At 42.1% G+C, this 57,671-nt stretch carries 51 protein-coding genes, 1 tRNA gene and 1 pseudogene (2 of these 53 cut by a window edge); 32 read left to right on the top strand and 21 right to left on the bottom strand.

The window, feature by feature from the left end; translation table 11 throughout:
• On the bottom strand, nucleotides 1-1,007 hold the 5' portion of the coding sequence (gene dgt, locus J4856_RS11635) for a dGTP triphosphohydrolase (RefSeq protein WP_065367699.1). 331 nt of this gene lie to the left of the window's left edge; only the first 1,007 of its 1,338 coding nucleotides appear in the window; its start codon is at nucleotides 1,005-1,007; its stop codon lies beyond the left edge, outside the window.
• 182 nt (nucleotides 1,008-1,189) lie between these two features.
• On the opposite strand from dgt, the gene dut reads away from it, so the two are divergent.
• From dut to J4856_RS11595, 8 genes are all read left to right on the top strand, one after another.
• Complete coding sequence (dut, locus tag J4856_RS11630; RefSeq protein ID WP_025837751.1) at nucleotides 1,190-1,627, top strand: dUTP diphosphatase; 438 nt, start codon at nucleotides 1,190-1,192, stop codon at nucleotides 1,625-1,627.
• 21 nt (nucleotides 1,628-1,648) lie between these two features.
• On the top strand, nucleotides 1,649-3,385 hold the full coding sequence (locus tag J4856_RS11625) for a tetratricopeptide repeat protein (RefSeq protein WP_025837752.1): 1,737 nt from the start codon (nucleotides 1,649-1,651) through the stop codon (nucleotides 3,383-3,385).
• Entirely contained in the window at nucleotides 3,382-4,293 is a 912-nt protein-coding gene (gene lolB1, locus J4856_RS11620) for a lipoprotein insertase outer membrane protein LolB1 (RefSeq protein ID WP_025837754.1), read from the top strand. Before J4856_RS11625 ends, lolB1 begins: the two co-directional genes overlap by 4 nt.
• Nucleotides 4,294-6,318, top strand: coding sequence for a murein hydrolase activator EnvC family protein (locus J4856_RS11615; RefSeq protein ID WP_065367700.1), 2,025 nt, complete (start codon nucleotides 4,294-4,296; stop codon nucleotides 6,316-6,318).
• A gap of 656 nt (nucleotides 6,319-6,974) precedes the next feature.
• Complete coding sequence (locus J4856_RS11610; protein WP_025837756.1) at nucleotides 6,975-8,783, top strand: AMP-dependent synthetase/ligase; 1,809 nt, start codon at nucleotides 6,975-6,977, stop codon at nucleotides 8,781-8,783.
• Nucleotides 8,784-8,894: 111 nt separating this feature from the next.
• Nucleotides 8,895-10,010 carry a peptide chain release factor 2 gene (gene prfB / locus J4856_RS11605; RefSeq protein ID WP_065367701.1) on the top strand — a complete coding sequence of 372 codons (1,116 nt, stop codon included), beginning with the start codon at nucleotides 8,895-8,897 and terminating at the stop codon, nucleotides 10,008-10,010.
• A 56-nt stretch (nucleotides 10,011-10,066) separates the two neighbouring features.
• Nucleotides 10,067-10,204: a hypothetical protein gene (locus J4856_RS11600; protein ID WP_172823680.1), complete on the top strand. Its 138-nt coding sequence runs from the start codon at nucleotides 10,067-10,069 to the stop codon at nucleotides 10,202-10,204.
• A gap of 79 nt (nucleotides 10,205-10,283) precedes the next feature.
• Nucleotides 10,284-10,781, top strand: coding sequence for a CYTH domain-containing protein (locus tag J4856_RS11595; protein ID WP_025837758.1), 498 nt, complete (start codon nucleotides 10,284-10,286; stop codon nucleotides 10,779-10,781).
• Here J4856_RS11595 and J4856_RS11590 read toward each other — a convergent pair.
• On the bottom strand, nucleotides 10,741-11,055 hold the full coding sequence (locus J4856_RS11590; protein ID WP_373277339.1) for a VanZ family protein: 315 nt from the start codon (nucleotides 11,053-11,055) through the stop codon (nucleotides 10,741-10,743). The genes J4856_RS11595 and J4856_RS11590 overlap by 41 nt on opposite strands.
• A 150-nt stretch (nucleotides 11,056-11,205) precedes the next feature.
• Here J4856_RS11590 and J4856_RS11585 point away from each other — a divergent pair, with 150 nt between their 5' ends.
• From J4856_RS11585 to J4856_RS11570, 4 genes are all read left to right on the top strand, one after another.
• On the top strand, nucleotides 11,206-12,567 hold the full coding sequence (locus tag J4856_RS11585; protein ID WP_025837759.1) for a sodium-dependent transporter: 1,362 nt from the start codon (nucleotides 11,206-11,208) through the stop codon (nucleotides 12,565-12,567).
• 184 nt (nucleotides 12,568-12,751) lie between these two features.
• A complete protein-coding gene (locus J4856_RS11580) occupies nucleotides 12,752-13,723 on the top strand; it encodes a ComEA family DNA-binding protein (RefSeq protein ID WP_025837761.1) in 972 nt (323 codons plus the stop codon).
• A 78-nt stretch (nucleotides 13,724-13,801) separates the two neighbouring features.
• Complete coding sequence (locus J4856_RS11575; RefSeq protein ID WP_025837764.1) at nucleotides 13,802-15,124, top strand: UDP-N-acetylmuramoyl-tripeptide--D-alanyl-D-alanine ligase; 1,323 nt, start codon at nucleotides 13,802-13,804, stop codon at nucleotides 15,122-15,124.
• Between the two features lie 75 nt (nucleotides 15,125-15,199).
• Nucleotides 15,200-15,272 (top strand) — tRNA-Pro (locus tag J4856_RS11570).
• 89 nt (nucleotides 15,273-15,361) lie between these two features.
• Here J4856_RS11570 and dusB read toward each other — a convergent pair.
• Nucleotides 15,362-16,318 carry a tRNA dihydrouridine synthase DusB gene (gene dusB, locus J4856_RS11565; protein ID WP_065367702.1) on the bottom strand — a complete coding sequence of 319 codons (957 nt, stop codon included), beginning with the start codon at nucleotides 16,316-16,318 and terminating at the stop codon, nucleotides 15,362-15,364.
• Between the two features lie 152 nt (nucleotides 16,319-16,470).
• Between dusB and J4856_RS11560 the strand changes: the two genes are divergently transcribed.
• The 7 genes and pseudogenes from J4856_RS11560 to J4856_RS11530 all read left to right on the top strand — a co-directional run bounded on the left by J4856_RS11560 (nucleotide 16,471) and on the right by J4856_RS11530 (nucleotide 21,047).
• Complete coding sequence (locus J4856_RS11560; protein WP_025837766.1) at nucleotides 16,471-16,689, top strand: DUF3791 domain-containing protein; 219 nt, start codon at nucleotides 16,471-16,473, stop codon at nucleotides 16,687-16,689.
• Nucleotides 16,686-17,159 (top strand): annotated as a pseudogene (locus J4856_RS11555) (DUF3990 domain-containing protein). The gene J4856_RS11560 and the pseudogene J4856_RS11555 overlap by 4 nt, the downstream one beginning before the upstream one ends.
• Complete coding sequence (locus J4856_RS11550) at nucleotides 17,159-17,395, top strand: hypothetical protein (RefSeq protein ID WP_025837768.1); 237 nt, start codon at nucleotides 17,159-17,161, stop codon at nucleotides 17,393-17,395. The pseudogene J4856_RS11555 and the gene J4856_RS11550 overlap by 1 nt, the downstream one beginning before the upstream one ends.
• A 113-nt stretch (nucleotides 17,396-17,508) precedes the next feature.
• Nucleotides 17,509-19,386, top strand: coding sequence for a heavy metal translocating P-type ATPase (locus tag J4856_RS11545; RefSeq protein WP_025837770.1), 1,878 nt, complete (start codon nucleotides 17,509-17,511; stop codon nucleotides 19,384-19,386).
• A gap of 249 nt (nucleotides 19,387-19,635) precedes the next feature.
• Nucleotides 19,636-20,229, top strand: coding sequence for a hypothetical protein (locus tag J4856_RS11540; protein ID WP_025837772.1), 594 nt, complete (start codon nucleotides 19,636-19,638; stop codon nucleotides 20,227-20,229).
• A 136-nt stretch (nucleotides 20,230-20,365) separates the two neighbouring features.
• On the top strand, nucleotides 20,366-20,857 hold the full coding sequence (locus J4856_RS11535; RefSeq protein ID WP_025837775.1) for a hypothetical protein: 492 nt from the start codon (nucleotides 20,366-20,368) through the stop codon (nucleotides 20,855-20,857).
• Nucleotides 20,847-21,047 carry a helix-turn-helix transcriptional regulator gene (locus tag J4856_RS11530; protein WP_025837777.1) on the top strand — a complete coding sequence of 67 codons (201 nt, stop codon included), beginning with the start codon at nucleotides 20,847-20,849 and terminating at the stop codon, nucleotides 21,045-21,047. The genes J4856_RS11535 and J4856_RS11530 overlap by 11 nt, the downstream gene beginning before the upstream one ends.
• Before the next feature lie 207 nt (nucleotides 21,048-21,254).
• Here J4856_RS11530 and ahpF read toward each other — a convergent pair whose 3' ends face one another.
• Both ahpF and ahpC read right to left on the bottom strand, forming a co-directional pair.
• A complete protein-coding gene (gene ahpF / locus J4856_RS11525) occupies nucleotides 21,255-22,808 on the bottom strand; it encodes an alkyl hydroperoxide reductase subunit F (protein WP_025837778.1) in 1,554 nt (517 codons plus the stop codon).
• A 116-nt stretch (nucleotides 22,809-22,924) separates the two neighbouring features.
• Nucleotides 22,925-23,491 (bottom strand): alkyl hydroperoxide reductase subunit C, encoded by a 567-nt coding sequence (gene ahpC / locus J4856_RS11520; RefSeq protein ID WP_025837780.1) that lies wholly within the window; start codon nucleotides 23,489-23,491, stop codon nucleotides 22,925-22,927.
• Nucleotides 23,492-23,980: 489 nt separating this feature from the next.
• On the opposite strand from ahpC, the gene J4856_RS11515 reads away from it, so the two are divergent.
• Nucleotides 23,981-24,883: a hydrogen peroxide-inducible genes activator gene (locus tag J4856_RS11515; protein ID WP_065367703.1), complete on the top strand. Its 903-nt coding sequence runs from the start codon at nucleotides 23,981-23,983 to the stop codon at nucleotides 24,881-24,883.
• A gap of 261 nt (nucleotides 24,884-25,144) precedes the next feature.
• Here the strand turns inward: J4856_RS11515 and glpC are convergent, their stop codons facing one another.
• The 3 genes from glpC to glpA all read right to left on the bottom strand — a co-directional run bounded on the left by glpC (nucleotide 25,145) and on the right by glpA (nucleotide 29,371).
• Nucleotides 25,145-26,401: an anaerobic glycerol-3-phosphate dehydrogenase subunit GlpC gene (gene glpC, locus J4856_RS11510; protein ID WP_025837781.1), complete on the bottom strand. Its 1,257-nt coding sequence runs from the start codon at nucleotides 26,399-26,401 to the stop codon at nucleotides 25,145-25,147.
• A gap of 4 nt (nucleotides 26,402-26,405) precedes the next feature.
• Complete coding sequence (gene glpB, locus J4856_RS11505) at nucleotides 26,406-27,656, bottom strand: glycerol-3-phosphate dehydrogenase subunit GlpB (protein WP_025837783.1); 1,251 nt, start codon at nucleotides 27,654-27,656, stop codon at nucleotides 26,406-26,408.
• Between the two features lie 116 nt (nucleotides 27,657-27,772).
• The gene (gene glpA, locus J4856_RS11500; RefSeq protein ID WP_025837785.1) at nucleotides 27,773-29,371 is read right to left on the bottom strand and encodes an anaerobic glycerol-3-phosphate dehydrogenase subunit A; all 1,599 of its coding nucleotides are present in this window, start codon (nucleotides 29,369-29,371) and stop codon (nucleotides 27,773-27,775) included.
• 431 nt (nucleotides 29,372-29,802) lie between these two features.
• Here glpA and J4856_RS11495 point away from each other — a divergent pair, with 431 nt between their 5' ends.
• Complete coding sequence (locus tag J4856_RS11495) at nucleotides 29,803-30,636, top strand: SPFH domain-containing protein (protein WP_234967218.1); 834 nt, start codon at nucleotides 29,803-29,805, stop codon at nucleotides 30,634-30,636.
• 198 nt (nucleotides 30,637-30,834) lie between these two features.
• Here the strand turns inward: J4856_RS11495 and J4856_RS11490 are convergent, their stop codons facing one another.
• The gene (locus J4856_RS11490; RefSeq protein ID WP_025837790.1) at nucleotides 30,835-31,788 is read right to left on the bottom strand and encodes an NAD-dependent epimerase/dehydratase family protein; all 954 of its coding nucleotides are present in this window, start codon (nucleotides 31,786-31,788) and stop codon (nucleotides 30,835-30,837) included.
• A 178-nt stretch (nucleotides 31,789-31,966) separates the two neighbouring features.
• Here J4856_RS11490 and kbl point away from each other — a divergent pair, with 178 nt between their 5' ends.
• Complete coding sequence (gene kbl / locus J4856_RS11485) at nucleotides 31,967-33,154, top strand: glycine C-acetyltransferase (RefSeq protein ID WP_013264183.1); 1,188 nt, start codon at nucleotides 31,967-31,969, stop codon at nucleotides 33,152-33,154.
• Between the two features lie 165 nt (nucleotides 33,155-33,319).
• Here kbl and J4856_RS11480 read toward each other — a convergent pair whose 3' ends face one another.
• The 4 genes from J4856_RS11480 to J4856_RS11465 form a co-directional block, all read right to left on the bottom strand.
• Nucleotides 33,320-35,962 (bottom strand): C10 family peptidase, encoded by a 2,643-nt coding sequence (locus J4856_RS11480; protein WP_083130754.1) that lies wholly within the window; start codon nucleotides 35,960-35,962, stop codon nucleotides 33,320-33,322.
• A 177-nt stretch (nucleotides 35,963-36,139) separates the two neighbouring features.
• Nucleotides 36,140-36,829: a NigD1/NigD2 family lipoprotein gene (locus tag J4856_RS11475; RefSeq protein WP_025837793.1), complete on the bottom strand. Its 690-nt coding sequence runs from the start codon at nucleotides 36,827-36,829 to the stop codon at nucleotides 36,140-36,142.
• 6 nt (nucleotides 36,830-36,835) lie between these two features.
• Nucleotides 36,836-38,035: a 1-acyl-sn-glycerol-3-phosphate acyltransferase gene (locus J4856_RS11470; RefSeq protein WP_025837796.1), complete on the bottom strand. Its 1,200-nt coding sequence runs from the start codon at nucleotides 38,033-38,035 to the stop codon at nucleotides 36,836-36,838.
• 48 nt (nucleotides 38,036-38,083) lie between these two features.
• Nucleotides 38,084-38,851: a DeoR/GlpR family DNA-binding transcription regulator gene (locus J4856_RS11465; RefSeq protein WP_065367704.1), complete on the bottom strand. Its 768-nt coding sequence runs from the start codon at nucleotides 38,849-38,851 to the stop codon at nucleotides 38,084-38,086.
• A 286-nt stretch (nucleotides 38,852-39,137) separates the two neighbouring features.
• On the opposite strand from J4856_RS11465, the gene J4856_RS11460 reads away from it, so the two are divergent.
• Both J4856_RS11460 and radC read left to right on the top strand, forming a co-directional pair.
• Nucleotides 39,138-40,178 (top strand): glycosyltransferase family 2 protein, encoded by a 1,041-nt coding sequence (locus J4856_RS11460; RefSeq protein ID WP_025837798.1) that lies wholly within the window; start codon nucleotides 39,138-39,140, stop codon nucleotides 40,176-40,178.
• 122 nt (nucleotides 40,179-40,300) lie between these two features.
• Nucleotides 40,301-40,987 (top strand): RadC family protein, encoded by a 687-nt coding sequence (gene radC / locus J4856_RS11455; protein WP_025837801.1) that lies wholly within the window; start codon nucleotides 40,301-40,303, stop codon nucleotides 40,985-40,987.
• A gap of 255 nt (nucleotides 40,988-41,242) precedes the next feature.
• Here the strand turns inward: radC and J4856_RS11450 are convergent, their stop codons facing one another.
• The gene (locus tag J4856_RS11450; protein ID WP_083130756.1) at nucleotides 41,243-42,121 is read right to left on the bottom strand and encodes a hypothetical protein; all 879 of its coding nucleotides are present in this window, start codon (nucleotides 42,119-42,121) and stop codon (nucleotides 41,243-41,245) included.
• A gap of 218 nt (nucleotides 42,122-42,339) precedes the next feature.
• Between J4856_RS11450 and J4856_RS11445 the strand changes: the two genes are divergently transcribed.
• Together J4856_RS11445 and J4856_RS11440 are read left to right on the top strand one after the other, a co-directional pair.
• Nucleotides 42,340-42,660 (top strand): metal-sulfur cluster assembly factor, encoded by a 321-nt coding sequence (locus tag J4856_RS11445; protein WP_004361640.1) that lies wholly within the window; start codon nucleotides 42,340-42,342, stop codon nucleotides 42,658-42,660.
• 153 nt (nucleotides 42,661-42,813) lie between these two features.
• The gene (locus J4856_RS11440; protein WP_025837806.1) at nucleotides 42,814-43,578 is read left to right on the top strand and encodes a UDP-2,3-diacylglucosamine diphosphatase; all 765 of its coding nucleotides are present in this window, start codon (nucleotides 42,814-42,816) and stop codon (nucleotides 43,576-43,578) included.
• A 383-nt stretch (nucleotides 43,579-43,961) separates the two neighbouring features.
• Here the strand turns inward: J4856_RS11440 and J4856_RS11435 are convergent, their stop codons facing one another.
• Both J4856_RS11435 and pta read right to left on the bottom strand, forming a co-directional pair.
• Nucleotides 43,962-45,167 carry an acetate kinase gene (locus J4856_RS11435; RefSeq protein WP_025837808.1) on the bottom strand — a complete coding sequence of 402 codons (1,206 nt, stop codon included), beginning with the start codon at nucleotides 45,165-45,167 and terminating at the stop codon, nucleotides 43,962-43,964.
• Nucleotides 45,168-45,278: 111 nt separating this feature from the next.
• The gene (gene pta, locus J4856_RS11430) at nucleotides 45,279-46,328 is read right to left on the bottom strand and encodes a phosphate acetyltransferase (protein ID WP_025837810.1); all 1,050 of its coding nucleotides are present in this window, start codon (nucleotides 46,326-46,328) and stop codon (nucleotides 45,279-45,281) included.
• Nucleotides 46,329-46,870: 542 nt separating this feature from the next.
• On the opposite strand from pta, the gene J4856_RS11425 reads away from it, so the two are divergent.
• The gene (locus J4856_RS11425; protein WP_025837812.1) at nucleotides 46,871-48,616 is read left to right on the top strand and encodes a GNAT family N-acetyltransferase; all 1,746 of its coding nucleotides are present in this window, start codon (nucleotides 46,871-46,873) and stop codon (nucleotides 48,614-48,616) included.
• A gap of 151 nt (nucleotides 48,617-48,767) precedes the next feature.
• Here the strand turns inward: J4856_RS11425 and cdaA are convergent, their stop codons facing one another.
• The 3 genes from cdaA to efp form a co-directional block, all read right to left on the bottom strand.
• Nucleotides 48,768-49,544, bottom strand: a complete 777-nt coding sequence (gene cdaA / locus J4856_RS11420) for a diadenylate cyclase CdaA (RefSeq protein WP_025837813.1) — start codon at nucleotides 49,542-49,544, stop codon at nucleotides 48,768-48,770.
• 120 nt (nucleotides 49,545-49,664) lie between these two features.
• Nucleotides 49,665-50,507 (bottom strand): dihydropteroate synthase, encoded by an 843-nt coding sequence (gene folP / locus J4856_RS11415; protein WP_025837816.1) that lies wholly within the window; start codon nucleotides 50,505-50,507, stop codon nucleotides 49,665-49,667.
• 558 nt (nucleotides 50,508-51,065) lie between these two features.
• Entirely contained in the window at nucleotides 51,066-51,632 is a 567-nt protein-coding gene (efp, locus tag J4856_RS11410) for an elongation factor P (protein WP_004361650.1), read from the bottom strand.
• 218 nt (nucleotides 51,633-51,850) lie between these two features.
• On the opposite strand from efp, the gene rpmH reads away from it, so the two are divergent.
• From rpmH to J4856_RS11390, 4 genes are all read left to right on the top strand, one after another.
• Nucleotides 51,851-52,006, top strand: coding sequence for a 50S ribosomal protein L34 (rpmH, locus tag J4856_RS11405; protein WP_004361653.1), 156 nt, complete (start codon nucleotides 51,851-51,853; stop codon nucleotides 52,004-52,006).
• Nucleotides 52,007-52,222: 216 nt separating this feature from the next.
• On the top strand, nucleotides 52,223-53,002 hold the full coding sequence (locus tag J4856_RS11400; RefSeq protein ID WP_025837821.1) for a PASTA domain-containing protein: 780 nt from the start codon (nucleotides 52,223-52,225) through the stop codon (nucleotides 53,000-53,002).
• A gap of 6 nt (nucleotides 53,003-53,008) precedes the next feature.
• Nucleotides 53,009-54,106 carry an RluA family pseudouridine synthase gene (locus J4856_RS11395; RefSeq protein ID WP_065367705.1) on the top strand — a complete coding sequence of 366 codons (1,098 nt, stop codon included), beginning with the start codon at nucleotides 53,009-53,011 and terminating at the stop codon, nucleotides 54,104-54,106.
• Nucleotides 54,107-54,235: 129 nt separating this feature from the next.
• Nucleotides 54,236-55,231: a D-alanine--D-alanine ligase gene (locus J4856_RS11390; RefSeq protein ID WP_025837823.1), complete on the top strand. Its 996-nt coding sequence runs from the start codon at nucleotides 54,236-54,238 to the stop codon at nucleotides 55,229-55,231.
• Between the two features lie 113 nt (nucleotides 55,232-55,344).
• On the opposite strand, the gene J4856_RS11385 is transcribed toward J4856_RS11390, so the two are convergent.
• A complete protein-coding gene (locus J4856_RS11385; RefSeq protein WP_065367706.1) occupies nucleotides 55,345-56,310 on the bottom strand; it encodes a M48 family metallopeptidase in 966 nt (321 codons plus the stop codon).
• A gap of 295 nt (nucleotides 56,311-56,605) precedes the next feature.
• Nucleotides 56,606-57,334: a Bax inhibitor-1/YccA family protein gene (locus J4856_RS11380; protein ID WP_025837825.1), complete on the bottom strand. Its 729-nt coding sequence runs from the start codon at nucleotides 57,332-57,334 to the stop codon at nucleotides 56,606-56,608.
• Between the two features lie 292 nt (nucleotides 57,335-57,626).
• Here J4856_RS11380 and J4856_RS11375 point away from each other — a divergent pair, with 292 nt between their 5' ends.
• On the top strand, nucleotides 57,627-57,671 hold the start of the coding sequence (locus J4856_RS11375; protein WP_025837827.1) for an arginine repressor. It continues 432 nt past the right edge of the window; only the first 45 of its 477 coding nucleotides appear in the window; its start codon is at nucleotides 57,627-57,629; the stop codon falls past the right edge of the window.

Genomic DNA, 57,671 nt, shown 5'->3' with positions numbered 1-57,671 from the left:
TTGATGAGCGACCCTTCAAAAGTTCCGTTGAGTATCTCGTCCTCGTGTTCAACAAAGACATTGACGCATTCTGCTTCCAATAGTCCAACAGCACAGGCACGGAAATAAACCACTTGTTCGTTCTTGTCGGTCACGCCTTCCTCCTCTATACGCTTTCGGATACTCTTTCTTGTTTCTTCATCGAAGAAGCCAAGGAGCAAATCAGCCGTCTCTTCAAAGGATAAAAGCTTGAGCTTGTGTGAGTCTTCGATATCCATTATCTCGTAACAGATATCGTCTGCAGCTTCCATAAGATATACCAGCGGATGCCGAACATAACGGATACCTGTCTCCGAACTATCCTTTTTCAAGATACCTAACTCGTCAGCAATTTTTTTATAAGTCTCTTCTTCTGTAGCAAAGAAACCGAATTTCCCATGTTTGCCCGCATAGGTAGAGCTAAAAGGGTACTTTACGATACTCGCCAGCGTGCTATATGTCATCACGAAACCACCCTCTCTACGGCCTAAGAAACGATGAGTCAACAATCGGAAGGCATTTGCATTACCTTCAAAATGGGTGATGTCTTCCCAGAAATGAGGACTAACCTTATCCTTTAAGCAGGTCCCTGACCCTTCTGTGAAGAAGGCTTGGATGGCTTTCTCACCGCTATGACCAAAGGGAGGGTTACCCATATCATGGGCATAACACGCAGTCTGCACGATGGTTCCGATCTCTTCAAAGAGCGTGCCACGCAATTCTGAATGTCTCTCGATGAGTCTTCTTGCCACATCATCACCTAAGGACTTACCTAAGGAAGCTACTTCCAAGGAGTGAGTCAGGCGGTTGTGTACAAAGACGCTACCAGGAAGAGGGAAAACCTGTGTCTTGTTTTGTAATCGACGGAACGGCGCAGAATAAATCAATCGGTCGCTGTCACGTTTGAATTCAGAGCGGTCATCGTGTCGAAGGGCGTGTCGTTCTTCCTGTCCGAGACGCTTATTGGATATGAGTTGTTGCCAGTTCATTGATAATGTTTATTGGGCGTTGGGTGTTGAGTGTTGGGTGTTGATGAATTCTGTTTTTGATATAATAGGGGTTGCTTAGCTACACACAAAAGTAATTAAAATTGGCTAAAAACAAGTTTTTTACCTCATAAAATGTATGAATGTGGCTTTAAATGCTTAATTTTGTACCTTATTATATGGCAATGACACAGATAAAAGTAATCAATAAAGGGCATCAGCAGCTTCCTGTTTATGCTACTTCTCAGAGTGCGGGGATGGACCTTCGCGCTAATATCAATGCACCAATTGTACTGCGACCAATGGAAAGAAGACTCATCCCTACGGGGCTTTATATCGCACTTCCAGTAGGTTTTGAAGCACAGGTGCGCCCTCGTAGCGGTCTTGCTTTGAAGCATGGACTGACTGTTCTCAACTCTCCTGGCACGATTGATGCCGACTATCGTGGCGAAATCATGGTACTGCTTATCAACTTCTCAGACGAATCTTTCACAATCAACGATGGCGAACGTATTGCACAGATGGTCATTGCACGCCACGAAAAGGCAGAGTTTGTTGAGGTAGAAGTACTCGACGAGACCGAACGTGGGGAAGGTGGATACGGTCATACGGGTGTGAAGTAAAGAAAAAGAAAGAAATAATAGATGTTTAATAACGATATTTTTAAAGTTATAACGATGCGCCGTACCCTCTTTGCGCTTGTTTTGCTGGGTGGCTCATTGGCGATACATGCTGACCGAAAGGATAGCCTTCAAAACTATAATTACTTCTTCCTTGAGGCTTTACGACAGCAGGATATGGGCAACCTTACGGCTGCTTATGACCTTTTGCGCCATGCACATGACCTTAATCCACAGGCTGCAGAGGTTTATCATCAGCTTGCAGCTTATTATGTCAGTATGAAGAATGATAAGCTGGCACGTGAATACTTTGAGAAGGCGGCAAGTCTTGACCCCGAGAACTCCGTTTATCAGGAGAAGTTAGGAAAGCTTTATGTGACGCAAAAAGACTATCCAAATGCTATAAAAGCCTTTGAACGTCTTTACGAGTTCAATAAGACACGTTCGGATGTACTGCAAATTCTCTATCAACTCTATGGTTCGCAGAATGAGTACAAGATGATGATTAAATGCTTGGAACGCATGGAGACATTAGAGGGTACCAACGAGCAGATTGCACTTAGTAAGATGCAAATCTACGAACAGATGGGTGAAAAGCGCAAGGAGTATGATGAGTTGAAGTCACTTGTTGATGGTAATCCGCTTAATCTCAACTATCGTGTGATGTTCGGTAACTGGCTTTTGCAGAATGGAAAGAAGAAAGAGGCACTTCAAAAGTATCGTGAAGTACTGAAGGAAGACCCTGACAACTCGCTTGCCAAGGTCTCCATGATGGATTACTATAATAATATTGGTGACAAGGCAAGCGTAAAGACGATCCTACGGGAGCTGTTGCAATCTCCGAAGACGGCGCAGACTTTGAAGTTAGAGTTGCTCCGTCAGGTTATTGCAAGCAGTCAGAAGGATAATAATCCAGACAGTACTGAGGTGTTGAGACTCTTCTCTGAGGCCTTAGCTGTGCCCCAAGAGAATGCTGACATCTATATGCTTAAAGCTGCATACATGTCTTTTCTCAAGTTGCCAAAGCCTGACATCACTCGAGTCTACGAACGGGCAATAGAGATAGAACCTGATAATTCGAGTGCAAGGATAGCCCTTATACAGAATATTTGGGACACACACGACTACGATAAGGTAATTGCTATCTGCCGTCCTGCCATTGAGTACAACCCAGATGAGATATTATTCTATTACTTCCAAGGGATGGCTCAGTTCCATAAGCACGACAACAACGCCGCATTGGAGACTTACCGAAAGGGAGTAGGGCAGATAAAGCCAGACAGTGACCCAAGTATTGTGTCGGACATCTACGGTATCATGGGTGATATCCTGCATGAGAAAGGACTTAATAAAGAAGCTTTTCAAGCCTATGACAGTTGTTTGCAGTGGAAACCAGATAATGTGCTTGCATTGAACAACTATGCCTATTACCTCAGTCAGGCAAATGACAACCTCGCTAAAGCAGAGGAGATGAGCTATAAGACCATTAAGGCCGAGCCTAATAACAGTACTTTTCTCGATACATACGCATGGATACTTTTCCAGCAGAAGCGCTACGAAGAGGCTAAAATATATATCGAACAAGCAATTCGAAATGACTCAACACTCAGCAATGTTGTTAAGGAACACGTTGGTGATATCTATGCTCAGACAGGTGATATAGGAAAGGCACTTGACTTTTGGCAGCAAGCGCTCAAGGCAGGAAATGATAGTGCGACATTGAAAAAGAAGATACAATTAAAGAAATACATAGCAGAATGAAGAAGACAAAGATATTACTTGTAGGCATGACTACCCTTCTCGTGGCATCATGCGGTACTAAGAAAGCTGTAGTGCAGCAAAAGCCTGTACAGGAAAATAAAACTACACAGCCAGCGACACCAGTCGTAAAGGATAACAAGATGGAGAGTATGGTTTTCATGCAGCGTATTGCTGATAATGCTCTTTATCAAAAGAACCTTGTATCAAATCTCACGTTCACACTCAACGATGGTCACAAGGACATTACAGTCCCTGGCATCTTACGTATGCGTAAAGATGAGGTTATTCGTTTGCAGTTGCTGATTCCGATTCTTCGTAGCGAGGTAGGACGTATAGAGTTTGCAAAGGATTACGTCCTCTTCATTGACCGCATCCATAAACAATATGTAAAGGCAAGCTACGATGAGGTGGGTTTCTTGCGTGATAATGGTATTAACTTCTATTCTTTACAATCGCTATTCTGGAACCAAGTGTTCATTCCACGCCAGCAAAAGGTGAGCGAAGCTGACCTCTCACAGTTTACTGTTGACGAAAGTAAGGCGCAGGAAGGGGAAACGACATTGGTAGGTCTTAAGGATGGAAAGATGGATTATAAGTGGTCTGTTAATCCTAAGAATAATCAGATTGTCCTGACAACTGTTACCTATAATAGTAATGCGCATGGAGCTTCAAAACTCTCATGGACTTACGATAACTTCAAGGCGTTCGGTTCAAAGCTGTTCCCTGCAAGTCAGGCATTGACCATTAATACCCCAAAGATTGGACAAAAACCATCAAAGACGCTTAAAGCCAACTTTGATCTTGAGAGTTTCAGCGATGCCAGTGATTGGGAAGTTCTCACCACACCATCAGAAAAGTACACTAAAGTAAGCGTAGAGGATATCCTCGGTAAACTAATGAATTTTTAAATGAAACGTATTTCTTTATTATTCATCTTGTCTATCGTATGTGTGCTGACGATTTCGGCTCAGCATTCTCGAAAGCGTAGAAGACAGCATAAAACAGATGTTACCCAACTCGTTGAAACCAAGACTACTGTCCGTGGAAAGGGTAATAAAGCTGTTGATGCACTTAATAACAAGCAACAGACAACGCCTGCAGCTAACGCAAAAGGTAAGAAGCAGGTTGTTGAGGCTATACAGCCTCAAACCCAAGTTAAGGGCAAACAACAACGAGGCAAGGTGCAACAGCAGCAAGTTCTCAATGGTCAACAGGCGCAAGTCAAGGGACAACAAACTCTCGTGAAGGGTCAACAAGTTGTTCGTGGTAAAGCCGTCGTACGCAATACTCGTATGGGTAAGAAAGGTGCAAAGGGACCAGCCTACGTGACAACAGAAGAAATTAAGGGGCTGCAGCAACAGAATCTACAGCTACAAAAAGAGATTTCACAACACGAAGAGGAGATGAAAGTAAAGCAGAAGGACGTTGATGACCGTCTGCAGAAGATTGTCCGTCTTGATACTGAAATTGGCCAACATCAGAAAACGATAGATACCATTGCTACAGATATCAAAGGCCTGGATTCGAATATCGGTATTCTGAAAGGTCAGCTGTCTTCACTTGAAGCGCAGTTGGGCGAGCGTCGTGCTCGTTTCATTCGTTCAATGCGTTATATGGCGCGTCATCGAGGTATTCAAGACAAGTTGATGTTTATCTTCTCTGCCAAGAACCTGACACAGATGTATCGTCGTCTTCGTTTTGTACGTGAGTATGCTGCCTACCAGCGTGCGCAGGGAGAACAGCTAAAGGCTAAGCAGATGCAGGTTGATGAGAAGCATACACAGTTGAAGCAGGTGCGTGTCAATAAGAGCAATCTTCTCTATAAAGATCGTCAGGTACATGCGCAGATGGAGCGTAAGCGCATTGAACAGCAGACAGTGGTTACTTCTTTACAGAATGATCAGAAGGTGTTGCAGGGCGTTATCGCACAACGTCGTCAACAGCAACAGGCATTGAATGCACAGATTGACCGACTCATTCAGATAGAAATACAAAAGGCACGTGAACGTGCAATAGCGGAAGCCAAAGCGCAGGCTGCCGCTCGTGCTGCCGCTGCAAAGAAACGTGCTGAGGAGTTAGCACGAAAGAAAGCTGCTGCAGAAGCTGCTGCTCGTGAGAATGCTCGGCGTATTGCTGAGGCAAAGGAGCGTGAAGCAAAGGCCAAGGCTGCCGCTCGTGCTGCTGCTGAGGCTGCCGAGAAGGCGCGTCAGGAAGCTGCTGCTCGTGCTACTGCTGCCAGAGCTGCTGCAGAAAAGGCACGTCAAGAAGCTTTGCAGAAGGAACGTGCTGCCGCTCGTGAGCGTGCTATCCGTAAGGCTGAAGAGCAGGAAGCTGCTGCTAAAGCTGCACAGGAAAAGGCTGAAGCTCGAGCTGCTGCTGAGAAGGCTCGTGCCGACCAGATGGCACGTGAGGCTGAGGCAAATCGTGTGGCTGCTGAGCGTAAGGCTGATGCTGACCGTGAACGTGCTGCCCGTGAGGCTGAAGCAGCAAGGGTATCTGCGGCTGAAAGCAACGATATGCTCAGCTCTGCAGACCGTGCAATAACTGGTAGCTTTGCCAATAATCGTGGTAGATTGCCAATGCCATTGTCGGGTCAGATTGTTAGCCACTTTGGTCAATACAATGTGGCTGGTATGTCAAATATCCGTTTGAACAATGATGGTATCAATATCAAGGGTGCTCCTGGTAGTGCTGTTCGCAGTGTCTTTATGGGCGAGGTGAGCGGTGTCTTCATGGCAGGAGGTATGAGTGTTGTGATGATTCGTCATGGTATTTATATCACAGTCTATGCTAACTTGGGCTCTGTTGGTGTCAGCAAGGGTCAGAAGGTTGGTACAGGACAGACTATCGGAACCGTTGGTAGGAATGGTATTCTCCAGTTCCAATTGCGTAAGGAGACGGCTAAGCTGAACCCTGAGCAGTGGTTACGCTGATAAAACGGGCAGTCTTACAGATGTAGATTAATTGGGTTTTAAGCAATGATACTTCTTATCGTGTAATATCGTTGTCTTAACTCAAATGAAATACTGTAATGATCTTATCTTCATAAAGAGAAACAAAATTCTCTTTATGAAGATATTTTTTTATAGTAAAGGTTGGCAGGTTGGTCAAAGATTGGTTCTGAAGAATGTCTGTTGCTCGCTGATGATGAGTACTTTACTCTTTAGGTATATCTTCTTAATGTAACTCCTTAGTAATAAGGGGTTGTTCTCCTTTGATAACACTTAACAAAAGCGCATATCGTTCGTACCTTATAATATAAGATTATGCTAACAGCCTTTTCTTTTTGCTTGTTGATTTGTACACCCGATAAATGTTATTTGTATAGAGCTTAAGGTTAGATTTTTGATGGCTTTATTCATATTTCTTTATTGTTTCGTTTGTTCTATAAATGAATATAATTGTTCTATTTTATACTATTGTGTAAGAGGAAAGTAAAAGCTGGAATTTGTAATTTAATATCTATTTTATTTTTTGCTTTGCGGATAAATGTTTATATTTGCAGAAAATAAAGTGCAATCAGTTGTTTGAATAAAGGATTTTGTAGGTCTTTGTATATACTGATTTGACGATGATAAATTAGGAAACAATGCAGACAATCGGACATCTCTCTGTTCTTATTCATGAACAAGCAAAAAAATACGGTGCTAAACCAGCGATCACTTTCCGTAACTTTGGTAGTCTGGAATGGAAGACTGTGTCATGGAATCAGTTTTCAATGCGTGTAAAGCAAGTGTCAAATGCGCTCTTGAACCTCGGATTGAAGCCACAAGAAACTATCGCAGTATTTTCACAAAACACTATTTACCATCTTTATACAGAGTTTGGTGCATATGGTGTACGTGTGATTAGTATTCCTTTTTATGCGACTAGTTCTGAAGAGCAGATACAATATATGATTCAGGATGCTGGGGTGAAGTTCCTTTTTGTTGGAGAACAGGAGCAGTATGACAAGGCACGTCGTGTCGTCTCTCTGTGCCCTTCACTAGAACGAATCATCGTCTTTGATTCAAGTGTACGCCTTAGTACGCATGACCCTAATTCAATTTACTTTGAAGACTTCTTAAAGTTAGGCGAGGGTTTCCCACGTGAGTCTGAGGTTGAAGACCGTTGGGCTGAGGCTAACAATGATGATATTTGTAATATCCTTTACACAAGTGGAACGACTGGTGAGAGTAAGGGCGTTGTCCTGACTTATAAGATGTATCATGCAGCTATGGAAGGTAATATGAAGAGTGTGCCTGTAAATAGTAAGGACCGTATTATAAACTTTTTACCATTCAGTCATATCTTTGAGCGTGGCTGGGCTTATCTGGGGCTCAGCGTGGGTGCAGAGCTGATTGTAAACACTTACCCAAAGGAGATTCAACAGAGTATGCGTGAGACACATCCTACAAGCATGGCCGCTGTCCCACGTTTTTGGGAGAAGGTTTATGTAGCGGTAAAGGACCGTATGGACAACTCTAGCATTGTTCAGCGTAAGTTGTTCTATCATGCTCTGAGTATTGGAAGAAAACGTAACATACAATATATTGCACGTTGTAAACGTGTTCCCTTGACTCTAGAAATGGAGTATAAGTTTGTCAATAAGACAGTGTTGGGCCTTGTGCGCAAGCAGTTAGGCTTAGAGAATCCGCATATCTTCCCAACAGCTGGCGCATATGTGTCACCTGAGGTTGAGGAGTTTGTACATAGCATCGGGCTTAACATGCTTGTTGGTTATGGTCTGACGGAGAGTTTGGCCACTGTGAGTTGTGATTATTTAGGACAACCTTATACTGTTGGTTCCGTTGGAAGACCAATCGAAGGAATTGACATAAAGATCAGCGATGAAGGTGAGATAATGTTGAAAGGTCCTACGATTACACCGGGTTACTTCCGCCATGATACAGCTAATTCAGAGGCTTTCGATAAGGATGGCTACTTCCATACCGGTGATGCTGGTTATTTGAAGGGTGGTGAGTTGTTCTTAAAGGAACGTATCAAGGACCTCTTTAAGACATCAAATGGTAAATACATTGCACCGCAGATGGTGGAGGCGATGCTGTTGGTAGACAAGTTCATTGAACAGGTATCTGTGATTGCCGACCAGCGTAAGTTTGTTGCTGCGCTGATTGTTCCAGAGTTCTCTGCACTGGAAGAATGGGCAAAGGAGAATCATATAGAGTTTAAGGACCGTGAGGAGCTATGCGAGAATAAGCGTGTCAACGAAATGATGCGTGAGCGTATTGAAACCTTACAACAGCGTTTGGCTTCCTACGAGAAGATTAAACGTTTCACTCTTCTTCCTCACCATTTCTCAATGGAGAGTGGAGAGTTAACCAATACGTTGAAGTTGAAGCGGTCGGTTGTCAACAGCCGTTACCATGATGCCATTGAAAAAATGTACGAGGAGTAGTTGACGAGTTGACAAGTTAATTGTTTTGAGGGTTTCTTTGGTTTTTAGGATTGACTCTTTCCTAGGCATCCTTGTTCTCCAAACCTACCTCCCAACGATAAAAGAAAAGATATGATTACAGCAGATCAGCTAAAAGATATACAAGAACGCACTGAAGCGTTGCATCGTTATCTTGATATTGACAAGAAGCGAATAGAATTTGAGGAGGAACAACTCCGTACACAAGCGCCAGACTTTTGGGATGACCCAGCTCGTGCACAGGAACAGATGAAGAAAGTTAAAGACATTGAGAAATGGGTCAAAGACTATGACAAGGCGCGCGCGTTGGCTGATGAGGTACAGCTGGCATTCGATTTCTATAAAGATGAACTTGTTACTGAAGAGGAAGTTGATACCGCATATGTTAAGGTTCTTAAGGTTATCGAAGGCTTAGAACTTAAGAATATGCTACGTCAGGAGGAAGACCCGATGGAGTGTGTGATGAAAATCAACTCTGGTGCGGGTGGTACGGAGAGCCAGGACTGGGCTTCTATGCTGATGCGTATGTATATGCGCTGGGGAGAAGCACAAGGATATAAAGTTACTATCTCTGACATACAGGAAGGCGATGAGGCTGGTATTAAGAGTGTGACAATGAAGTTTGAGGGTGGAGAATATGCTTATGGCTATCTGAAGAGTGAGAATGGTGTGCACAGATTGGTACGTGTCAGTCCGTTCAATGCTCAAGGTAAGCGTATGACCAGCTTTGCCAGTGTCTTCGTTACGCCGTTGGTAGATGACACGATTGAGGTCTATGTTGACCCAGCTCGTGTTAGTTGGGATACCTTCCGTTCGAGTGGTGCCGGTGGACAGAACGTCAACAAGGTGGAGTCGGGTGTACGTCTTCGCTATCAGTATGAGGATCCTGACACAGGAGAGCAAGAGGAAATCTTGATTGAGAATACGGAGACGCGTGATCAGCCAAAGAACCGTGCCAAGGCTATGCAGCTCCTGAAATCGCAGTTGTATGACCGTGCTATGAAGAAGCGCATGGAAGAACAGGCTAAGATTGAAGCTGGTAAGAAGAAGATAGAGTGGGGAAGTCAGATTCGTAGTTACGTCTTTGATGACCGCCGTGTGAAGGATCATCGTACAAATTATCAAACATCAGACGTGGATGGTGTGATGGATGGTAAGATTGATGACTTCATCAAGGCTTACCTCATGGAGTTCCCAACGGAGGAATAAGCCATTATTCTCCACTTTAATTAATTGATAATATATAATCTTTAAAGAATATAACTATGAACGAAAAACGTAAAATTAATCGTAAAGCAAGAGAACTCAAGCAAGAGAAACAGGCTAATCGTGTTATCGCATGGATTGCCGTGATATTGGTTGCTTTGGGTATCCTTACAATCATTATAGCATCAAATAGCTAATAAATATAGTATTGATAATGGACGACTGTTGTGCTTTTGCTAGGCAATAGTCGCTTATTATATTAACAATAGGGGTCTCATGAGTGGATTAGAGATTGAAAGAAAGTTCTTAGTTCATAAGAAAATGGACTGGAAAAAGCTTGCAAGCAATTGCAGTCATATACAGCAAGGGTATTTTGCAGCTGTTAATACTGTTCGTGTTCGCATCAGGGACGATAAAGGATATCTTACAATCAAAGGCCCTTCACGCACAGGTGGCTTATCACGTTATGAGTTCGAGAAAGAGATTACACTGGAGGAAGCACAGCAACTTATGCTGTTATGCGAGCCGGGTGTAATTGACAAACATCGCTATCTTGTTCCTTTTGGCGAACATACTTTTGAGATAGACGAGTTTCATGGTGATAATGAAGGACTCGTGTTGGCAGAGGTTGAGTTAGGAAGTGAGGATGAAGCTTTTGAAAAACCAGACTTTATTGGCATGGAGGTGACGGGTGTTCGACACTTCTATAATTCACACATGCGACGAAACCCATTTAAGCTTTGGCGCGATAGCATACCAGAAGAATACCGATAACTAAGGCTATTGTAGAGCCTATAGCATCTGCAAAGAAGTCGAGCCATTCACCACTTCGGTTTCCATTCGTACAGTTGGACTGAAGAATTTCTATGAGACCCCCCATAAGAATAGGTAGTAACCAGACCCAGATAATGATGAACTTGGGGCTGGGATGCTTTGTTGTGCGTATGTATTCAATGCTTAAACTGAGTCCTAAAACTAAGTAAATAAGACTATGTGTCCACTTATCAATAAACCTGACATTGCTCAGTGGAGTTTCTGGAATATTCATAAAACACAAAATCCAAGTAGCTATTACAATGATACAACTAAATGGGTGTTTAGTTAAGATATGCTGTAATTTATTCATATTTCACTTCTAATTTGATACAAAAATAGAGATTTTTTCGTAAATTTGCGCATATATTCAATTCTAATTTATATGGTTGAACAGAAAAGAGCAAAGTTTGGAAGCAAGCTAGGTATGATTCTGGCCACAGCAGGTGGTGCTGTCGGCTTGGGTAATGTTTGGCGTTTTCCCTATATGACAGGTCAGAATGGAGGTGCTGCTTTCATTCTTATTTATATCGGGTGTATCTTATTGTTAGGCTTGCCTTGTATGATTAGCGAGTTCATTATCGGTCGTCATGCAGCGTCAAATACGGCACGTGCTTATACAAAGTTATCCAATGGAACAGCTTGGAAGTGGGTGGGATTCTTAGGTGTGCTCACCGGTTTCCTCATTACTGGTTATTATGCTGTGGTCTCTGGATGGTGTCTGCAGTATGGTGTAGCCTCTGCAATGGGACATCTGCATGGTACGCCAGACTATTTCAAGTCGTATTTTACAGACTTCTCTACCAATCCTTGGAAGCCTGTTCTGTGGACAGTGATGATCTTACTTTTCACGCATTATGTTATCATTCATGGCGTTAGAAATGGTATAGAGCGTGCTTCAAAGATAATGATGCCAGCGCTTTTTATCCTCTTGGTAGCTATTGTCATTGCATCTTGTTTACTTCCTGGAGCAGGTAAGGGTATTGAATTCTTGTTGAAGCCCGACTTTAGTAAGGTGACAGGCGATGTGTTCCTTGGTGCTTTAGGTCAGTCGTTCTATTCAATGAGTATCGCAATGGGTTGTATCTGTACTTATGCATCTTATTATAGTCGTCATACAAAATTATTGAATTCGGCTGTACAGATTGGTGTTATTGATACCTGTGTTGCTATCTTGGCGGGTCTGATGATTTTCCCAGCAGCCTTCTCGGTAGGCGTAAGTCCTGATAGCGGTCCTTCTCTTATTTTTATCACGTTGCCGAATGTCTTTGAACAGGCCTTTGCAAGCATGCCCGTGTTAGGATATGTCATTTCTTTGGCATTCTATCTGTTGCTTTCCGTGGCAGCGTTGACTTCGTTAATCTCTCTACATGAGGTGAGTACAGCTTTCTTTCAAGAGGAGTTACACATCAGTCGTTCACGTGCAGCAATGATCGTTACGGGTGGTTGCTCAATGATTGGTGCTATTTGTTCTTTATCGTTGGGCGAATGGAGCTTCCTCAAGGTGGCAGGTGTCGATCTGTTTGATGTCTTCGACTTTGTGACAGGACAAATCTTCCTCCCTGTAGGTGGACTTCTTACCTGTCTGTTCATTGGCTGGTATGTACCTAAAAAGCTGGTAAAGGATGAGTTTACGAACTGGGGAACCACACGTGGTGTCTTCTTTGGAACTTATTACTTCCTGATCCGCTTTGTTTGTCCTTTGGCTATACTTGCTATCTTCTTACATCAGTTGGGAGTGTTCTAAGTTAGCTGAATGATACCCGCTTACCGTCCCTTCCTGCTAAGGGGGAGGGACGTGAAACCTTCTACTGATGATATCTTATACCTGTTTATTATTTACTTTCTATACTCACTATTGTCTATTAAATCTATACTCCTTATATGTTCGTGTCCCTTTAAGGGTATGAATGACCTAAAATCAAGAAACTATGAAATTCCAATCTTTATTCTATCTTCATAAGTCTGATAGGAAAGTAATCTTCATATTATTGCTGTTCATTATCTGTTGTCTGGGTTTGATAATCTTTGTTGGGAATCAAACAACGGAGACTTCCGACGTGAAAAACGATAGCGTAAGCAATAGAAAGTCCACATCTTTTTCTCATAAAGAGCAACTTCCTGAAGTTGTGACGCCAGAAGGACGACACCTTTTTCCCTTCGATCCGAATACAGCTACTGCTGAAGAGTTGCAGAAGTTAGGACTAGCTCCTTATCAAGTACGCAATATCATCAAGTATCGTTCAAAGGGAGGAGTCTATCGTTCACCAATGGACTTTGCTCGTCTTTATGGACTTACACGCAAGCAGTATCGGGAGTTGGAACCTTATATCACAATTGGTGACGATTACGAACCAGCTTCCACGCTTGCTTCTGTACAATCCTATATCGCCCAGAAGGAGGCTGACAAGCAGGCTGCGCATGCGGCTTATGAAGCTTATAAAGCACAAAATACGTATAAACCGAACAAAGGGTATGATCGTGACACCCTCCGTTATCCAGTTAAACTAAAGGTGGGGGAACATATTAACCTCGCTATAGCTGATACAACGCAATTGAAGAAGGTGCCTGGTATAGGCTCTGGGTGGGCTCGTGCGATTGTCAATTATGGTAAACGTTTAGGTGGATACGTTGTTGTAGGACAATTACAAGAGATAGAGGGCTTTCCAGAAGAGGCCTTGCCTTACTTCTCCGTGGTCAATCCACATACGGAAAAGATTAATCTTAATACTGCAACCCTTCCACAACTTCGTAAGCATCCTTATATGAATTTCTATCAAGCAAGGGCTATCTGCGACTATCGAAGACTGAAAGGAAAACTAACAAATCTATCCCAACTCCACCTGTTAAAGGACTTTACGCCAGAAACTATCGAACGTTTGCGTCCGTATGTAGCGTTTTAAGTGATTAAAAAAAGACATTCTTTGCTTTGCATTGTCTTTCATTTAGCTTACCTTTGCACTAAGAATAAAGTAAACGCAATGGATATACAGGAGATTTACAAGATTTACCAAGCGCATCCCGTCGTGACTACGGATAGTCGGAATTGTCCTGAAGGAAGTATCTTCGTGGCATTGAAGGGAGCCTCATTTGATGGTAATAAGTTTGCTGAAGCAGCTTTGGGAAAGGGTTGTAGCTATGCAATCATTGACGAAAAGGAATATGCAAAGGTAGGCGACGAGCGTTATATTCTCGTTGAGGATGCCCTTGTTACTTATAAGGAATTGGCACGCGAGCATCGTCGTCAGTTCTCAATCCCTGTGATTGGTATTACAGGAACAAACGGAAAGACGACAAGTAAAGAACTTATCTCTGCCGTATTGGCTGAGAAGTTTAATGTACATCATACGGAGGCGAACTATAACAACGACGTGGGTGTGCCTCGTACGTTGTTGGGTATTCGTCCAGAACATGAGATTGCAGTTATCGAGATGGGGGCTTCTCATCCAGGTGACATTGAAAAACTCGTTACTTACGTAGAACCAACTTGCGGTTTGATTACCAACGTAGGCCGTGCACATCTGCAAGGATTTGGTAGTTTTGAGGGCGTTAAGCGAACGAAGGGCGAACTCTATGATTACCTCAAAGCACACGATTCTCTGCTTTTCCTTAATGAGAGCAATCCTGACTTGACAGAGATGGCAGAGCAACGTGAGTTTGATCGTATCATAACTTACGGACAGGACGATACCGCTGACGTGCAAGGTAACGTTGTTAGTTGTGCTCCGTGTTTGAAGTTTGAATGGCAGTCATCAAGCCTTAACACCCCTCATCCCTCACCCACCACATACGAAGTGCAAACCCATCTCATTGGTTCTTACAACTTAGATAATATGTTGGCAGCCATAGCTATTGGTCTTCACTTTGGTGTTACGCCACAGCAAATCAACTATGCTTTGGAGAACTATGTGCCTCATAACAATCGTTCTCAGCTAACGGAGACTGCGCATAACAAGCTTATTGTGGATGCTTACAATGCTAATCCATCTAGTATGGCTGCTGCGATAGAGAACTTCCAACTAATGGAGGTAGAGAATAAGATGGCTATCCTCGGTGATATGCGTGAGCTTGGAGATGCGTCTGCAGAAGAACATCAGAAGGTTGTTGACCTATTAAAGACTACGGATATTCGTAATGTGTGGCTTGTTGGAGAGGAGTTTGAGAAGACAAAGACCGATTTCCGCAAGTTCCATGACATTGATGGTGTGAAAGCAGAGATAGCTCTTCATCGTCCTGAGAATCATTATATCTTGATAAAAGGTAGTAATGGCATCAAGCTTTTTGAGCTTCCAGCCTTGCTCTAACAAGAAAGAAAAACGGCGAGAAAGTTTGTGTTAGTTCAGAGAAAATAATTAACTTTGCACTTGCTTTTAAGCTATCGGGATGTAGCGCAGTTGGTAGCGCACTACGTTCGGGACGTAGGGGTCGCCAGTTCGACTCTGGTCATCCCGACTGAAAAAGGGAAGAAACCGCATGGTTTTTTCCCTTTTTGGTTTTATTGGGCTAATTAGCCTTATTGACCTTATAAGCCTTATTAATTATCATTCCCTTAGTCTTTCTCTGCAATCTTCAAGGATAGCCATCAACTCATCCATCTTTGTTGTACGCAACATGGCGATGCGTGTCTTCTTAAAATCAGGGATTCCTTTGAAGATAGGCGATGCAGCTAGATGTCGACGTGTATGCAAGATACCACGATGTTCGTCGATACGCTCCACATTAATGCGTAGCATCTCTTCAAGAATGTCAATCTTATCATCGATAGTCAACTGCTTCTCACCTTGATTGAAGAGCCATGGACAACCAAAGGTTGCACGACCAATCATTACTGCATCAACGCCGTAACGGTCGAACTTCTCATTCGCTTCCTCAATACTTGTCACGTCACCATTGCCGATGATGGGGATATGAATACGTGGATTGTTCTTCACCTCACCAATCAATGTCCAGTCAGCTTCGCCTGTGTACATCTGTGCGCGGGTACGTCCATGAATCGTCAAGGCCTTTATACCACAGTCTTGCAACTGCTCTGCAAGGTCGGTAATAACCAAGTTGTCGTTGTCCCAACCTAATCGGGTCTTCACTGTGACGGGTGTGTTGACAGCCTTCACTACCTCTCTTGTGATGTCAAGTAGCAGTGGGATGTTCTTTAACATACCAGAGCCTGCACCCTTGTTTGCCACCTTCTTTACCGGACAACCAAAGTTAATATCAATCACATCGGGTTTTACCTGTTCTACAATCTTAGCCGCTTCAACCATTGAAGCTACATCCCTACCATATATCTGTATTCCTACAGGACGCTCACTATCGTCAATGACTAATTTTGAAAGTGTCGATTTGATACTACGGATGACGGCATCAGCTGACACAAATTCCGTATATACCATGGCTGCACCAAAGCGTTTGCACATCTTTCGGAAGCCAATATCCGTTACATCTTCCATTGGAGCCAAGAATAGTGGGCGTTCCCCCAAATCTATTGTTCCTATTTTCATAGGTGCAAAGGTAACGAAAAGGCTTTGAATAGTAAATAGATAAGAGGGTAAAAAAGTAAAAGGAAGGGAAAGAAAAGGAGTGTTTTTCATTCTTAAATATTTTGCAGTACACGAAAGTTATGCTATTTTTGCAATATAAAGTTCATGAAGTTATGGCTGATCAATACAAAATACCCTATTTGAACGCTGTTATCAGAATGTTTGGTAGTCGCTTTGACTTGACCATACAGCAAGCTTTCCGCTATCTTTATAACTTTAAAGGAATACGATTTCTTTTAGAGTATTACGACGTGGAACATACTTTGTCTATAGAAGATACGGTAGATGATCTTATTAAAGTCTGTCAAAAGAATGGAGGAGAACTGGCATGAGACTCTATCATGGTACTAATATTGATTTTTCAGAGATAGATCTTGCAAAGTCTTTCCCACTAAAAGACTTTGGAAAAGGCTTTTACTTGACGACAATACGTGTGCAAGCATAACGAATGGCGAAACGAAAACAAGAGGCATTGGGGGGAAAAGCCATTGTACAAGAGTATGAATTTGATGAGAATGTCTTGCATAAAGATGATTTAAAAGCGCTTGTTTTTGAAGGAACTACCCCAGAGTGGGCAACATTTATCTTTAATAATAGGTCAAGAAATAAAAACTATCGGCATGATTATGATATCGTTGTCGGACCTATAGCAGATGATGGAGTGGCCTTTCTTATTAACCAATACACGACGGGAGCAGTCACTTTAGCACAGTTTACTCGGATGCTTAAGTTCAAGAAACTCAGTAATCAGTATTTTTTCGGAACTGAAAAGGCTGTAAAACAATTAAGAAGAATAAAGTAATGACACAACAAGAAAGATTTAATCACCTTGTCAATTTCACGATTGATGAGCTGACAACTTATCTTATAGAAGACTTCCATTTGGATACAGCAGAAGCTTTGAATATTGTTTATTCTTCAAAGACACTTGAACTTCTGCAGAACAAACGGACTGGGCTTTATGACCAAAGCCCGGGCTATGTGTATCATTTGCTTAAGCATGAGTATAAGACTGGACAGTTGCCACAAGTCAACTAATCTTTATTAAAACGATTATCTAAATTTAATTTACAGCCATCTTTGCAACCCAGTTGCAAAACATAATCTTTATCTTTGCAGCAGAATATTAATGCAGTAACAGGTTTTAGATTATGAAAAAGAAACTCTTAAGAATCATTCTTACGGCTGTACTCCTCGCTGGAGCATGGTTAGTAGAGCATTTCACAGCACTTCCAATGTGGCAGGTACTGCTTGTTTATTTGGTTCCTTATCTGGTTATCAGTTATGATGTATTAGGTGAAGCAGTTGAGGGAATCATGGAAGGCGATCCTTTTGACGAGAATTTCCTGATGAGTATTGCGACTATCGGAGCATTACTCATCGGTTTCCTTCCTAATGCCGAACCTCAGTTTATTGAGGGAGTCTTCGTGATGTTGTTCTTCCAGTTGGGCGAACTCTTTGAGCATTATGCGGAAGATAAGGCGCGCGACTCCATCTCTGAGCTGATGGATATCCGTCCTGATGTTGCTAACGTAGAGCGAAATGGAACGGTAGAGAGTGTTAGTCCTGAGGATGTTAAGCTTGGTGAGACTGTGATTGTTAAGCCGGGAGAGAAGATACCATTAGATGGAAGGGTGCTTGAGGGCAGTTCCAGTCTTAATACCGTAGCTCTTACGGGTGAGAGTATGCCACGTGATGTAAGTGCGGGTATGGAGGTTATCTCTGGTTGTGTCAATCTTTCGGGGGTGTTGAAGGTGCAAGTTGAAAAGCCATATAGCGAGTCAACCGCCGCAAAGATTATCCAACTCGTTGAGGAGGCAGGTGATAACAAGTCACGCAGTGAGTCTTTCATTCGCCGTTTTGCACGTGTCTATACGCCTATCGTGGTGATTGCTGCCCTTGCTTTGGCTGTTATTCCTCCGTTCTTCTATGATAGTTACGCACCAGCCTTTGGTGTTTGGCTCTATCGTGCATTGACCTTCTTGGTTGTAAGTTGCCCATGTGCTTTGGTTATCTCTATTCCACTTACCTTCTTTGCAGGAATCGGTGGAGCTTCTCATAAGGGAATCCTCATTAAGGGTGGTAACTATATGGATGCTTTGTCAAAGCTCTCTACGGTGGTATTCGATAAGACAGGAACATTGACACGTGGAACTTTTGATGTTGAGGCTATCCACCCAGAGAAACTCTCTGAGCATGAATTACTTCATTTAGCAGCCCATGTTGAACGTTATTCTACCCATCCAATTGCCCTTGCCCTCCGTATGGCATATACAGATGAAAAGGATAATTGTACAGTTGAAGATATACAAGAAACAGCGGGACAGGGTATTACGGCTACTGTTAATAATCAGAAAGTAAGTGTTGGTAATAGCCGTTTAATGGCAACACTTGGTATTACAATCCCTACTTGTAAACGTTGTACGAGCCATGCGGGTACGATAGTTCATGTTGCGATTGATGGTGAATATGCAGGTCATATCGTTATTTCTGACCAGTTGAAGGCTGATGCTGTGAAGGCAATAGAGTCTCTGAAGCAGTTGGGGGTTAGCAAGACTGTGATGCTGAGCGGCGACAAGAGGGAAGTTGTTGAGCAAATTGCGGAGCAGACAAAGGTGACGGAATACCACGCCGAACTGCTCCCTGCTGACAAGGTAAGCCATGTTGAACGTCTCATTAAGGAGAAGAATACAGGTGAAACAATTGCCTTTGTTGGTGATGGTATCAATGATGCACCAGTGTTGGCACGTGCTGATGTGGGTATTGCTATGGGTGCTTTGGGCAGTGATGCAGCTATCGAGGCAGCCGATGTCGTATTGATGGACGATAAACCTTCAAAGATTGCACTTGCCATAGAACTCTCATGCCGTACTATTTTCATAGCAAAAGAGAATGCATGGTTCGCCATCGGTATTAAGGTAGCAGTCCTTCTTCTTGCCACCTTTGGAATGGCAAGTATGGGATTAGCCGTCTTTGCTGATGTTGGTGTGATGGTTCTTGCAGTTCTCAATGCGATGCGAGCAAGGTAAGGATAGTTATTTCTCGATATTTTTTTATGAAAATGATTTGGCATCTGTATGGCTGTAGCTATGCAGATGCTTTTTTTATATCTCTAAAAGCAAGGTCGTGTAAAATAGGAGAGGGCTTTCACTTTTGATAGGAGATGCTTTTTCATTCTTAAACAATGTTGTTATCTGGTAACTTTATGATAAAAATAATTACGGAAAAAGCTAAATTAGAAAACTTTTGTGTAAGTTTGCAGTATTGAAGTGATTGCTATGCAGATACGACTTGTTCTATTTCTCTTGTGGCTTTTGCTACCATTATCATCACTTCAAGCACAGAAAGTGCTGGTATGTGATGGGGCAACGCGCTTTCCGATACGTGATGTATTGGTCAGTGTGGATGGGAAGAATGTGGGACTTACTACATGGCAAGGAACCATTAATCTGCCTGATTCATTCCAAATAGCTACCTTTAAGAAGAAAGGCTATGCGTCAGAGAAGTTATTTCGGAGTGAGGTATTGCGTGATACTGTCTTCCTTTTTCCCGCTGAACATTATCTTGATGAAGTCGTGGTGATAGGAAAACAGGTTGTTGATGGGCGTGAACTGTTGAAGAAGATGCCAAAACGAGACATCTTAGAGAAGAAGCCAGCCCATTCCCTATTAGAGTTTGATGTTGGGCTTATGCTTGATAAACGGCTACGTAGAGACCGTCAGCATGTTGAGAAGCTACGTGAAGTTTTCAAGAAAATGGACGGTTTAGAGGATAAGGAAGACCCTATCCTCAAAGCTTATCGACAGACACAGTTGGAACTAAAAGCTGATTCTATTCAGAAAAAGAATGAGCAAAAAGAGCTGAAGAAATAGCTTTTAGTGTGAATATAGGTTAATTATTAGATTACTAAAGCAATCTTTTTGTATAGTTTACTTGACTTTTAGAAGAGTAAATATTACTTTTGTGGTGTGATAGGTATCTTTACTTATTAATTAAAAAAGCTACTTTATGAAAACAGATTATCTTTTACCCCACATCTTTAGGAAGGTTGGTTGGTTTATTTTTATCCCTTGCTTTGTCATGATTATGGTTTCTTGGTTAGGTATTAATGACTGGTTTAATGATGACAGACTGAGTTTTATTACCTTACACATTGGAAACTTGAGTTTCTTTGCTCCAGAACAGGAGGGACGTTCTTTCTTCTATTTTGCGCAGGAAGACATGTTTTCGGAAATTGTTTACTGTTTGACCTTTACCTCTCTCTATATGATAGCATTTTCAAAGGAAAGAGTTGAGGATGAATATGTTGAACATCTCCGTATGCGTTCATTAGTATGGGCACTGAAAGTAAATACGATTTTCTTTGTAATCTTCACGTGGTTCTGCTTTGGAATGGTTTATATCACGTTGTTAATGCTATCAATGTTTAGCATATTTCTGCTGTTTCACTTCCGTTTTCTTTACGAACTACATAAAAGGAGAATAGATAATGAAGAATAGTATAAGAGTAGAGCGGGCAATCAAACGCATGACTCAGGCGCAATTAGCAGAACTTATTGGGGTGTCCCGTCAGACGATTGTCGCTATCGAAAGCGAGAAGTATGTTCCCTCAACAGTTCTCAGTTTGAAGATTGCACGTGTTTTCGATAAGCGTGTAGATGATATTTTTGAACTTGAAGAAGGCGATTAAAGCCTTGTATATATACTCCCTCATTTTCGATATCATCGGTAATCATAATTCTGAATTGTGCACTCTGGATTTTGAATTATCAAAGTAATCATAATTATGAATTATGAATTTAGAATTAAATAAAAAATGCCCGATGGACAAGGTGAAGACATTTCACACTTGCCTCATCGGGCTCAACATATACTCAAGTCAGAGAAGATTTTACTATTATATCACGCCACGGATACGGTCGTCAAAGGCTGAAAGGGCAGCCTTAGCACCTTCTCCCATAGCGATTGTAATCTGTTTGTAAGGCACCGTTGTAACGTCACCAGCAGCATATACGCCACTCAGACTTGTACGATTGGTTGCGTCAACGATAATCTCACTACGTGGAGTAACCTCCACTTGATCCTTGAAAGCATCGCTGTTTGGCGACAAGCCAATCTGAACAAAGACACCATCTAAAGCTATTTCGCGCTCTTCGTCATTGGTACGGTCCTTTACTTTGATACCCGATAGCTTCTGACCATCACCCAAGAGGGCTGTTGTCTGGGTAGAAAGGAACACCTCAACATTAGGCAGACTGGCTACTTTCTGCTGTAGAACCTCATCGGCACGCATAGCATCAGCAAACTCAAGAACAGTTACGTGGCGGCAGATACCAGCCAAGTCAATGGCTGCTTCGATACCAGAGTTACCACCACCGATGACTGCTACATCCTTACCTTTATAGAAAGGACCATCGCAATGAGGGCAGAAATGTTCACCATGACCGATGTATTTATCCTCATCTGGCAGACCCAAACGGCGCCAGCTTGCACCTGTTGCAATCACGACAGCAGGTGCGGTGAAGGTTTCACCACCACGTACTGAAACGGTCTTTACAGCCTCTTTCAAGTTGGTTGAAACCACTTTTCGGTTGTCGAACACGTCAATAGAATAGTCATTGATATGAGTACGGAGGTCGGCAGCAAGCTGTGTACCTGTCGTTTTGGTAACAGAGATGAGATTCTCGATACCTGTTGTGTCGTTTACCTGTCCTCCTATGCGTTCTGCAACGATAGCTACGCGCAAGCCTTTGCGGGCAGAGTAGATAGCAGCAGATGCTCCAGCAGGACCACCACCGAGTACGATAACATCATATTCACGTACTGTTTGCACTGCACTTTCATCATGGTCGGTGCCTACCTTGTCCTCTAACTCCTGCAAAAGGATTCCAAGATCGCCACGACCCGTGTGCAATGGTTCCCCATTGACATATACAGAAGGTACGCCCTGTATGTTCAAACGTTGTATCTCGTCCTGACAAAGACCTCCATCAACCATCTCATTGCTGATATTTGGGTTAATGAGCGCCATCACGTTGAGTGCCTGAACAACGTCAGGACAGTTCGTACAGGTGAGAGATACGTAAGTTTGAAGGCGTATTTCACCCTTCAATGACTTGATACGTGTAGCAATCGCCTCGTCAGGAAGGTTCTTACCCTGTCCGTCAGTATTGAGGACAGCGAGGAGCAGGGAGGTAAACTCGTGTCCATTTGGTATGCCACGGAAGCTGATACCAGTCTCTTCACCATTGCGAAGGATACTGAATGAGAACTGTTCTCCCTCCTTATAAACTGTCTTAATCTTGTCAGAAGTAGAGGCGAAATCCTCGAGGAAGGAAGAGAACTCTGCTGAGTTTTCGTCGTTACTATTGCGTGTAACGCTAAGTGTTATATCAGATGAGAGCGAAGCAAAGACGCCCTTCACCTGTTCGAGTATATTTGAATCTAACATGGGTTTGTATATTTCTCTCCTTGATTAATAAAAAGGTGGAGAGATTAAGTCCGAGACTTATCTCTCCACCATAACTTCTATGACACTTTTATGTCTGTTATTACAGAAACTAAGTCTTAGAGCTTACCTACGAGGTCAATGCTTGGCTTCAATGTTTCGCCACCCTGCTTCCACTTAGCTGGACAAACCTCACCCTCGTGAGAAGCAACGAATAAAGCAGCCTCAACCTTACGAACGAGCTCATCAGCGTTACGACCGATGCTGTTATCCTGAATCTCAGCAATCTTAACGAGACCCTCTGGATTTACGAGGAATGTACCACGGTAAGCCAAACCCTCGTCCTCTTTATATACACCGAAGCCACGGCTCAATACGCCAGTTGGGTCAGCGAGCATAGTGTACTTAATCTTCTTGATTCTATCAGAAGCATCGTGCCATGCCTTGTGTACGAAGTGAGTATCAGTACTTACTGAGAAAACCTCTACACCAAGACCCTTGAGCTGCTCGTACTTGTCAGCCAAATCCTCCAACTCTGTAGGACAAACGAAAGTGAAGTCAGCTGGATAGAAGAAGAAGAGTGCCCATTTGCCCTCGATATCCTTGCTTGAAACGGTCTTAAACTGTCCGTCCTGGAAAGCCTGAACGGTAAACTCTGGTGCGTGTGCATTAATAATTGGTTCCATATCTTACTTAAAACTATTTATGTGATTAAATCTTTTTGTTTTGCAATGCAAAGTTAGTATTTGAAATCATTACAACCAATAGAAAAAATCTATCGTGTCATTAATAAAATCTATCAAGGTATATTTAGTCATTGATTATCAGCGCGTTGGGGTTTGTTGTTGGCTTGAATAAAAAGAATACGACCTCGATAAAATTATAACTAAAGATATATTTTATTACTACAAAGGTCTTGTACAACGATTACAAAGGCTTTGTAGAGTTTCTACAAACGCCTTGTAGAGTTTCTACAAACGCTTTGTAATATTCGTTTGTTTGGTTTATATGATACCTAAAAATGGTGGTTGGCTATTTAATTATGGTGATTATGTGTGCAATTAGTCATTATAAAGTATGAAAAAAGCAGTAGAAAGTACAAATAACACGATGATAACTCGATTATTTGCCCTTTTATGCTATATTTGCTTAGTATATACATTAGTATTAAGAGAATGACCCTACAACAATTAGAATATGTAATGGCAGTCTATCGGCATAAACAATTTGCGAAAGCAGCCGATGAATGTAATGTCACACAGCCAACGCTTAGTTCGATGATTCAGAAGTTGGAAGATGAATTAAGTGTGAAAATATTTGATCGTAAACGTCAGCCGATACAGCCTACACAAGCGGGAATGAAGCTGATAGAACAGGCTTGGAAGGTACTTGCTCGTGCAAAGAAACTTAAACAAACGATTGACGAGGAGCGTCATGCACTTACGGGAACATTTGAAGTAGGAGTATTACCGACCATCGCACCTTACCTTATTCCTCGTTTTTTCCCTCAGTTGATGAACGAACACCCAGAGATGGATGTGCGAATTACGGAGATGAAAACTGAAGATATGCGCAGAGCACTTCGTCGGGGTGACATTGATGCAGGAATCTTGGCACGTGTTGATGGATTAGAGGAGATGGAGTGTACACCGCTCTTTCGTGAACAATTCTTTGCTTATGTAGCCGAGAGCGACCCATTGTTCGAAAAAGAGTTTATTCGTCCTGCTGACCTGTCGGGAGAGTTCTTGTGGTTGTTGGATGAAGGGCATTGCTTTCGTGATCAGTTGGTTAAGTTCTGCCAACTGAAGTCAGCTACCTTGAGCAAGAAGAGCTATAACTTAGGAAGCATAGAGACCTTTATGCGTATCGTAGAGAAGGGTAAGGGTGTAACCTTTATTCCACAGCTTGCCCTCTCACAGCTCACGAAAGAGCAGCATCGCCTTGTGCGTCCTTTCGCTCATCCTGTGCCTACACGTGAAATCATTATGATGACCTCGCCCAACTTTATTCGTCATACATTGCGCAACATGCTTATAGAGAAGGTTAAAGAATCCTTACCTGATAATATCCAGATTTAAGCCTTCACAACTTCTCTTTGAGCGGTAAAAAAGATAGAAAACGTAAACCCCAGCTACTTCAACAGTGGCTGGGGCTTGTGGTAATCCTTAACCCAGGTTTAATCTCCACTTTCGCTTATTTCTTGCAGTCACCATACTTTCCTCGTTTTTCTTATGGGCTTTGTGTCCTACAAATTTTATTTTTTTTGTATGGTGAATGGTTAAACTTGGGTTAGGTTGTAATTTTGTTTTTATTTTATCGTTGTTATCTGTAGAAACTGCCTATTCTATGCCGTTTAACTTTCTTGTTTCCTCAACATCTAAGGCTTCGGCAAGGATTGAGATAGGGTTCTTTACATCATATCCAGTTGACATTTCTATCTGCCATTTGCAGGTTTCACAGTCTGTTGTGACGTAGTCTGGGTTTACTTCTTTTATCTGTTTGAAGACGCCAGCACCAATCTGTTGCGAGCGTTCATAGTTCTCTTTCTTGAATCCATAGGTGCCGGCAATACCGCAACATTGTGAGTCGAGCATCGTAAGTTGTAGTCCTGGAATCATTTTAAGCAGTTCTGTACTATAGATAACCCAACCCATCTTTTCCATGTGGCAGGCCGTATGGTAGGCTGCGTGCATCTTGAAATCCTTGCGGAAGGCAAGTTTTATATCGTCACTTTCTATCAGGCGATAGAGGAAGCGGGTGGCAAGAGTGATGTTTTCTTTTACATCATCGACCTTTATATCTAATAGATGTTCGTATTCGTCACGCATCGTAAAGGTGCAAGTAGAACTGGTTGTGAGGACAACTCGGTTTTCTTTTGCAGCTTGGCGGATGGATTTGATGTTCACTTCTCCCTGACGGCGCGCCTGACCGCTGAGTCCGTTTGCAATCAATGCCACACCACAACACTTCTCTTTCTCTAACAAATGGACACCATAACCAACCGCATTCATGATCTTTACGAGGTCTTTGCCCAACTGTGGGAAATTGTAGTTGACGTAACAGCCGTGGAAATAGCTTACGTGTTTCTTATAGTTGTCTTGCTGTTTTGCAGCATTGCGCTTAAACCAAGTCTCAAACTTCTGACTGCTATAGGCTGGGAAACTACGATGTTTGTCAACTCCCATCACGGTGTGGAGTACAGCCTTGACAGGTTTCAAGCCTAAGGTGGTATTCACAATTGGTGCAACGAGGTTTGCCATCGTTCCCACAAAGTCAGTATTTGCCAACATTCTGTCACGCAGAATAGGGCCATGTGTGCTGTATTTGATACGTGAAGCCTGAATGATGTCAGCAATGCGAACACCAGAAGGGCAGGCTACTTCGCAACGTTTACAGTTCAGACACATTTTTAACGCATCATTAAAGAAATTATTATCCTTTAGTCGGTAACGTTCCAAGTCAGGTCCTGAATGTTTCGGACCAGGATAGTTTGGCTCCACAGCAGACACTGGGCAGTAAGCCGTACAGATGGAACACTTAAGGCATTGTTCCAAGTTATTACCGCTGATATTTTTTAGTTGTATTCCTTCTGGCATGACTTTATTTCCTTTCTGTTATTGTCTCAGCTACCCGAAGGGCAGTCAAGAGTGAAACACCTGTCTCATCAGCGAGTTTAATGTTGTTATGTCCGCTCAGAAGTGAGCCGATAACAAAGAGGTTGCTGATAGTCTTTCCGTCTTTTATTGCGTGGAAGTCTTTATCTGTTTTGGCACCATATTCCATATAAGGTTGTGCTTCAAATGCATCTTCCTTTGTCCATTCACTTCGAGCTTCAGCAGCATCAACGTCAAGGCTGAAGACCGGCTCGAATACATGTTGATAATTACTTTGTAGGCCGTGACTCATAAATGAACCCGAAGCAAGGATGAACTCGTCTGCATAAAAGGTCTCGTAAGGGAGGTTTTTGGTGGTGATTGACACGAGGCGATTGCCTTCGAAGACCCCACCATTGGCAGTATCGCCCACCAATAATGTTCCGCCCAAGCGGGTGAAGTGTTGCTTTAAAAGATGCGTGGTACGCACTCCCGATACCGAAGGGGGGAGGGTTGCGATGTATTCAATAGGTTTCTTTACCATAGCTTTCAGTTCGTTGAGGCTATCGTTGTTGTTAAAACCTAAGACGGCAGGGAATAATAACACTTCTGCATCGCCACTAATGGCGTTGATGCAATCGGCAACTTTACGCAAAGCAGTTTCGTCTGACAATACTTTAGCAATGTTAGTTGCACGCATCTCGGTAGGACTTTTTCTCACATGACTCAGCTCGTCAGTTGTAAACGACTTCACCTGACAAGCTACTCCGTTCTTCTTAAGATTGGCAGCGATGAATGTTGTTGGTAAATCTAAGAAGCCTTGGATGTTCAAGAGCTCTACGCTTTTCCAAGGAAGTATGTCCATTTGTTGGCTCATAACATAACCTTCTGTTGTCAACCATGCTGGGCGTGTTGTTCCTAATGGGGTAAGGCGATAATGATTTTGTTTGCTATTGCCAGTTGTCTTCACGCCAACTTCCTTCAATAACGCCTTTGCTTTGTCAGCAAGGGATTGAATCTTCTCAGCTCCAATTTTCTTATAAGGATGCTGTTCGCCCAACGTTGCTATCGCTTCCAATGGATGTTCGACAACCTTCCCATTGTCATCATAACCCAGTAGGTCGAACGAACCAGAATTAAAATGCAGACTATTCTGTCCTGTCGATACAATACAAACGCGTTTACCTGCGTTTGCCAGTGTTATGCCAGCAGTGAGCCCGCTGAGGCCACCACCGATTATGATAATGTCATAGCTCATTGTTGATGTTTTTTGAATGTGATAGATGGTTGTGCGTCTTAGCGTTTTATAGATGCGTAGGTACGACTATTGAACGCTCATTGGTAAAAACTTCTTTTGCTTTCAAGTGCTTGTTATCAGTTGCTTAGCCCTAACAAACCCTGATAGATACTGGTTGTAAGCTGTGCTTCATCGAGTGTGCTGCCCCAAGCAACGGGTTGCATACCTTTCCAACGTTCATTGATGAAGTCGTGAAGGTCGGTCAATGTCTTTTCAGCTTCATCTCCAGCGTCACACATAACGCCAGCAGCTCGACAAGCACAAAGTTCTCCTTGGCAGGTTCCCATACCTACTCGGGTACGGCGGCGAAGGTTGAGGAGGTCGTGGACGTGCAACTTCTCCATCGCATATTTCACTTCACCGACACTTACTTCCTCGCATTCACAAACTAAGGAACGGTCTTCTATGCTTTGTGCTGGTATCTCTTGAACGCAATTGCCTTGGCGTCCTTTAGCAGCGATATGGGCTGTTGAATACGTATGATGTTTCGTGTCGGGATCATGTCCTTCACTTCCGGGAAGAGGACGGATGGCTGTCTGGCAAGCAGCATCTATACCTAATTTCTTGCAGGCTAGGTTGGTTGCCTCTTCCGCCATGAGTCGGTAGGTCATCATCTTACCGCCAGTAATCGTAATAAGTCCACCCACTCCATCTCGTGTCTCATGATCTAAACAGACGATTCCACGACTGATGCTGCGTCCTGACGGGTCATTATCGGCTGCAACAAGTGGTCGGACACCTGCATAAGCACGGAGGATGCGTGTTGTCGCAAGGCTCGGAGCAAGTTTCTCTCCTTCCTTTATCAATATATCAACTTCCTCTTGGGTAATCTTCAGATTGTCTATCGTGTCATAAGGAACACGATCACTGGTAGTGCCAATGACACAAACAGCGTCATCTGGGACGAGGATGTCAGCATTGGCTGGCTTACGACAGCGATTGATAACCATGTTGTTGACACGATGACCGAAGATAAGGAGTGTTCCTTTCGCAGGAAACATATTCACCTTTATACCAGCCAGTTTGACAATATCATGCCCCCAGATACCAGCAGCATTGATAACGATACGACAGCGAATTTCGCTTTCTTCTCCTGTATGGTTGTTACGGAGGCGGACGCCCTCCACACGATCATTGCTTAAAATGAGTCCTACTACCTGCTGATAGGTTAGAATATCGGCTCCATGACGACGTGCATCAACAACGTTTGCTGTCGTAAGAAAAAATGGATCGATAGCAGCATCTGGCACTCGCACAGCGCCAATCAGGTCAGGGTTGACCGATGGTTCTATGCGACGTGCTTCCTCAGGTGAAATAATACTAGCACTAATGCCTGCTTTCTGGCAGGACTCAACGAATGTTTTTTGGTATTGTATGTCGTCCTCAGGGAGCGTAATAAACAAGCCATCAGTAGGTTCTACGCAGTGGTGAGCAATTCGGCGGAGTATCATATTCTCCTTGATACACTCCGAAGCTGACTCTGGGTCGGTCACTGCATAGCGTGCTCCACTGTGGAGCAAGCCGTGGTTGCGACCTGTGGCACCATTGCTGAAGTCATACTTCTCTACAAGAAGTACGCGCAGTCCACGCATAGCACAATCGCGTGCAGTGCCTACGCCAGTAACGCCTCCACCGATGATAATCACATCGTAATCCTTGTTTATTACACTGTTCATTTTTTAGGTAGTTGTAATTGGTCAAAATCTATTTGCAATGTTTCGGAACGAAATATGTGTTAAATGTTTTGACTATCGTTCAAAATTGTTTTGTTTCTTTTCGCAGCAAAGGTATCTAATTTATTTGAAAGTACCAAAAACGCTTAACACTTTTTGTGGTATTTATTTCGTTTAGAAAGTTAGTATCTTTCGTTTTGTTGTTTTTATGGATGATTGTAATTAAGGATTTGGGATTCCTCCTACAAAATTAATTAGAGGATAACAATTGTTTTTGAAGATAAGATTCTTTGTTACATATTATTATTTTACTATCTTTGCAAAAATAAGATTCTATATTTAATTACAGTGTTATAATCCTTTCTGATATGAAAATCAATTCTAAACACTCAGTTGAACAATATTCTAATTTTAATCTTAAAGATTTCTTTGATATGAATAGCCCCAAAAAAATATTGATTCCTGCAGTACTTGTTGGCTTTCTTTGCATTGCTAGTCTTGCATTCTTTTCATTTGTGAATCCTTCTTATGATCAAGAAGCTGCGTTGAAGATGAAGCCTATCTTCTTTGGTAGTACGCGTGTTGCTGACGAGCCTGTAAACTCTATCACGCTGATTGCACCAACAACGACTGCAGTTTACTTCAATATCTTACCACAGAAGATGCAGTTCCAGTTTGATGACTTGCTCTCAAATGACAATACTCCACTTGATGTGAATATGTATATGATTATTCAAGTGAAGAAAGGACAGACTCCTGACTTGTTAAGGAACTATGGAGAGAACTGGTTTGAGAACTTTATCGAACCTTACTTCCGCAATAAGGTGCGTGAGTATGTATCCTCTTGTTCACCATTCGACTTGATGAGTAATCGTGAAGTACTTGCTAAATTTGATGACCGTATCAAGCAGTCTATGCGTCAGTATGTGGCCTCTTTGTCACGAAAGGCAAACTTCCCAATTGATATTCAACAGGTAATTACCGACCGTGTGATGCCTAACAAGGAGCAATTGGAGGAAATGAACAAGACCGCAGCAAGTATTCAAGCAAAGCAGACACAGGAGAAGCGTGCTGAGATGGAGCTTGCTCGTGCGAAGGCTGAGCGTAATAAGGCTGTGGCTGATAAGGCTTATATGACAGAGTTGAACCTTTCACCATCACAGTTTATTCAGTTGCGTGCGTGGGATGTCATCGAGAAGAAGAATGGTGCAAACATAGATGTTCTCTTCGGAGGTGGTGAAACTCCGATGTGGAATATCCGTAGATAAATGAAGTTAAGATGCAAAGTGCGCATCTGAGGGAACATTTATATAAACGAAAAGAGGTGATTGCCTTAATGGTAACCACCTCTTTGTTATTTTATAATATGTTGATTATAGATAATCTGAAGGCTTTATAAATGTTCAAGACGTTTACAATTCTGTCTTTTTCAGGCTTATTATAATCTTTCTTTATGTTTGTCCAGCTTATTTCAACTTAGCTTCAAGGTTCTTCAGCATGTCAACAGTCATTGCGTCGAGGTCATACTGAGGATTCCAATCCCATTCAGCACGTGCGCAACTGTCGTCAAGGCTGTCTGGCCAGCTGTCAGCAATACCCTGCTTGAGTGGGTCTACGTCGTATTCCATCTCAAACTCTGGCTTGTAACGCTTGATAGCATTGAAGATTTCCTCAGGGTCGAAGCTCATAGAAGCAATGTTGAAACCATTGCGGTGAACCAAACGTGTTGGATCTGCTTCCATCAATGAGATAGCTGCGTGCAAACCATCAGGCATATACATCATGTCCATCAGTGTTCCTTTCTTGATAGGACATACGAACTTCTCACCACGAACAGCAGCGTAATAGATGTCAACTGCATAGTCAGTAGTACCACCACCTGGAGGTGTTACGTAGGAAATCAAACCTGGGAAACGTACTGAACGAGTGTCAACACCATACTTCTTAAAGTAATAGTCGCTGAGCAACTCTGTGGTAACCTTTGACACACCATAGATTGTACCAGGACGTTGAACAGTGTCCTGTGGTGTCTGTGTGTGAGGTGTACTCAAACCGAATGAACCGATAGAACTTGGAGTAAAGACCGCACAGTTGTTCTCACGCGCCACTTCCAAGATGTTCCAAAGACCATCGATACCGATCTTCCAAGCTAATTGCGGCTTCTTTTCTGCTACTACAGAGAGTAATGCGGCAAGGTTGTAGATGGTGTCAATGTTGTATTTTTTAACAACATCGGCAATCATCTCTGGGTTAGTAACGTCGGCTTCTGCTGATGGGCCGCTTTCTTTCAGTTCGCCTTTAGGCTCGGCTCCCTTGATGTAACCAGCAACAATGCTGTCGTTTCCATAACGTTTTCTAAGTTCTCTGGTAAGCTCTGAGCCAATCTGACCTGTAGAGCCTATAACCAAAACATTTTTCATAAATATTGTTAAGTTTGTATATAATGGCTGCAAAGTAAGCATATTTTTGTTGATTATACTACATTTACGTATTAAAATTCTTAAAAAATCAGCTTGTGAAGTAAAAAAAAACTCCTCAACGTCCTTTTTCTCAATTTTTATAAGTTACTTTGCTTTTTAATAAATAAAATCTAATGTTATGTACGGTAAGATGAAAGAACATCTCAGTAACGCACTTGCTGAGATTAAAGAAGCAGGACTTTACAAAGAGGAAAGAATCATTGAGAGTCCTCAAAGTGCGGCAATCGAAGTAAAAGGTAAGGAGGTTTTAAACTTCTGTGCAAACAATTATCTTGGTCTTTCTAATCATCCACGTTTGATAGAAGGTGCTAAGAAGATGATGGACAAACGAGGATTCGGTATGTCCTCTGTTCGTTTTATCTGTGGAACACAGGACAGTCACAAGGAGCTTGAGGCTGCCATCTCTGATTACTTCAAGACAGAAGACACTATTCTCTATGCTGCTTGCTTTGACGCTAATGGTGGAGTCTTTGAGCCATTGCTCACCGATCAGGATGCTATCATCTCTGATGCGCTCAACCATGCCTCAATTATTGATGGTGTACGCCTTTGTAAGGCAAAGCGTTATCGCTATGCAAATGCAGATATGGCTGATCTTGAGCGTTGTCTACAAGAGTCACAGGAACAGCGTTTCCGCATCATTGTTACTGATGGTGTGTTCTCAATGGATGGTAACGTTGCTCCAGTTGACAAAATTTGCGACCTCGCTGAGAAGTATAACGCTCTTGTGATGGTTGATGAGTCTCACTCTGCCGGTGTTGTTGGCGCAACAGGTCATGGCGTTAGCGAACTCTGCAAGACTTACGACCGTGTGGATATCTACACAGGTACACTTGGTAAAGCCTTTGGTGGTGCACTCGGAGGATTTACTACTGGCCGCAAGGAAATCATTGACATGCTTCGTCAGCGCAGTCGTCCTTACCTCTTCTCTAACTCACTTGCACCATGTATTATCGGCGCCAGCCTTGAAGTATTCAAGATGTTGAAGGAGAGCAACGAACTTCACGACAAGTTAGTTGAGAACGTTAACTACTTCCGTGACAAGATGATGGCTGCTGGTTTTGATATTAAACCAACCCAGAGTGCTATCTGTGCGGTAATGCTTTACGATGCTAAGTTGTCTCAGGTATATGCAGCAAAACTCCTTGAGGAGGGTATCTATGTAACTGGTTTCTATTATCCAGTAGTTCCAAAGGGCGAGGCTCGTATTCGTGTTCAGCTCTCAGCTGGTCATAATCGTGAGCAACTTGACAAGTGTATCAACGCTTTCATCAAGATTGGTAAGGAACTTGGTGTATTGAAATAATCTACTTGTAGATACTGATTAGTACTCAACACCATTGGTGCTTAACCTTAATACGTGTGGTGTTGTTGGTAAGCACCATAGGTGTTGAGTACGAATGCAATAGTAAAAGATAAACAAAGAGCGAGTGCCAAAACTGGTACTCGCTCTTTGTTATAGGATAGTTATTTATCGGATAACACTTGTGTAACGACCTCCTTGTGTGATGATGCGTACCACGTAGGTTCCCTTTGGAATGGAGAGGTTAAGGTTGTCGGTACCATTCGCAGCACTACTTGCTACCAATATACCATTCATACCATATACCTCCACACGCCTCAAGCCCTGCTGTTGTATGTGTAAGCATCCGTCAACGAATTGTAATGTCGGTTTGACGCTCACTTCTTCCACACCATTTGTTCCTCCTTCAGGATATTTGTCATGCGGTCCATTGATAAGGGAAAGGTAAGGTGACCTCGTTGAAATTGGTAATAAGTCGACATTCTTTCCGTCTACCACACCAAACAATGCCACTCGATAACGACGGTTATTGATGAATTTTTCAGTCTTTGGGTCAATCCATTCGCTGGTTATCATCGTCATATCATCAACCTGTGTGAGGTCTACCTGCAGTGGCTTCTTTGTTACTTGGATAGACATACCTGTCACAGTATCAATAAGGTAGAGCGTCAGACCACCCTTGTATTGTACGTTCTTTGCAAGATATGCAATACATACGAGTCTGAATGTTGGACTTCTTGATACATCAAAGTTCTCCATTTGCACACTTCCTTCCTCGTTATCTTGCGCATAAACAATCGCATTTGAGAAGATATCAGCCTGACTCTTTGCCTCAATTGTGAGTGTATAAGGTTTTTGTGAAGCATTTTCACGTACCTGACAGCTTACGTTGTCGGCATTGGTGATGGTCGTACGCAAATGATAAGTACCCGAAGCAATGTCGTAAGGAAGGTTGAATGGCATTCTAACACGCTTGGTCGTATAGACATCAAAGTCAACTATCTCATCCGTCTGTGTGGTAAATACGACCTTATTCTCACTATTGATAAGTTCTGCCTTTATGGTTCCGTTGAAGAAATTTGCATCTAATTTGCGGATGTTTAGACGGAGTACATTCGGTTCACCCGGCATCACTTTGTTGTCAAACCCTGGGTTGGTTGTAAGCTGGTAAGCCGTTGTTGTCGATGGCAATTCTAAGTAGCTGATGTTCCCATTCTTCACCTTCATCACAATACGTGGAGCCTTCTTCATTCTCGCCCAAGCTCCGAGTGTTCCGTCTTCCTGTGTTCTTGCCGCAATAGGATAGAGTGAATAGATGCCGTCGGTAAGTGTTGTAAAGTCGAGTGTGAAGGTTATCTTATCATCTATCACACCTCCTGAAACCCATTTACCTTCGTTAAAGACAAATCGGTCCTTAGTAAATATCTTCCTTCCATCTTGTCCATAAGGTGTTACTTTTACTAATTTGCCCTCTTGATCATAGATTCCCAAACCGATATCGCCCACAAGTTCACTTTGACTCTGATTGATAAATCTTGAATACATGACCTTAGCAGTAGCGGATAAGGTTGTAGGAGCATCGCCTACAAACGCCATATCACTTCCGTAATCAAAGTTGATATTAGGCGACTGATAGGCAATGTCAGCATCAATCTTAGGTGTACCAGGTTTGTTAGGATGTATCGCAATGACATGAAGTCGGCGATTGAAACTATGTTGTGCACCATTAAACTCACTACCAGTAGATGTAACATTCAAAGTAGCAAGTGAGTAATAGCCATTTGCCTGACCATTCCATCCAAAGTTCATATGGAACCTATCCTCCTCGTCAAAGCCATCACAAACCCACGCATGCCCACCTCCTGTCTTCGAATCTCCAGATATGTAGAGTGGAAAACCATTGCGGAGTTCTTCCTTTACAATCTCAATAAAGTTGTCAACACCCTCGTATGATCTGGTTACCATTGCGGCATCATAGTCGAAGTAATTGCGCAATGCACGCTCAGCCATATAGCTCTGCGTACCACTTGCTCTATCCGTGTATTGCATATTGGTTGCAATACCCACATCATTCATCAACAAAGCCACTGCATCTTCTTGCTTTGTAGTAATGTTTCTGCGGTTATAATCAAGCAACATGTTGTCCCAGTCGTAGTGTGACTTTGTAAAATCGGCTGAGCGAACGGTGTTATCAAACTTCACCGTGTAGCTTTCTTGCCCTTTTCCTTTTGTTGGCCATTTATGGTAATACATCACCTGTGCAACAGCAGTAGCCACACACCCCGTCATGTAACGAGTCTGCTTGCTGTATGGATAGTCCTGTCCCCACTTGCTTTTTAGCAAAGGCTGCACAGCATCAGCTGCTTTTGTAGCTGCTCCTGCACGTGTGGTAAGCGTCTTATTCTTGCTCAACTCCTCATATACCTGTTGATAGGTGTCAAAGAGATAACGTGCTTCGGGATTGAGGTTCGCCATGTTAATTGAAGCCTCTTTGCTGTAAGCTAACACCTTACCCATCTTGTCATCGCCTGCAATAACTACAAAACCTTTGCCTGCTTCATCGTTGAAAATGTAATAAGGTTGTTGTGTTGCCGTTGCTGCAGCACGTGTTTTTATGTTTTGGGCATCCTTCTTGCTTGTATTTACATACGCTCTTGCAATGCGTAAAGCAGTGTTGAAATCAACATTGTCAGCATAGTTTGTTGTTACAGAAAGTAGGAGGAAAAGAATGAGAAAACTTCTTTTCAATAGGATATTCTGTGCTGAAAAGACAGTTTTTTTACTATTAATTTGAGATATTGAATTTGTCATATCAGGTTTATACCAAATGAATTATTTTCTGCAAAGGTACATTAAAAAAATCCAATTTACATAGAAAAAGTCAAAAAGGTCGTTAGTGCCGAAAGTGATTATGCTTCTTCATTGGGTGTCTTTCATCGTTTTTGGGGGGAGTTAAGGCCTTAAAGACCTCTTCCCCAGAACTTATCATTAGTAAGCAAAGTGCTTACTGACTTGTCCTTTATAAGTATTGATATTCAAATAAATGGTGTCCATCTGCTTAATACCGTCCAAAGGAATACTTGTGAAAATGCGTTTGCTGTAGTATTCTGGTACTCCATTTTGATGATGATACAATCGGAGGTAGAAGTTACGTCCACCAGAAGGTTGTTTCTTGATGGAGTCGCAGACAATGGATAAAGCCTGAACAATCTTTTTGTTATCCGTCTTCCCTGTCTTCAAGTTAAGCGTAAGATTCAGATATTTTCTGTTCTTGCTCATCCATACACTTTCAAAGCCAACAGGGTCAGTGTGTATTGTTGGAAAATCGAGTGCCAAGCGTGGGTGTAAGACGGCAACTGGGTTGATGGCAAAAGATGAAGTAACGCCATTTTCTACCTTATTATAATATAGTATAGCACGATAGGTGGAATCGGCACTTTTTGCCCATAGTGTCTTTACTGCAGGTTTTAAGGTCAGTTGTGTGCCGTCATCGGTTGTTGCTGAAGTAAAAGCAGAAAATTCGTTTGTCTTCGCCTCAACAAAATCAGTATGTAGATAAGAGAGTTCACCATCGCCTGTTTCATAGAAGTCGTGGTCACAGGCCGTGACTATGAGTAACGACACGAGTGCCGTTACTATAGTCAATAGTCTGTAGTTTGTTTTTCTGAACCAGTTCACGATTTATTATTTCTTAAAGGTGAGACGATTCAGTAGCGATTTAAAACGACCATTTTCAGATGATGCAGCGATGTAATTCTTTGCAGGATAAGCATACTGTGTGAGTAAGCAGGTGCGTAAGAATTTATCATCACGATTCTCAATTTCAATCTTTTCAATCTGACCATCAAGATAAGCATTGAAGTTCTGATAGTCTTCCGCAGTGTAATACTCTTCGTAAACACGTGTGTCCTGAATCATATCCAGTGCCACGTAGTTGACAGGGTAGAGCTTATAGTTGCAGTGAATTTCGTGATCGATGTGAGCTGCAATAGCGTCGAAGAGTTTGTTCTTTGGTAAGTCCTCATCTACTGTGTCAAGCCATTCGTCAATGCAAGGCGCACATTTGTAGAAGATGTGTCCCTTGTAGCCCTTGATTCCTACTAACATACTCTCAAGATCGTCTTCGGCAGTCTTCTTCCAATAAGGAATGTCACGGCGTAACTGATACTCACGAGCTTTTAGATAGTCGCATGGATCGTACTCGTATGAGATGGCCAACGGAACGATGTGGAGCTGTTTTAGACGATCAATGATGCTGCCTTCGCCCCCCATAGCCATCATCTTTAAGATGGCAGGTTGCGTAAGATCGTTAGAGTTCTTAGCTCTTCCTTCTCGTTGTGCAATCCAAACGTTCTCTTTTTTCTCGGCAATAGCGAAGTGAATATACTCTGACATACGTTTGCTGGCGCGTAACATCTCTACTGAATGAAGGGCGCGCTCAACGGTAAACGACTTGTTGATACGAACCAGATCACGTACCCAATCCTGTGAGAGGAGGTTGTCACCGATTGCAATCTCACATGTGGTATTAAAACCAACGTCAATGAGCAGTTTATCGAGGAAGGCAGAGTCGAGCACAATGTCACGATGGTTGCTGACAAACGTATAGCGTTTGCGTGTATTGATATTGACTGCATCCATGCTACAACCTAAGCTCAACTCCGTGACAAGACGCTGGAGGAAAGGATAGCAGAATGTTTTTTGGAAATCAAGATTTGTCTTACAAGCGTGCATCTTTTTTGCTATCGCCTCTGCTGGAACATCAGGGTAGAGGTAAGCCAGCACCATTTGAAACTGCTTATCGGCAAGAATTCGATCATATACAGCTGGTAATTCTTCCGGCTCGAAAGGACGGATAGGGTCAAACTCTGATGGTATTTTCATAATCGTAAATAATTAATAAGTTTCTAAATTTATGTCTTATTACACGCTCTAAGAGCCTGCAATGATTAGTTCTATTCCCATTTCTTCTATCTTACGGGCCATATACTGCGGTATCTTGGAGTCGGTAATGATGATGTCAACCTCCTCTAGTCCGCTAATCTTGGCGAAGCCTCTTCGACCAAACTTACTTGAGTCGGCTAAGACAATAGTCTTTTGTGCTGCCTGCATCATACTTCTGTTTAGTTCTGCTTCACGTATGTCGGTTGTAGAGATACCAAAGTCAAGGTCGATACCATCCACACCCAAAAACAATTTTGTGAATGAACAGCCACGTAAAATCTCCATACTATATTGTCCAACAACCGACACACTGCTATGGCGAACCATACCACCAAGCTGAATAATATCAATGTTATCGTTGCCTGCCAAGGTCATTGTTGCCTGAAGACTTGCAGAAACAACCATCAGCCTATTCTCAGGATGAATGTTACAAGCTAATGCGTGGATAGTTGTTCCTGATGCAAGGATGATGGAATCATCTTTTACAAGTAGTTTTACTGCCTCTGCTCCGATGAGTTGTTTCTCTTCCACCTTCAACTTCTCTTTCTCATTCACCGAACGATTATTGGTAAATGGGTTGATGAGAATAGCCTTACCATGACTTCGATAGAGCTTTCCTGCCTTTTCAAGTTCGGTAAGGTCTTTGCGTATCGTTACTAATGACACGTCCAAGGAGGTTGCTAAGTCGGAAACCAATACGGACTCCTGTGTCAGAAGCTGGTCGAGAATGGCATTTTGTCTGTCTTCTTTTGTCATAATTAACATCGGTTTTCGGCAGCTTTCAGTAGATACCTGTCACGCTTAACCGCATAAGAATAGTTTTGTACAAATATAGTTAAAATAAATCAATGGGTAAAGATGAACTCTTCGTTTAACAGAAGATTAACAATTGTTTATACTCATCTTTGATGTAACGATGGACGGTTTTAGCTATGCTTTACCATTAGGTATTTGAAGAGGAATAGGAAAGTCTATTCTTTTGTACGAATAATCTATCAAATTACTTGTCATTTACGAACAAAGTATTTATCTTTGCAACATTATGAAGTACAGCATCATTGTTCCTGTTTTCAACCGTCCGGATGAGGTTGATGAACTATTGGAGAGCCTGCTCAGCCAGGAGGAGAAGGATTTTGAGGTCGTTATCGTTGAGGACGGCTCACAGATTCCGTGTAAGGAGGTATGCGATAAGTACGCTGACAAGCTCGACCTGCATTATTATTATAAGGATAATTCAGGACCGGGACAGAGCCGTAACTATGGTGCTGAGCGTGCAAAAGGTGAGTATCTGCTCATTCTCGACTCCGATGTAGTACTCCCTAAGGGGTATATCCGTGCTGTTAGCGAAGAGTTAGAACGTGAACCAGCCGATGCTTTTGGTGGACCTGATTGTGCACATGAGTCTTTCACCGACACACAGAAGGCCATTTCTTATTCAATGACCTCGTTCTTTACGACGGGAGGAATACGTGGTGGTAAGAAGAAACTTGACAAGTTCTATCCTCGTTCATTCAATATGGGTATCCGTCGTGATGTTTATCAAGAGTTGGGAGGTTTCTCAAAGATGCGTTTTGGAGAAGATATTGACTTCTCAATCCGTATCTTCAAGGCTGGTAAACGATGTAGATTGTTTCCAGAAGCATGGGTGTGGCACAAGCGTCGTACGGACTTTAGAAAGTTCTGGAAGCAGGTTTATAATTCCGGTATAGCACGTATCAATCTCTATAAGAAGTATCCAGATTCGTTAAAACTTGTCCATCTCTTACCAATGGTATTTACTGTTGGTACGGCTTTACTTGTTTTGCTGATTTTGTTTGGTTTATTCTTGCAGTTTTTCCCAATACTCAATGTCTTTGGTAGTTTCCTCATTTTCATGGGGTTGATGCCATTGGTGCTTTACAGTGTCATCATCTGTTTTGATTCAACTATGCAAAATAACAGTCTTAACATTGGTCTTCTTAGTATCGAAGCAGCCTTTATTCAGCTAATCGGCTATGGTTGTGGTTTTATCAGTGCGTGGTGGAAACGTTGCGTGTGTGGCATGGACGAATTCGCTGCATACGAAAAAAACTTCTATAAATAATTCATAATTCACAATTCACCAACAATCTACTAAACCGAATCTACATTCTAAATAATAAATAATGGCGGTAACCACTCCCCTCCCTTTGGGGGAGGGGTCGGGGGAGAGGCCGCTTCTTTACTATGGTAAAACTCACTATCACTCACTGGGCAGAGGCTGACCGCCCACGCGAAAAACTTGAAAGACTAGGGGCTGGTGCACTCAGTGATGCTGAATTACTGGCTATTCTGATTGGTTCTGGCACACCAAAAGAGAGTGCGGTAGACCTAATGAAGCGAATTCTCAATGACTGTAATAATAATCTAAATACACTTGGAAAGCTTTCTATTCGCGACTTAGAGCAATACAAGGGCATTGGTTTGGCAAAGGCAATCACTATCCTTGCTGCTTGTGAATTAGGTAAAAGACGGCAGAAAGCGACAGTGGAAGAGACACCAATACTCAATAGTGCAGAGAATATCTATCAGTTTATGCACACAACGATACAAGACCTTGACATTGAAGAAGGCTGGATTTTGATGATGAAACAGAATTTCCGTCTCATAGAGGCCAAGCGTATATCGGTCGGTGGACTTACTATGGCTCCTATCGATATCCGATTGATGATGAAGGAAGTGCTGCTGAAGAATACAACTGTTTTGGCCTTTTGTCATAATCATCCAAGCGGAAGTACGACCCCAAGCAGGGAAGATGATATGCTGACATCGCATATTCATAAGGCCTGCGAACTGCTGCATATTCATTTTGCAGACCATGTAATACTCACCGATGGAGGGTATTTCTCATATCGAGAGGAAGGAAAGTTATAGAGGAAAGGTGCTAAAAAGAATTGTGTTCTATTTGTGTTGGCTGGTAAACATTTCTCATGTTGGTTAGCCATAAGCGTCTGATAACATTCTTTGTAATGACCACGTCGGCTTTATCTTCCCATCTTTAGCTGATGTGTTGTTACTCCGCACATATGGTGTTGATGCTTCGCACGTGTTGTGTTGATGCTCCGCACCAATGGTGTTGAGTATAAAATAGCATCTTCTCTATCATAAAGAGGGGATTAAATCAGCCTTTCACTTCTTTTCTAAAGGCTCTATGCTCCACACAAGACCCGTGTGCCGCCAATAAGTAACACGTACTGTACGGTATTGTTCCAGCTCTTTAAAATGAGCATAGCTAATATTATGTTGTCTATCAGAAGACAGAGTGTCACCTTCCCATGTGATGGTATAATCATCAGACCTCTTATAATGAGTATGTACTCTCAGTGAGAATGTCCCTTCGTAATTTCTCACATCATGTTCTATAAGGTCTAATGCCAGGTCGTATCCCCATATTCCAATAATAAAAATTAGAACAAGCCCCATCACCAAATACTTCAAACGAGAATACCATCGTTCCTCTTTCTGGCGCATCCAAGTATAGCAAAGATATGCCATACACGCAGATAAAAGAATTGTGGTGATATGTAAGATTAAGCCCCAATAGCCTTCTCTGGTATGAAGTCCAAAGTAGCTGGGGTAAATATAAAGGATAAATAGCGTTAATAAGCAAAGCAATGCAAGAGATATGTAAAGCCATACGAACTGGCTGTCAAGGATTCTTTGCAATAGATTTTTCTTATTGCCAGACTCTGTATGGCTGGACTTTCCATTGCCTGTCTGAGTAGCCTCCATGAGGATAGCAGTCCATTCGGGACTGCCAGGTGTAGCTGTATGTATTCCTGTGTCATCTTTATAAGTGATATGTTCAACCTTTCCATCTTTATACTCGATGTTCCAACCGCAGTTGTTGTGGGGATTTTTCCAACTACAGTCACCACTGTTGAGCTTGTCAATATACTTCTTTGCTTCTGATAATGTACATCCTTTGCTTTTATGAACCAATAGCACTGCTTCAATATTCTTACCTTTATGCAGCAATTGACGTACTTCTTCATCGAGATTGCTCATCTTTATATTATTAATTTATCTACTGCAAATATACTACTTTCTGTATGTAATCCCACAAAAGATCCTAACCTTTCCACAATGATTTATTGTGATTATAGTTTTTAATTACTATCTTTGCAGATGATAGGCTACGCTCGACTATTTGAAAGCAAGCTTTTATGGTATTTGTTGTGCCTGTCTTTGATAAAAGAATAATTTAATTAAAAGAATCACTAATTATGACAATAGAAGAGAAAACAAAGATAGAAGAAAGAATCGTTGACGTTTTGAAGACCGTTTACGACCCTGAAATACCAGTGAATATCTATGATCTTGGTATGATTTACAAGATTGATGTGGATGATGAGGGCAACCTTGATATGGATATGACCTTTACTTCTCCATCTTGCCCTGCGGCTGATTTCATTCTTGAAGACGTACGTACAAAGGTGGAAAGTGTAGAAGGTGTTAAGACAGCAAACATCAATCTTGTCTTTGAACCTGTATGGGATCAGAGCATGATGACTGAAGAGGCACGCGTTGAATTAGGCTTCGAATAAGTTCGTTTGCTCTCCCCTGTACAATAGACAGCTAAGCCTCTTCTTACTTCGGCTGTCTTATCTCTGCCATTCTGTCCTAATTTCTGAGGCATTGCCTCAGAATATAGGGAGTATTCATTATCCCTTACCACCCTTCACCCATTACCCAATGACATGAAGAATATCTATTTCCTCTCCGATGCACATCTCGGTTCACTCGCTATAGAGCATCGTCGCACACACGAACGCCGCCTTGTTCGCTTCTTGGATAGCATTAAGCATAAGGCCGCTGCAGTCTATTTGCTAGGTGATATGTTCGACTTTTGGAACGAATACAAGTATGTTGTTCCTAAAGGATTTACCCGTTTCCTCGGTAAAATCTCGGAGTTGACGGATATGGGTGTGGAGGTTCATTTCTTTACTGGGAATCATGACCTCTGGACTTATGGTTATCTGGAGGAAGAGTGTGGTGTTATCCTTCATCGTAAACCTATTACGACAGAGTTATACGATAAGGTCTTTTATCTCGCACATGGTGATGGCTTGGGGGACCCTGATCCGAAGTTTCGTTTTCTCCGTAATGTGTTTCATAATTCTTTCTGTCAACGATTGCTCAACTTTTTCCACCCATGGTGGGGGATGCAGTTAGGTTTGAATTGGGCGAAAAGAAGCAGACTGAAGCGTACTGATGGGAAAGAAGTTCCTTTCTTGGGTGAAGATAAGGAGTTTCTCGTCCAATACACAAAGAAGTATATGCAGACGCATAAAGACATCGACTTCTTTATCTATGGTCATAGACATATTGAACTCGACCTCACGTTGTCACGCAAAGTTCGTTTGTTGATTCTCGGTGACTGGATATGGCAGTTTACTTACGCTGTTTTTGATGGTGAACACATGTTCCTTGAGGAATATGTTGAAGGTGAAAGCAAGCCTTAAGAAACGTAAAAATATACTATTTGTAAAGACAAAATGAGATTTTTTGAGTATAAATAGTGAATATTCGCAAAAGAATTTGGAGGTTAAGAAACAAAAGTGTAACTTTGCATCGTCTTTAAGAGGAATGAGTTGTCATTCATTACCGAGATAAGACAATTGAGGCTCTAAGCCTAGAGAAAGAATTAAGGCATTCATAATATAAAATTAAAACTCAGGTTTGTAGATTAAGTTTAGTCAAAAGAAAGGTGGTTGTCGTGAGACAGCTACCTTTCGCATTTTTAGGAGGTTTTATTCCTGATTTCCTACGTAAAGATACAATTAAGGCGTTATCGGTTGTTTTATTGTTATCATAAACTAACCAATAACGCCTATATATGTATTTCTTACTTCTTCAAGTTCTTAACAAGTTCTTCTGTGTCACGGGCAATGACAATCTCCTCGTCAGTTGGAACGAGCACAACCTTAACCTTTGAGTCATCGGTAGAGAGAATCTTTTCCTCACCACGACACATGTTGCGTTCTTTGTCAAGTTTAATACCAAGATACTCCATATCCTGGCAAGTATCCCAACGGAGACCAGTCTGATTCTCACCAACACCAGCTGTCCAAACGATGATGTCAACACCATTCATAGCTGCAGCGTAAGCACCAATATATTTCTTGATACGATAAGTGTACATCTGTAATGCTAAATGAGCCATCTTATCACCTGCGTTGTCAGCGTTCTCAATGTCGCGCATATCAGAGCTGATACCTGTAATACCAAGTACACCACACTCCTTGTTAAGGAAGTCTGCCATCTCCTGTGGCTTCTTACCAAGCTTCTCCATCAGATAGGTAACTGCTGAAGGGTCGATATCACCAGAACGTGAACCCATCATCAAACCTGCCAATGGAGTCAGCCCCATTGAAGTATCGATAACCTTACCACCCTTGATAGCTGCGATAGAGGCACCATTACCAATGTGACAAGTGATAATCTTCTGTGTCTTAATGTCAACACCAAGCATCTCGCAAACACGATGTGATACGTAGCGATGACTCGTACCGTGGAAACCATAGCGGCGAACATGGTATTTCTTGTAGAGATCATAAGGTACTGCGTAGAGGTAAGCGTAGTCAGGCATTGTGCTGTGGAAAGCATTGTCGAATACAACTACCTGTGGAGTGTGAGGCATTAAAGCATCCACAGCACGCAAACCGCGCAAGTGACCAGCGTTATGAACAGGTGCAAGGTCGATAAGACTCTCAATACCATCTTCCACTTCCTTGGTTACGATGCAGCTCTTCTCAAAGAGGTCGCCACCTTGTACGATACGATGACCAACTGCTCCAATTTCGTCAAGGCTTTTAAGCGCACCAAGTTCTGGGTCGAGAAGCACCTTGAATACGAGTGCTACACCTTCCTTGTGGGTTGGAAGGTCAGCCATAATCTGCTTCTTCTCACCATTATTAAGTTTTACCTTAATAAATGCCTCGTCAAGTCCGATACGCTCAACAATACCTTGAGCCAATACAGATTCATCTGCCATATCGTACAACTTGTACTTAATGGAACTACTGCCGCAGTTTAAAACTAATATCTTCATATAATGAATTATTATTTTAGAAGGATGATATAGGTGTTACTTATCTAGGACTTCATCATCTGTAGGGATTTCTAAGACACTGTTAGTACTCCTAAATCATCATTTCTGATTCTACAATTGTTTCTTAGCGTCCTGTGCTTGACATGCTGTAATGGCTACCATATAATAGATGTCATCAACGCAGCAACCACGAGAGAGGTCGTTTACAGGGCGAGCAATACCCTGAAGGATTGGACCAATAGCCTTTGCACCACCAAGTCGCTCAATCAGTTTATAGCCAATGTTACCCACCTCAAGGTTAGGAACAATAAGTACGTTTGCCTTACCTGCGATTTCTGAGCCTGGTGCCTTCTTAGCTGCAACAGCTGGAACCAATGCAGCGTCGGCCTGGAGCTCGCCATCAACCTTCAAGTCAGGGAACCTCTCTTTGGCAATTTTTGTAGCCTCAACTACCTTATCGATAATATAAACACTCTTGCCTGTCTCACGGTCCTTAGCATCCTGTGCAGAACCCTTTGTTGAGAAGCTTAGCATCGCAACGTATGGATTCTGAAAACCAGCAACGCTCTTTGCAGTCTCTGCAGTGGTATATGCAATTTGTGCCAACTGGTCAGCCGTAGGGTTTGGAGTAACAGCAACGTCGCCCATAACGACAATACCATTCTCACCATACTGCTCCTCGTGGGTGAGGATAAGCATAGCACCACTCACGCAGCTGATACCTGGTGCACATTTGATAATCTGCAACGCAGGACGAAGGGTGTCACCAGTAGTAGAAAGGGCACCAGAAATCTGTCCGTCAGCACCACCGGTCTTGATAATCATACAACCAAGGTAAAGATTGTTCTTTGTAACAAGTTCGCGAGCTTTGTCTAAAGTCATACCCTTTTTTTGGCGTAATTCTGCTAATTTCTCAGCATATTCTTCGCTCTGTGGATTGTTCTCTGGGTCAACAATGGTAGCCTTGTCAATGTTCTTAAGCCCCCATTCTGCGGCAAGCTTATGAATGTTAGTTGGGTTTCCAATGAGGATCAGATTGGCGATGTCATCAGCCAACACTCTGTCAGCTGCCCTCAGGGTACGCTCCTCTTCTGCCTCGGGGAGCACGATACGCTGCTTGTCTGCTTTCGCACGTGCAACGATTTGCTCTAATAAGTCCATATATGTCTTTTAAAATATGATTAGTATAATTTTCGTTTTTGCTATGCAAAGATAGCAAAATAAAGTTGTAGTTCCAAACATAATGATTGTTTTCTCTTATAAAATAATGTATTGGTTACTGACAAGCATTTTCTGTAGATTTGAGCCGTTGGTATCTTCTAATTGTTTTAATGATAAAGAAGTATCTTACTTCCCATTTTCTCCAAGTTTTTTAGTATAGGACACATGTGGTGCTGAGGGTCCGCACGGATGGTGCTGAGGGTCCGTACCATTTGAAGTAAGGATTAGATGAATTTTAATGTATTGTTAGGATGGTTTTCGCTTATTGATTGTAGAGATTTGTAGTATCATTTTAGTCCATATAGTGTAGGGGAAATAACTTCGCACTCAATAACCAAAACCTTTTTATCTCCTTATGGCATGACTTGGTATATAGATTACTCTGTTTTTAAGTTTTAGGAGATTACTATAAAAACAAGCTTGTTTTTGGATGTCTTATGTTTTCTGTATATCTTTGTATTCTAAACAAAGCAAATATCACTATGATTAAATTTCATGATGTCAAGACAACTGACCGTGACTTGATACAAAGTTATACGTTGTGTGGCGAACGTATGAATTGCGATTTAAGTTTTGCCAACATCATTTCATGGCGTTTCTTATATAATACGCAAATAGCTGAAGTTGATGGATTTTTGATTTTTCGTTTTTATACGGGGCATCACCTTGCTTACATGGCTCCTGTGTGGAAATGCAAATGGGATGATGCTATGAAGGAGCGGTTTGTAGCTGTTGTTCGTCAGATGAGAGATGATGCTGTCACATTGGGACATCCCTTCCTAATGCTCGGCGTATGTTCTTATATGACGAATATCTTGGAGAAGACTTTTCCTGACACTTTCTATATCAAACCAGATCGTGACCACTTTGACTACATCTATACGCGTGAGAAACTCGCGACCTTGTCTGGAAAGAAACTTCAAGGAAAACGTAACCACTGCAATAAGTTCCGTAAGAACTACCCGGACTATGAATATCGCCCGCTTACAAAGGACATGATTCCTGAATGTATAGCGGTTGAAGAAAACTGGAGAGCCGTCACGAAGGAAGATACTGAGCAGACGGAGGAACTCTCGGAAGAACTTCGTTCTATGACACGTGTCTTCGACTTATGGGATGAAATTGGTGCCATTGGTGGTACGATATGGGTTGATGGAAAGCTGATAGCCTTTACTTTCGGCTGTCCTATCACGGATAAGGTGTTCGATGTTTGTGTGGAAAAGGCTGATACGGCATACGAAGGAGCATTCTCTATTATCAATCAGGAGTTTGCGCAGCATCTTCCAGAGCAGTATGAATATATGAATCGTGAGGAAGACCTTGGAATAGAAGGACTCCGTTATGCGAAACTTTCCTATAAACCAGACATCCTTTTGGAGAAGAGTGTGGTCATGGAGAAATATCCTTTGGCACAGGAGGAGTCACAAGAAAAGATTAAAGAAGAAACCATTGCTTTGTGGCGTGACACCTTCCATGACGCAGAACCCTTTATTCAACTCTATTTCTCACGTGTTTTTAAGCCTGAATATAATGTTATCTGTCAGGTCAATCAGCACACGGTGGCTGCCCTTCAGACACTCCCCTATACGCTGAAGTATTATGATGAGGAGGTACAAACGGCTTATATTAGTGGTGTGAGTGTCAAGGAGGAGTACCGCAAGCAGAATATGGGTAACAACTTAATGTCACAGGCACACTTCCGCCTTTTCTATAAGGATATTGTCTTTTCGACATTAATACCTGCGGGAGAATGGCTCTATGACTGGTATGGTCGTTGTGGTTATACACGTAATATCACTTGTACACCTGGTCCAAAAGATGTGAATAATATGGATTTCGCAACCTTTGATAGCTGGCAACGAACAAGGGATTGTGTGCTTCTGCACAATGAAGAGGGTTTTGATATTATCAAAGAGGATGATCGTATATCATTGGCCATTGACCCAGAAACTCGTAGAGAGACAAAGGATATTCCTGCAATGATACGTGTTATTAACGCTGAAAAAGCTTTGCAGCTTTATGCAAGGCGTCGTCCAGCGTGTACAGAGAATCTTCGTGTTTATGATGATTCGGATATTCCTGAGAATAATAGTTATTTTCAAATCAAGCAAGGGCATGTTGTTAAAACCAACCAACCATTACCTGGCACGAAAGTGTTAACGATTGCGGAATTAGCTGACTATATCTTTAAGGATGATAAACTTGAGATGAATCTGATGCTGAATTAGGTGTTGGGTGTTGGGTGTTGATGATGTGTTGAAGTTTGGCGCATCTGAGGGAACATGTTGGTAAATAAATTGGGTGTTAATGGATAGCAAGTTTATGACTATACATTAACACCCAAATCATATACCCTTTATAAGTATTCATCAATATCCATCACCCAAACGCCATCTCTTTAGTAAGGATACTTTCCAACTGTTCGGCAGAAAGGCGGAGTTGGAACTCGCCACGTAAGGCAACACTGATGCGCCCTGTTTCCTCTGAAACGATGACAGCTAAGGCATCAGAGTCTTGCGAGATACCCATTGCAGCACGGTGTCGTAAGCCAAGTTCCTTTGGAATATCTTGCTTGTGGCTCACAGGAAGAATACAACCAGCAGCCTTGATACGACGTTTAGAGATAACCATCGCACCGTCATGAAGTGGAGAATTCTTAAAGAAAATGTTTTCAATGAGGCGTTGATCAATACGAGCATCAATCAGGTCGCCTGTCTCAACGATATCTTCTAACTTTACACCACGCTCAATAACAATCAGTGCACCGACCTTTCCACGGCTCATACTCATACAAGCCATAACGATAGGCATAATAGTTTCCTTGTCAACTTCTTTTTTGCTCCCTTTCTTGGTGAACAACTTCATAATGTTGTTTATCTTTCTGTGGGCACCAAGGCTATAAAGGAAGTGGCGTATATCTTCTTGGAAGAGGACAATCAGACCGATGACACCCACCGAAACAAGTTTGTCCATGATGCTACCTAAGAGGCGCATCTCCAAGACTTGACTCACGATGAGCCACGTGATAACGAATACCATAATACCGATAAAGACGTTTAGCGAGCGTGACTCCTTCATCAATCGGTAAATATAGTAGAGCATCAGTGCTACCAGCACGATGTCGATTACATCTTTTATTCCAAATGGGAAAAACATAATAGCAAAGTTACTACCCGTGTCGCCGTGGTTCCCTCTCATGCGGTGGAGGAATTAGATGCTGACAGTGGGTGAAACGTAGGGTGTCTATTGGTTTATAATTAATATGTTGAATTCTTCTTATTGCTCAGCATTCTGTCGCATTGCCTCAACGATTTTCACCGCTTCAACGGCAGGACGAACGTCGTGAACGCGGAGAATGTTGGCTCCCTTCATGAGGGCAATGGTGTTTAGTATGGTTGTGCCGTTCAGACTCTCGGCTGCTGTTATACCTAAGAGCTGGTGAATCATACGTTTACGGCTGATACCAACGAGTAGGGGAAGTTCCATAACCTGCAATCGTTCCATCACACTCAACAACGTATAATTACCGTCTACGGCTCCTTTGCCAAAGCCAAAGCCTGGGTCGAGGATAATATCTTTCTGTCCTAAGGCGCGCAACTCTTGTACTTCACGTGAGAAGTTGATGAGCATGTCATGCAGGTTGGCAGCTGTTGACATTAATATATAAGGTGTACCCAGTTCGGCGACAGTAGGGAACATGTTGGAGTCTTTGCCTTCTTCAACATCATTAATGATGTCGGCTCCGAACTCTTCTATAGTACGTCTGGCAATTGATGCGTGGAAGGTGTCAATAGAAATGATTGCATCAGGCTCTGCCTCTCGGATGATTGGGAGGGCAAAAGCAAGGCGACGCATTTCTTCTTCTTCGCTGACAGGTTCGCTGTTAGGACGTGTGGAGCAAGCTCCTACGTCAATGATCTTTGCTCCTTCTGCCATAATCTCATGCGCACGTTGACGGATAGCTTCCTCCGTCTGTACCCGACTATCAGCAAAGAAAGAGTCAGGTGTCACGTTCATGATACCCATAACGAGCGGATGGCTCAGGTCGAGGAGCTGTCCCCGCACGTTGATAGTATAGTTAACGGGCTTTATGTCTGCCCCAAAGTTCATACTTTCCATATCCGCAAAGGTAATGTAAAAGTAGCATATATGTGAATTTTGAATTAAGAAATTTGATGTAGTGGGGGAGACTGGGTAATATGAAGACAGGGTAACAGAGTAATAGGGGACGCGTTAAGACATAGTAACAGAAGAACAAGGCGGTGGTAGTAACATGGGATAGGGCATTATTTGTGTTGTAAAGCAGTGTTTGTTGGCTTGTAGTTTAGTGGGTATGGCGGGTTGGTTAATAAGCAAGTTTCGAATTATTTTCATGAAAAAAAATATTTCTTTTCATGAAGAAAAATATTTTTGTTCGTGAAAATAAATCTTTCTTGTCGTGAAAATAATTTGGAGTTTGGTCTTTTCTGTTGTCTTGATATGGGTAATGATTGTTTTTAAATAGATATATTAATAATGTAGATTAGCGTTTTGAAAATAGGTGAGTCTTTCTCTTCCTCTTGTCTTGTAATCTCTTTATAGTAGTTGAATAAGGTTAAAAAAATAGGATATATCAGTTGCCCGACATATCCTATTTATATACTGTTTTCTGATAGTCTGCCTGTTGGCAGGGAGGACTTAGGCGTTTACACGACCCAAGTAGCTACCATCGCGAGTGTCAATCTGGATAACCTCACCCTCGTTGATGAAGAGGGGAACGCGAACAACAGCACCAGTTTCAAGCGTAGCAGGCTTTGTTGCGTTTGTTGCAGTGTTACCCTTTACACCTGGCTCGCTGTGAGTAATTGTCAATGTAGTCTTAACAGGCATCTCAGCGAGGAGGATTGTACCATCAGAAGTATCTGTAACAACTTCTACAACATCACCTTCCTTCATGTAGTCAGAACCAGTGATTTGGTGCTTAGAGATAGGAATCTGCTCGAAAGTCTCCTGATTCATGAAGATGTAACCCGTTGAATCCTCATAGAGGTACTGGTAAGGACGACGCTCAACACGTACATCCTCAAGTTTGAAACCAACCTGGAAAGTACGTTCAAGCACACGGCCGTCAGCAACATTCTTCAACTTAGTAATCATAACGGTGTTACCCTTGCCTGGCTTACGGTGCTGGAAGTCGATGCAAGTCCAAATTTTACCATCAAGACGAATACATGTTCCAATCTTGATTTCCTGTGAATTAATCATAATCTGTTAATATCTAATTTATTATTTTTTATACGTTGATATCTCACTAAGATGGTGCAAAGTTACAGAAAATATGGAAAAAAACATAAATAAAGGACGTAAAAATCATTGTTTTCTTGGTTAATTCAAAAAGATTAAGTAATTTTGCAGCCCATAATGGCAGGTTTTATCCTGTTGCTCTTATAATTTGCATAATAACAATAAAATAGGATAAGAAAATGAAAAGAACATTTCAGCCGCACAACCGTCGTCGTGTGAACAAGCACGGTTTCCGCGAGAGAATGGCAACAAAAAACGGCCGTCGTGTATTGGCTGCTCGTCGTGCCAAGGGTCGTAAGAAGTTAACAGTTTCTGACGAACATCACGGAAAGTAAAAATTACGCCTTTTCCCTTAGAGGGAATTAGTGCGAAAACGGAAAGAAGTAGAGACTATTCTTTGCTTCTTTCCGTTTTTTTATCTACCTTTGCCAAAAGTAATTTTAGTTGACGAGTTGACAAGTTGTGTGATAGTTGGCGAGTTGACGGATTGACAAGTTGGCGAGTTGACGGATTGACAGGTTGATAAGTTAGAAGAAAAGTAAGCAAGTTGAATGACTACAAAAGAATTCTTCCATAAGTTTAATAGTACATATATCTGGGGTAATATCCTAGCTATCGTCATCCTCTTGGCGATATTGTCTATAGGAGTTAGGTTTGGACTTGACTTCTATACACTGCATGGTGAGTCTATTGTTGTGCCGAATGTAATCCATAAGCAATATGATGAGGCTGTGGATATCATGGATAAAGTTGGGCTGACAATTGAGGTAACGGATACTGGATATGTGAAAGAACTGCCTGCCGATTGTATTCTAGAGCAGTCGCCAGTGGGTGGTAAGCGCATTAAATCGACGCATGTGGTTTATGTAACCATTAATGCGGCAAGTGCACCATCGCTGGTTATCCCTGATATTATTGACAATAACTCGCTTCGTGAAGCACAGGCGCAGTTGCTCTCTATGGGATTCAAGGTGGGTGAACCAGAATATATCCCAGGTGAGAAAGACTGGATCTATGGTATCTTGGTAAACGGCAAGCATGTGAACGCCGGTGACCGTGTACCATCAGATGCTGTCATCGTTTTGCAGGTGGGTGATGGAACTCGTCAGATTTCTGATACTGCAGGTTTGAGAGAACCTGAATATGAAGAGGTTGAAGTTGAGGAAAAGGTCCCAAAATATGATGAGGTGGAGGAATATGTGGAAGTTCCTGTTGATGAGGATGGCAACGAGATAAAAGATACACGTGGAAAATCGGGTTCGGGAAGTTCAAATCCTTCTTCGCAATCAGGTTTGCCTGCCGACCCATCTTCAGTTAGACCAAAAGAATAAAGCACTATGACGACTGACGAAGAAACGATATTTGAAGATGAGCTTAATGATGACTTCCTTCCTGCTGAATCTCATGAGGGAGTGGGTGGTGAGTTGTATGAGCACTTCCGTGTCATCGTAGATAAAGGTCAGGAGCCTGTTCGTATTGATAAGTTCCTCTTTGAGAGAATGCAGCATTCTAGTCGTAATCGTATTCAGAAGGCTGCCGATGCTGGCTATATCCATGTGAATAATGCGCCAGTGAAAAGTAATTATAAGGTACGTCCGGAGGATGTAATCACTTTGATGCTCAATCAGCCAAAGCATGATAACACGATAGAAGCTGAGGATATACCTTTGGATATCGTCTATGAAGATGACGTTCTGATGGTTGTCAATAAACCAGCAGGACTTGTTGTGCATCCTGGAGCAGGAAACTTCCATGGGACATTGATTAATGCCATTGCTTGGCATCTCAAGGATATGCCTTCCTTTGATCCTAATGACCCAGAAGTTGGATTGGTGCATAGAATAGATAAGGACACAAGTGGACTCTTGGTGATTGCAAAAACACCTGATGCAAAGACAGCATTGGGTAAGCAATTCTTCAACAAGACAACTCATCGCAGTTATAATGCACTTGTTTGGGGAAATATTATAGAAGATGAAGGGCGCATCGAAGGGAACATTGCACGTGATCCGAAGGACAGATTGCGTATGACGGTCTTCCCTCCAGACTCGGAGATTGGTAAACCTGCTGTTACACACTATCGTGTCATTGAACGCTTTGGTTACACAACACTCATTGAATGTGTGCTTGAAACAGGTCGTACACATCAGATTCGTGCACACATGAAGCACATTGGTCATCCTTTGTTCGGTGATGAGCGTTATGGTGGAACGGAAATTCTGCGTGGTCAACGATCAAGTACTTATAAGGCTTTCATTCGGAATTGTCTTGCACTTTGTAATCGGCAAGCACTTCATGCGCGAACATTAGGCTTTGTTCACCCTGTTACGGGTAAGCAGATGGACTTCACCAGCGAGCTCCCGGCTGACCTTGCGGCATTGATTGAGAAATGGATAGGTTTTGTTGGTGGACGTGCGGACGAGTTAACAAGTTAACACGTTGCTGTAATATAAGATATTAATATTTTCAGATAATAGAAATACTAATAATCCACATAACCCCTACGAAGGAAGTTGAATAGCTTGTTTGTAGAAGGCTAACGGGGATAAAATAAAAAGAACACAATGAAAGATTCAAAGCGTAAAATTGCTATCGTATGTGGTGGCGACTCTTCAGAACATGATGTCTCTATGCGTTCAGGGCAAGGATTATATTCTTTCTTTGACAAGGAACGATACAATATATTTATAGTAGATGTAAAGGGACTCGATTGGAATGTTGAATTACCTGATGGCAGTTTAGCACCAATTGATAAGAATGACTTTTCATTTGTCATGAATGGTAAGCGTGTGGAGTTTGATTATGCTTATATCACTATTCATGGTCAACCAGGTGAAAATGGTGTGATGCAAGGTTATTTTGACCTTATCCATCTACCTTATTCTACGAGTGGCGTTCTTGTGGAAGCATTAACTTTTGATAAGTATGTCCTTAATAACTATCTGCGTGGGTTGGGTATTAAGGTAGCTGATAGTATTCTGCTGCGTCGTGGCGAAGAGTATGATGAGGCTGAAATTGAAAAGCGTCTTGGTATGCCTTGTTTCGTGAAGCCATCGGCTGATGGTAGTAGCTTTGGTGTGTCAAAGGTGAAGAATATCGATCAGCTTGCCCCAGCTCTTCGTGTGGCTTTTATGCAGAGTGATGAAGTGATGATAGAGGCTTACATGGATGGTATGGAGATCTCTCAGGGTGTTTATAAGACAAAGAATAAGTCTGTCGTCTTCCCTGCTACAGAGGTTGTGACAAGCAATGAGTTCTTTGACTATAATGCAAAGTACAATGGACAAGTGGAGGAAATCACACCTGCCCGTATGTCAGACGAGACTGCTAAACGTGTTGCAGCAGAGACAAGTCGTATCTATGACATTCTTCATGCGAATGGTATTATCCGTATCGACTATATCATTTCAAAAGATAAGGATGGAAATGATGTTATAAATATGCTTGAAATCAATACCACACCTGGTATGACTACCACTAGTTTTATTCCACAGCAGGTGCGTGCGGCAGGTTTAGATATTAAGGAAGTATTGAGCGAGATTGTTGAGAATCAGTTTTAATAACTGACATATACATCTTACTAGAATATAAAAGAAGAGAGGGTATCAGAAAGCCAATCTTAAGGATTATGGCACTTCTGATACCCTCTCTTCTTTTTATTTTTCCTATCTGCTTATCTCTTGCGAGCTGCTGGGCGCTTGCTTACAGGACGTTTAGCCGTAGGACGCTTACCAGCTGGTTTGCCACTAACAGCTTTATTGTTATAAGACTTACGAGTTGTTGTTTGATTGTTAGAAACCTGTTGTGTCGATGGCTCTATTTGTACAATCTTTTCTGGCATCTTGTTCTCAGGACGTGCAAATCCATCTTTCTCGGCTCGCTTACTCATCGTCTTGATACGTTTGTCAAGGTCTGGGTGTGAGGAGAACATACGCTTCCATTTGCTATCTTTCTGTACGCCAGCATCTTCTTCCATCTTCTTCAGTTTTTCGAAAGCGAGTGCCATGGCCCAAGGGTTCTTGCCATTCTTCTTGAGAAAATCGAAACCATAAGCGTCAGCTTTGCTCTCCTGCTTCTGTGAATAGGTTGCATTGACCAGGGCCTCTCCAAGACTTCCAAGTTGAGACTCGCTCAATGCTGCTGCAGTTCCATTGGTTGATGCGATTCCATCTTTCAATGCTGAGGTCAACAATGCTCTGCGGAATCCTTTTTTTGAGTCTTTATGTGCAACGTGACCAATCTCATGACCAATAACACCCAATAATTCTTCGTCTGTCATTGCGTCCATCAGAGATGAGAAAACACGTACGCTACCATCAGGACAAGCGAAGGCGTTTACATCTGTGACATAATACACCTTGAAGTTCAATGGAATACCTTCAATATCTTTTAATCCTTGTGTGAGTCTGTTTAAGCGTTTTGTATAAGGGCTTCTGGCGTCGCAAACGTGGTTGTGCTCATCCATCCAAGCCACATATTCTTTTACATATTTCGCCATGTCGGCGTCTGTTAATGTGGCTGCTTTAAGAACTTTAGTTGCGCCTTCTGCTGCTTTACCAATATTGAACTGTGCCATCATTGGTGTTGCTCCGAATAGGAGGAAAGCGCTAATATATGCGCCTAAGATACTTTTTTTCATACGTTTTATTTTATTGATAAGATGTTTCTGTCTGCAAATTTATATATAATTTTTTATTTTATTGAAATTAGTAATGGTATTAATTTTCTTTAAAGATTGTTTGTGTTTTTGACACAATACGCCTTTTTCCTGATGAAAAATAATTGAGTTTTTAATTGATGTTGTATGATTTCTTATTACATATTTTAAAGCAGTTTATTAATGTAATTTCTTTATGGCTCATCACATGCTTTGATCTGACAATAAAAAAGGACAACCTCAGTAGGTTGCCCTTGTATGTGAATTTCTTCTTTGATTAGTTCCTGTTGTTTCCGAAGAAACGGAGGAGATAAAGGAAGAGGTTGATGAAGTCGAGATAAAGGCTTAAAGAACCGAGAAGTGCAATCTTCTGTGCTTCTTGTCCTGCATCTGGTGCCATCAGCAAGTTTTGCTTAATTTTCTGTGCGTCCCAAGCTGTAAGACCTGTGAAGACAAGGACACCGATACCGCTAACTATAAAGTCGAACATGGCACTCTTTAAGAAGATATTTACCAATCCTGCTATGATGAGACCTATCAAAGCCATGAAAAGAATTCCTCCCATCTTTGTTAAATCCTTCTTGGTTGTCGAACCAATCAATGCCATAGCACCGAAAGTTCCTGCTGTGACAAAGAACGTTTTGGTGATTGCTGCTGAAGAGAAAGCTGCGAAAATCCATCCTAAGGTCATTCCGTTGATGGCAGCAAAGAGGATGAACCAAGCTGTTGCTGCTACAAGTGACAGCTTCTGAATGCGAGATGAAAGATACCAAACGATACCTACTTCAACTAATCCTGCTATAATCAGTGGTGCGTTGCCGTTATAAAGAAGTTGGATGAGGGCTGGAGAATGTCCAGCACCATAAGCTACAACACCTGTAATAGCAAGGGCCATTGCCATCCATATATATACCTTACGCATCAATGATGGGAATGCACGGGACATCTCTAAGTCACGTTCCTGATTACTTGTCACGTTTGTGAAATTGTCAAAATTCATATTCATTTTCTTTTTTATTTATTTATTTTCTCTTGTTTATTGTTGTATGTTGGCAATCTTCATAGAATAGTGCCTTATATATAGGGATATGCAAATGTTATGCCATTTGAAATACAAATATAGCATAAACATCTTATTCTGCCAAATGTAATGCCTTTTTTCTAGTAATACGTGTCATGTGGGATTTATACATAAATGGAAGGCTTATCGTAACTTTATTGCAATTTGTTGTATTTTTATTTGCATATTTGCAATTAAGTGTATAAATTTGCAATTCAAGCAGGATAATTATACGCTTATGAAAGTAAAAAACAGTAGGCTTGAAGCATTGAAAATGCTTATT

The organism is Prevotella scopos JCM 17725 (assembly GCF_018127785.1).
Lineage (GTDB): Bacteria > Bacteroidota > Bacteroidia > Bacteroidales > Bacteroidaceae > Prevotella > Prevotella scopos.
This window is presented reverse-complemented; position numbering and strand designations above follow the sequence as displayed.

Bases quoted from the DNA above. Each gene is read 5' to 3' on its own strand.
- dusB (WP_065367702.1), bottom strand. From the start codon at position 16,318: ATGAAAATAGGAACAATAGATTTGGGGGAACGCCCACTATTCTTGGCT.
- J4856_RS11600 (WP_172823680.1), top strand. From the start codon at position 10,067: ATGAACGAAAAACGTAAAATTAATCGTAAAGCAAGAGAACTCAAGCAA.
- kbl (WP_013264183.1), top strand. From the start codon at position 31,967: ATGTACGGTAAGATGAAAGAACATCTCAGTAACGCACTTGCTGAGATT.
- J4856_RS11465 (WP_065367704.1), bottom strand. From the start codon at position 38,851: ATGACAAAAGAAGACAGACAAAATGCCATTCTCGACCAGCTTCTGACA.
- prfB (WP_065367701.1), top strand. From the start codon at position 8,895: ATGATTACAGCAGATCAGCTAAAAGATATACAAGAACGCACTGAAGCG.
- J4856_RS11545 (WP_025837770.1), top strand. From the start codon at position 17,509: ATGAAAAAGAAACTCTTAAGAATCATTCTTACGGCTGTACTCCTCGCT.
- J4856_RS11470 (WP_025837796.1), bottom strand. From the start codon at position 38,035: ATGAAAATACCATCAGAGTTTGACCCTATCCGTCCTTTCGAGCCGGAA.
- J4856_RS11390 (WP_025837823.1), top strand. From the start codon at position 54,236: ATGAAAGATTCAAAGCGTAAAATTGCTATCGTATGTGGTGGCGACTCT.
- cdaA (WP_025837813.1), bottom strand. From the start codon at position 49,544: ATGTTTTTCCCATTTGGAATAAAAGATGTAATCGACATCGTGCTGGTA.
- dut (WP_025837751.1), top strand. From the start codon at position 1,190: ATGACACAGATAAAAGTAATCAATAAAGGGCATCAGCAGCTTCCTGTT.
- J4856_RS11585 (WP_025837759.1), top strand. From the start codon at position 11,206: ATGGTTGAACAGAAAAGAGCAAAGTTTGGAAGCAAGCTAGGTATGATT.
- J4856_RS11495 (WP_234967218.1), top strand. From the start codon at position 29,803: ATGAATAGCCCCAAAAAAATATTGATTCCTGCAGTACTTGTTGGCTTT.
- ahpC (WP_025837780.1), bottom strand. From the start codon at position 23,491: ATGGAACCAATTATTAATGCACACGCACCAGAGTTTACCGTTCAGGCT.
- J4856_RS11590 (WP_373277339.1), bottom strand. From the start codon at position 11,055: ATGAATATTCCAGAAACTCCACTGAGCAATGTCAGGTTTATTGATAAG.
- J4856_RS11400 (WP_025837821.1), top strand. From the start codon at position 52,223: ATGACTACAAAAGAATTCTTCCATAAGTTTAATAGTACATATATCTGG.
- J4856_RS11450 (WP_083130756.1), bottom strand. From the start codon at position 42,121: ATGAGCAATCTCGATGAAGAAGTACGTCAATTGCTGCATAAAGGTAAG.
- J4856_RS11560 (WP_025837766.1), top strand. From the start codon at position 16,471: ATGGCTGATCAATACAAAATACCCTATTTGAACGCTGTTATCAGAATG.
- J4856_RS11515 (WP_065367703.1), top strand. From the start codon at position 23,981: ATGACCCTACAACAATTAGAATATGTAATGGCAGTCTATCGGCATAAA.
- J4856_RS11490 (WP_025837790.1), bottom strand. From the start codon at position 31,788: ATGAAAAATGTTTTGGTTATAGGCTCTACAGGTCAGATTGGCTCAGAG.
- folP (WP_025837816.1), bottom strand. From the start codon at position 50,507: ATGGAAAGTATGAACTTTGGGGCAGACATAAAGCCCGTTAACTATACT.
- J4856_RS11380 (WP_025837825.1), bottom strand. From the start codon at position 57,334: ATGAATATGAATTTTGACAATTTCACAAACGTGACAAGTAATCAGGAA.
- J4856_RS11425 (WP_025837812.1), top strand. From the start codon at position 46,871: ATGATTAAATTTCATGATGTCAAGACAACTGACCGTGACTTGATACAA.
- pta (WP_025837810.1), bottom strand. From the start codon at position 46,328: ATGGACTTATTAGAGCAAATCGTTGCACGTGCGAAAGCAGACAAGCAG.
- lolB1 (WP_025837754.1), top strand. From the start codon at position 3,382: ATGAAGAAGACAAAGATATTACTTGTAGGCATGACTACCCTTCTCGTG.
- J4856_RS11530 (WP_025837777.1), top strand. From the start codon at position 20,847: ATGAAGAATAGTATAAGAGTAGAGCGGGCAATCAAACGCATGACTCAG.
- J4856_RS11550 (WP_025837768.1), top strand. From the start codon at position 17,159: ATGACACAACAAGAAAGATTTAATCACCTTGTCAATTTCACGATTGAT.
- J4856_RS11615 (WP_065367700.1), top strand. From the start codon at position 4,294: ATGAAACGTATTTCTTTATTATTCATCTTGTCTATCGTATGTGTGCTG.
- radC (WP_025837801.1), top strand. From the start codon at position 40,301: ATGGTAAAACTCACTATCACTCACTGGGCAGAGGCTGACCGCCCACGC.
- J4856_RS11625 (WP_025837752.1), top strand. From the start codon at position 1,649: ATGTTTAATAACGATATTTTTAAAGTTATAACGATGCGCCGTACCCTC.
- J4856_RS11460 (WP_025837798.1), top strand. From the start codon at position 39,138: ATGAAGTACAGCATCATTGTTCCTGTTTTCAACCGTCCGGATGAGGTT.
- J4856_RS11395 (WP_065367705.1), top strand. From the start codon at position 53,009: ATGACGACTGACGAAGAAACGATATTTGAAGATGAGCTTAATGATGAC.
- glpB (WP_025837783.1), bottom strand. From the start codon at position 27,656: ATGAGCTATGACATTATCATAATCGGTGGTGGCCTCAGCGGGCTCACT.
- J4856_RS11610 (WP_025837756.1), top strand. From the start codon at position 6,975: ATGCAGACAATCGGACATCTCTCTGTTCTTATTCATGAACAAGCAAAA.
- J4856_RS11385 (WP_065367706.1), bottom strand. From the start codon at position 56,310: ATGAAAAAAAGTATCTTAGGCGCATATATTAGCGCTTTCCTCCTATTC.
- efp (WP_004361650.1), bottom strand. From the start codon at position 51,632: ATGATTAATTCACAGGAAATCAAGATTGGAACATGTATTCGTCTTGAT.
- glpA (WP_025837785.1), bottom strand. From the start codon at position 29,371: ATGAACAGTGTAATAAACAAGGATTACGATGTGATTATCATCGGTGGA.
- J4856_RS11435 (WP_025837808.1), bottom strand. From the start codon at position 45,167: ATGAAGATATTAGTTTTAAACTGCGGCAGTAGTTCCATTAAGTACAAG.
- rpmH (WP_004361653.1), top strand. From the start codon at position 51,851: ATGAAAAGAACATTTCAGCCGCACAACCGTCGTCGTGTGAACAAGCAC.
- J4856_RS11575 (WP_025837764.1), top strand. From the start codon at position 13,802: ATGGATATACAGGAGATTTACAAGATTTACCAAGCGCATCCCGTCGTG.
- J4856_RS11580 (WP_025837761.1), top strand. From the start codon at position 12,752: ATGAAATTCCAATCTTTATTCTATCTTCATAAGTCTGATAGGAAAGTA.
- J4856_RS11540 (WP_025837772.1), top strand. From the start codon at position 19,636: ATGCAGATACGACTTGTTCTATTTCTCTTGTGGCTTTTGCTACCATTA.
- glpC (WP_025837781.1), bottom strand. From the start codon at position 26,401: ATGCCAGAAGGAATACAACTAAAAAATATCAGCGGTAATAACTTGGAA.
- ahpF (WP_025837778.1), bottom strand. From the start codon at position 22,808: ATGTTAGATTCAAATATACTCGAACAGGTGAAGGGCGTCTTTGCTTCG.
- J4856_RS11440 (WP_025837806.1), top strand. From the start codon at position 42,814: ATGAAGAATATCTATTTCCTCTCCGATGCACATCTCGGTTCACTCGCT.
- J4856_RS11445 (WP_004361640.1), top strand. From the start codon at position 42,340: ATGACAATAGAAGAGAAAACAAAGATAGAAGAAAGAATCGTTGACGTT.
- J4856_RS11480 (WP_083130754.1), bottom strand. From the start codon at position 35,962: ATGACAAATTCAATATCTCAAATTAATAGTAAAAAAACTGTCTTTTCA.
- J4856_RS11595 (WP_025837758.1), top strand. From the start codon at position 10,284: ATGAGTGGATTAGAGATTGAAAGAAAGTTCTTAGTTCATAAGAAAATG.
- J4856_RS11535 (WP_025837775.1), top strand. From the start codon at position 20,366: ATGAAAACAGATTATCTTTTACCCCACATCTTTAGGAAGGTTGGTTGG.